At 65.6% G+C, this 57,671-nt stretch carries 53 protein-coding genes and 1 tRNA gene (1 of these 54 running past the window's edge); 9 read left to right on the top strand and 45 right to left on the bottom strand.

Annotated features, from left to right (window positions below):
- Positions 1–422 precede the first annotated feature (422 nt).
- Positions 423–962: a GNAT family N-acetyltransferase gene (locus E3T50_RS11200; protein WP_134551911.1), complete on the bottom strand. Its 540-nt coding sequence runs from the start codon at positions 960–962 to the stop codon at positions 423–425.
- 56 nt (positions 963–1,018) lie between these two features.
- Complete coding sequence (gene tyrS, locus E3T50_RS11205) at positions 1,019–2,320, bottom strand: tyrosine--tRNA ligase (RefSeq protein ID WP_134551913.1); 1,302 nt, start codon at positions 2,318–2,320, stop codon at positions 1,019–1,021.
- A gap of 141 nt (positions 2,321–2,461) precedes the next feature.
- Between tyrS and E3T50_RS11210 the strand changes: the two genes are divergently transcribed.
- Complete coding sequence (locus E3T50_RS11210; RefSeq protein ID WP_134459844.1) at positions 2,462–3,094, top strand: RNA polymerase sigma factor sigma-70 region 4 domain-containing protein; 633 nt, start codon at positions 2,462–2,464, stop codon at positions 3,092–3,094.
- Positions 3,091–3,690: a hypothetical protein gene (locus tag E3T50_RS11215; protein WP_134459847.1), complete on the top strand. Its 600-nt coding sequence runs from the start codon at positions 3,091–3,093 to the stop codon at positions 3,688–3,690. Before E3T50_RS11210 ends, E3T50_RS11215 begins: the two co-directional genes overlap by 4 nt.
- Before the next feature lie 224 nt (positions 3,691–3,914).
- Here E3T50_RS11215 and argH read toward each other — a convergent pair whose 3' ends face one another.
- The 7 genes from argH to argC all read right to left on the bottom strand — a co-directional run bounded on the left by argH (position 3,915) and on the right by argC (position 11,989).
- Positions 3,915–5,351: an argininosuccinate lyase gene (argH, locus tag E3T50_RS11220; protein ID WP_134551915.1), complete on the bottom strand. Its 1,437-nt coding sequence runs from the start codon at positions 5,349–5,351 to the stop codon at positions 3,915–3,917.
- A 9-nt stretch (positions 5,352–5,360) separates the two neighbouring features.
- Positions 5,361–6,560, bottom strand: coding sequence for an argininosuccinate synthase (locus E3T50_RS11225; RefSeq protein WP_134551917.1), 1,200 nt, complete (start codon positions 6,558–6,560; stop codon positions 5,361–5,363).
- Between the two features lie 56 nt (positions 6,561–6,616).
- The gene (argF, locus tag E3T50_RS11230) at positions 6,617–7,546 is read right to left on the bottom strand and encodes an ornithine carbamoyltransferase (protein WP_134459856.1); all 930 of its coding nucleotides are present in this window, start codon (positions 7,544–7,546) and stop codon (positions 6,617–6,619) included.
- A gap of 105 nt (positions 7,547–7,651) precedes the next feature.
- Positions 7,652–8,845: an acetylornithine transaminase gene (locus E3T50_RS11235; RefSeq protein ID WP_134551919.1), complete on the bottom strand. Its 1,194-nt coding sequence runs from the start codon at positions 8,843–8,845 to the stop codon at positions 7,652–7,654.
- Positions 8,842–9,762, bottom strand: a complete 921-nt coding sequence (gene argB / locus E3T50_RS11240) for an acetylglutamate kinase (RefSeq protein ID WP_134551920.1) — start codon at positions 9,760–9,762, stop codon at positions 8,842–8,844. The genes E3T50_RS11235 and argB overlap by 4 nt, the downstream gene beginning before the upstream one ends.
- Before the next feature lie 2 nt (positions 9,763–9,764).
- On the bottom strand, positions 9,765–10,946 hold the full coding sequence (gene argJ, locus E3T50_RS11245) for a bifunctional glutamate N-acetyltransferase/amino-acid acetyltransferase ArgJ (RefSeq protein WP_134551922.1): 1,182 nt from the start codon (positions 10,944–10,946) through the stop codon (positions 9,765–9,767).
- On the bottom strand, positions 10,943–11,989 hold the full coding sequence (gene argC, locus E3T50_RS11250) for an N-acetyl-gamma-glutamyl-phosphate reductase (RefSeq protein WP_134551924.1): 1,047 nt from the start codon (positions 11,987–11,989) through the stop codon (positions 10,943–10,945). Before argC ends, argJ begins: the two co-directional genes overlap by 4 nt.
- A 393-nt stretch (positions 11,990–12,382) precedes the next feature.
- Between argC and E3T50_RS11255 the strand changes: the two genes are divergently transcribed.
- Positions 12,383–13,366 carry a type IV toxin-antitoxin system AbiEi family antitoxin domain-containing protein gene (locus tag E3T50_RS11255; RefSeq protein WP_134551926.1) on the top strand — a complete coding sequence of 328 codons (984 nt, stop codon included), beginning with the start codon at positions 12,383–12,385 and terminating at the stop codon, positions 13,364–13,366.
- A gap of 378 nt (positions 13,367–13,744) precedes the next feature.
- On the opposite strand, the gene pheT is transcribed toward E3T50_RS11255, so the two are convergent.
- From pheT to infC, 10 genes are all read right to left on the bottom strand, one after another.
- Positions 13,745–16,357 (bottom strand): phenylalanine--tRNA ligase subunit beta, encoded by a 2,613-nt coding sequence (pheT, locus tag E3T50_RS11260; protein WP_134551928.1) that lies wholly within the window; start codon positions 16,355–16,357, stop codon positions 13,745–13,747.
- The gene (pheS, locus tag E3T50_RS11265; protein ID WP_134551930.1) at positions 16,357–17,439 is read right to left on the bottom strand and encodes a phenylalanine--tRNA ligase subunit alpha; all 1,083 of its coding nucleotides are present in this window, start codon (positions 17,437–17,439) and stop codon (positions 16,357–16,359) included. The genes pheT and pheS overlap by 1 nt, the downstream gene beginning before the upstream one ends.
- A gap of 20 nt (positions 17,440–17,459) precedes the next feature.
- Positions 17,460–18,389, bottom strand: a complete 930-nt coding sequence (locus E3T50_RS11270) for an amino acid ABC transporter permease (protein ID WP_134551932.1) — start codon at positions 18,387–18,389, stop codon at positions 17,460–17,462.
- Positions 18,386–19,033 carry an amino acid ABC transporter permease gene (locus E3T50_RS11275; RefSeq protein ID WP_134551934.1) on the bottom strand — a complete coding sequence of 216 codons (648 nt, stop codon included), beginning with the start codon at positions 19,031–19,033 and terminating at the stop codon, positions 18,386–18,388. The genes E3T50_RS11270 and E3T50_RS11275 overlap by 4 nt, the downstream gene beginning before the upstream one ends.
- A 130-nt stretch (positions 19,034–19,163) precedes the next feature.
- Positions 19,164–20,033, bottom strand: a complete 870-nt coding sequence (locus E3T50_RS11280) for a glutamate ABC transporter substrate-binding protein (protein WP_134551936.1) — start codon at positions 20,031–20,033, stop codon at positions 19,164–19,166.
- Positions 20,034–20,083: 50 nt separating this feature from the next.
- Positions 20,084–20,872 carry an amino acid ABC transporter ATP-binding protein gene (locus E3T50_RS11285; protein WP_134551938.1) on the bottom strand — a complete coding sequence of 263 codons (789 nt, stop codon included), beginning with the start codon at positions 20,870–20,872 and terminating at the stop codon, positions 20,084–20,086.
- Positions 20,873–20,975: 103 nt separating this feature from the next.
- Positions 20,976–21,776, bottom strand: a complete 801-nt coding sequence (locus E3T50_RS11290; protein WP_134459891.1) for a TrmH family RNA methyltransferase — start codon at positions 21,774–21,776, stop codon at positions 20,976–20,978.
- Positions 21,777–21,928: 152 nt separating this feature from the next.
- Complete coding sequence (rplT, locus tag E3T50_RS11295) at positions 21,929–22,321, bottom strand: 50S ribosomal protein L20 (RefSeq protein ID WP_104196972.1); 393 nt, start codon at positions 22,319–22,321, stop codon at positions 21,929–21,931.
- A gap of 49 nt (positions 22,322–22,370) precedes the next feature.
- Positions 22,371–22,565, bottom strand: a complete 195-nt coding sequence (gene rpmI / locus E3T50_RS11300) for a 50S ribosomal protein L35 (protein WP_092111710.1) — start codon at positions 22,563–22,565, stop codon at positions 22,371–22,373.
- Positions 22,558–23,184 carry a translation initiation factor IF-3 gene (gene infC / locus E3T50_RS11305; RefSeq protein WP_104127223.1) on the bottom strand — a complete coding sequence of 209 codons (627 nt, stop codon included), beginning with the start codon at positions 23,182–23,184 and terminating at the stop codon, positions 22,558–22,560. Before infC ends, rpmI begins: the two co-directional genes overlap by 8 nt.
- Positions 23,185–23,472: 288 nt before the next feature.
- Between infC and E3T50_RS11310 the strand changes: the two genes are divergently transcribed.
- Positions 23,473–23,838 (top strand): DUF1844 domain-containing protein, encoded by a 366-nt coding sequence (locus E3T50_RS11310; RefSeq protein ID WP_134551940.1) that lies wholly within the window; start codon positions 23,473–23,475, stop codon positions 23,836–23,838.
- Positions 23,839–23,856: 18 nt separating this feature from the next.
- On the opposite strand, the gene E3T50_RS11315 is transcribed toward E3T50_RS11310, so the two are convergent.
- From E3T50_RS11315 to E3T50_RS11350, 8 genes are all read right to left on the bottom strand, one after another.
- Entirely contained in the window at positions 23,857–24,645 is a 789-nt protein-coding gene (locus tag E3T50_RS11315; RefSeq protein WP_134551942.1) for a DNA-formamidopyrimidine glycosylase family protein, read from the bottom strand.
- On the bottom strand, positions 24,638–29,395 hold the full coding sequence (locus E3T50_RS11320) for an Lhr family ATP-dependent helicase (protein WP_134551944.1): 4,758 nt from the start codon (positions 29,393–29,395) through the stop codon (positions 24,638–24,640). Before E3T50_RS11320 ends, E3T50_RS11315 begins: the two co-directional genes overlap by 8 nt.
- Positions 29,396–29,451: 56 nt before the next feature.
- A complete protein-coding gene (locus E3T50_RS11325; protein ID WP_134551946.1) occupies positions 29,452–30,327 on the bottom strand; it encodes an SseB family protein in 876 nt (291 codons plus the stop codon).
- A complete protein-coding gene (gene priA, locus E3T50_RS11330) occupies positions 30,327–31,073 on the bottom strand; it encodes a bifunctional 1-(5-phosphoribosyl)-5-((5-phosphoribosylamino)methylideneamino)imidazole-4-carboxamide isomerase/phosphoribosylanthranilate isomerase PriA (protein ID WP_134459909.1) in 747 nt (248 codons plus the stop codon). The genes E3T50_RS11325 and priA overlap by 1 nt, the downstream gene beginning before the upstream one ends.
- Before the next feature lie 138 nt (positions 31,074–31,211).
- Positions 31,212–31,844: an imidazole glycerol phosphate synthase subunit HisH gene (gene hisH, locus E3T50_RS11335; RefSeq protein ID WP_134459912.1), complete on the bottom strand. Its 633-nt coding sequence runs from the start codon at positions 31,842–31,844 to the stop codon at positions 31,212–31,214.
- Positions 31,841–32,464 (bottom strand): imidazoleglycerol-phosphate dehydratase HisB, encoded by a 624-nt coding sequence (hisB, locus tag E3T50_RS11340; protein WP_134551948.1) that lies wholly within the window; start codon positions 32,462–32,464, stop codon positions 31,841–31,843. The genes hisH and hisB overlap by 4 nt, the downstream gene beginning before the upstream one ends.
- 9 nt (positions 32,465–32,473) lie before the next feature.
- Positions 32,474–33,598: a histidinol-phosphate transaminase gene (locus tag E3T50_RS11345; protein WP_134551950.1), complete on the bottom strand. Its 1,125-nt coding sequence runs from the start codon at positions 33,596–33,598 to the stop codon at positions 32,474–32,476.
- 64 nt (positions 33,599–33,662) lie between these two features.
- Complete coding sequence (locus E3T50_RS11350; protein ID WP_134551952.1) at positions 33,663–34,091, bottom strand: LysM peptidoglycan-binding domain-containing protein; 429 nt, start codon at positions 34,089–34,091, stop codon at positions 33,663–33,665.
- Positions 34,092–34,382: 291 nt separating this feature from the next.
- Between E3T50_RS11350 and lexA the strand changes: the two genes are divergently transcribed.
- Positions 34,383–35,087, top strand: a complete 705-nt coding sequence (lexA, locus tag E3T50_RS11355) for a transcriptional repressor LexA (RefSeq protein WP_134551954.1) — start codon at positions 34,383–34,385, stop codon at positions 35,085–35,087.
- Between the two features lie 99 nt (positions 35,088–35,186).
- On the opposite strand, the gene metE is transcribed toward lexA, so the two are convergent.
- From metE to hflX, 3 genes are all read right to left on the bottom strand, one after another.
- A complete protein-coding gene (metE, locus tag E3T50_RS11360) occupies positions 35,187–37,529 on the bottom strand; it encodes a 5-methyltetrahydropteroyltriglutamate--homocysteine S-methyltransferase (protein ID WP_134551956.1) in 2,343 nt (780 codons plus the stop codon).
- Between the two features lie 102 nt (positions 37,530–37,631).
- Complete coding sequence (locus tag E3T50_RS11365) at positions 37,632–38,597, bottom strand: methylenetetrahydrofolate reductase (RefSeq protein ID WP_134551966.1); 966 nt, start codon at positions 38,595–38,597, stop codon at positions 37,632–37,634.
- 286 nt (positions 38,598–38,883) lie between these two features.
- Positions 38,884–40,464, bottom strand: coding sequence for a GTPase HflX (hflX, locus tag E3T50_RS11370; RefSeq protein ID WP_134551968.1), 1,581 nt, complete (start codon positions 40,462–40,464; stop codon positions 38,884–38,886).
- Between the two features lie 39 nt (positions 40,465–40,503).
- On the opposite strand from hflX, the gene E3T50_RS11375 reads away from it, so the two are divergent.
- Positions 40,504–41,112 carry a class I SAM-dependent methyltransferase gene (locus E3T50_RS11375; protein ID WP_134459936.1) on the top strand — a complete coding sequence of 203 codons (609 nt, stop codon included), beginning with the start codon at positions 40,504–40,506 and terminating at the stop codon, positions 41,110–41,112.
- Here E3T50_RS11375 and dapF read toward each other — a convergent pair.
- From dapF to E3T50_RS11445, 14 genes are all read right to left on the bottom strand, one after another.
- Positions 41,109–41,990: a diaminopimelate epimerase gene (gene dapF, locus E3T50_RS11380; protein WP_134551970.1), complete on the bottom strand. Its 882-nt coding sequence runs from the start codon at positions 41,988–41,990 to the stop codon at positions 41,109–41,111. The two genes, E3T50_RS11375 and dapF, sit on opposite strands and share 4 nt — an antisense overlap.
- A 52-nt stretch (positions 41,991–42,042) precedes the next feature.
- A complete protein-coding gene (miaA, locus tag E3T50_RS11385; RefSeq protein ID WP_241990886.1) occupies positions 42,043–43,017 on the bottom strand; it encodes a tRNA (adenosine(37)-N6)-dimethylallyltransferase MiaA in 975 nt (324 codons plus the stop codon).
- Positions 43,018–43,022: 5 nt separating this feature from the next.
- Positions 43,023–44,666 carry a tRNA (N6-isopentenyl adenosine(37)-C2)-methylthiotransferase MiaB gene (gene miaB, locus E3T50_RS11390; protein ID WP_134551974.1) on the bottom strand — a complete coding sequence of 548 codons (1,644 nt, stop codon included), beginning with the start codon at positions 44,664–44,666 and terminating at the stop codon, positions 43,023–43,025.
- 61 nt (positions 44,667–44,727) lie between these two features.
- The gene (locus E3T50_RS11395; protein ID WP_241990887.1) at positions 44,728–45,549 is read right to left on the bottom strand and encodes a regulatory protein RecX; all 822 of its coding nucleotides are present in this window, start codon (positions 45,547–45,549) and stop codon (positions 44,728–44,730) included.
- Positions 45,550–45,596: 47 nt separating this feature from the next.
- A complete protein-coding gene (gene recA, locus E3T50_RS11400) occupies positions 45,597–46,745 on the bottom strand; it encodes a recombinase RecA (protein WP_134552112.1) in 1,149 nt (382 codons plus the stop codon).
- A gap of 306 nt (positions 46,746–47,051) precedes the next feature.
- The gene (locus E3T50_RS11405; RefSeq protein WP_134459944.1) at positions 47,052–47,276 is read right to left on the bottom strand and encodes a DUF3046 domain-containing protein; all 225 of its coding nucleotides are present in this window, start codon (positions 47,274–47,276) and stop codon (positions 47,052–47,054) included.
- 126 nt (positions 47,277–47,402) lie between these two features.
- Complete coding sequence (locus tag E3T50_RS11410) at positions 47,403–47,711, bottom strand: helix-turn-helix domain-containing protein (RefSeq protein ID WP_134459947.1); 309 nt, start codon at positions 47,709–47,711, stop codon at positions 47,403–47,405.
- 157 nt (positions 47,712–47,868) lie between these two features.
- Complete coding sequence (locus E3T50_RS11415) at positions 47,869–48,411, bottom strand: CinA family protein (protein ID WP_134551976.1); 543 nt, start codon at positions 48,409–48,411, stop codon at positions 47,869–47,871.
- A gap of 22 nt (positions 48,412–48,433) precedes the next feature.
- Complete coding sequence (gene pgsA, locus E3T50_RS11420; protein ID WP_134551978.1) at positions 48,434–49,027, bottom strand: CDP-diacylglycerol--glycerol-3-phosphate 3-phosphatidyltransferase; 594 nt, start codon at positions 49,025–49,027, stop codon at positions 48,434–48,436.
- Between the two features lie 3 nt (positions 49,028–49,030).
- The gene (locus E3T50_RS11425) at positions 49,031–51,919 is read right to left on the bottom strand and encodes an FtsK/SpoIIIE family DNA translocase (RefSeq protein ID WP_134551980.1); all 2,889 of its coding nucleotides are present in this window, start codon (positions 51,917–51,919) and stop codon (positions 49,031–49,033) included.
- 121 nt (positions 51,920–52,040) lie between these two features.
- Complete coding sequence (locus E3T50_RS11430; protein WP_134551981.1) at positions 52,041–53,267, bottom strand: ABC transporter permease; 1,227 nt, start codon at positions 53,265–53,267, stop codon at positions 52,041–52,043.
- On the bottom strand, positions 53,264–53,959 hold the full coding sequence (locus E3T50_RS11435; RefSeq protein ID WP_134551983.1) for an ABC transporter ATP-binding protein: 696 nt from the start codon (positions 53,957–53,959) through the stop codon (positions 53,264–53,266). The genes E3T50_RS11430 and E3T50_RS11435 overlap by 4 nt, the downstream gene beginning before the upstream one ends.
- Positions 53,956–55,020, bottom strand: coding sequence for a permuted SH3 domain-containing protein (locus E3T50_RS11440; RefSeq protein ID WP_134551985.1), 1,065 nt, complete (start codon positions 55,018–55,020; stop codon positions 53,956–53,958). The genes E3T50_RS11435 and E3T50_RS11440 overlap by 4 nt, the downstream gene beginning before the upstream one ends.
- Positions 55,021–55,199: 179 nt before the next feature.
- Positions 55,200–55,275, bottom strand: a tRNA-Lys gene (locus E3T50_RS11445).
- 125 nt (positions 55,276–55,400) lie between these two features.
- Here E3T50_RS11445 and E3T50_RS11450 point away from each other — a divergent pair.
- Positions 55,401–56,222: an inositol monophosphatase family protein gene (locus tag E3T50_RS11450; RefSeq protein ID WP_241990888.1), complete on the top strand. Its 822-nt coding sequence runs from the start codon at positions 55,401–55,403 to the stop codon at positions 56,220–56,222.
- A 3-nt stretch (positions 56,223–56,225) separates the two neighbouring features.
- On the opposite strand, the gene E3T50_RS11455 is transcribed toward E3T50_RS11450, so the two are convergent.
- Positions 56,226–56,975, bottom strand: coding sequence for a trimeric intracellular cation channel family protein (locus E3T50_RS11455; protein ID WP_134551987.1), 750 nt, complete (start codon positions 56,973–56,975; stop codon positions 56,226–56,228).
- Positions 56,976–57,030: 55 nt separating this feature from the next.
- On the opposite strand from E3T50_RS11455, the gene E3T50_RS11460 reads away from it, so the two are divergent.
- Complete coding sequence (locus E3T50_RS11460; protein ID WP_134551989.1) at positions 57,031–57,474, top strand: RrF2 family transcriptional regulator; 444 nt, start codon at positions 57,031–57,033, stop codon at positions 57,472–57,474.
- Between the two features lie 116 nt (positions 57,475–57,590).
- Positions 57,591–57,671: the 5' portion of a globin domain-containing protein gene (locus E3T50_RS11465; RefSeq protein WP_134551991.1), read on the top strand. Its footprint extends 1,083 nt past the window's final position; the window shows 81 of its 1,164 coding nt (coding positions 1–81); the start codon lies at positions 57,591–57,593; its stop codon lies beyond the right edge, outside the window.

The raw sequence follows: 57,671 nt of genomic DNA on the forward strand, positions 1-57,671 counted from the left end.
TCGGACGCACCCGACTTCAGGCCCTACTGGGCTGTCGCTCCGGGGCAACTTGTCTAACTTACCCACCCGGCCAGTCCCTGTCAAATCGGCCACACCCAGCAATTTCCGGCCCCAAAAAGACACCACAAACACTCGGACAACACGACCCAACCAGCAACACACACCCGATGGAGGCTTACAATCCTAGCCCAACACCAGAGAACTTGAAACAAGAACCCAACATTGATCTGACTAGAAGACGGTCCCACGTGAGGCCGAAAAGCACTGCGGCTTTCCGCACCTTTGGGGTACGTATAGATACATTACGGTCCCCCAGCCCACCCGTCAAAACGCCCCCCACCCGGGCGTGTCGCACCCCCAGCAACCACCCCCACCAACACAAACCAGCCCGCGCACCCGGCATCGACCGTTTAGAAAGCCGGTTACGACTCGGGGGCGACGGCCGCGAAGAGTTCGCTCACGGAGTTGTAGTACTTGTCGGTTCTGCCGTTGTGCGTCATTCCGATGCGCAGGCAGACCCGTTGCGACGGGCGATTACTCGGAGTCGTCACGGCAACCACTCGGTCAAGGCCGGTCTTCCAGCCTTCAGCCAGTACAGCTGACGCTGCTTCGGTCGCGTAGCCGTGGTGCCACGCGTTCGGGTGAAAATGCCAGCCGATCTCGGTGTCCCCCGATGGCTCGAGCGGTGTCACCGCGCTCGATGCTGGGATGGACTTGAGCAGCAGATTGCCGAAGATCTCGCCGGTGTCGGCATCCGTTACCGCCCTGATGGCGTGAATGGGATGCTCCATACCCTGCCAGCGCGAGATGACGGCGATCGCCTCGGCCCGGTCGGTCATGACGCGCGGATGCAAGCCGATGTGTTGTTGCACGGACCAGAGCGAGTAGAGCCCGAAAACAAAGTCGGTGTCATCCAGGGTCCAGGGGCGCAGCAGCAGGCGTTCGGTTCGAAGAGTTTCCACGACGTCATCTTGCCACCCGCACCTGCTGACCCCCTGCACCGCACCCGCTGGAACAGCTACTCGACGAAAATCCCCGCGAGCGTCTTCTTGCCACGGCGCAGTACCGCCACTCCCCCGGGAAGCACCGATCCTTCAATGGTCAGGTCGACACTCGTGACCTTTTGGTTGTTCAGGTACACCCCACCCTGCTGCACCGCTCGACGGGCATCGCCGAGACTCTTCGACAGTTCGGTGTCGACGAGCAGCTGCAGCACGGTCGCGTGCGGTGCCGTCGTCGTGTGCGGGAGTTCGCGAAGTGCGGCCTCGAGCGTGTCGGGGTCGAGTTCGGCGAGGTCACCCTGGCCAAAGAGCGCCTCGGCGGCGTGGATGGCCGCATCCGTTGCCGCTTGACCGTGCACAAGGCTGGTCACCTCAAGGGCGAGCCGGCGCTGCGCTTCGCGGCGGAACGGTTCGCTTTCGACGAGCTCGGCGAACCGCTCGATTTCACCACGGGAGAGAAAAGTGAACACCTTCAGCCGAAAGATGACGTCGGCATCGTCGGTGTTGAGCCAGAACTGATAGAAGGCGTACGGGCTGGTGAGGTTCGGGTCGAGCCACACCGCGTTGCCCTCGCTCTTGCCGAACTTGGTGCCGTCGCTGTTGGTGATGAGCGGGGTACCGATGGCGTGCACGGTGCCGCTTTCGGCGCGACGGATGAGATCGGTTCCGCTCGTCAGGTTGCCCCACTGATCGCTGCCGCCGGTTTGCAGCACGCAGCCGTAGCTGCGGAACAGTTCGAGGTAGTCGAGGCCCTGCAGAATCTGGTAACTGAATTCGGTGTAGCTGATGCCAGCGTCGGAATTCAAGCGCGCGCTGACGGCATCCTTCTTGAGCATGGTGCCCACACGGTAGTACTTACCGATTTCGCGTAAGAAATCGATGGCAGACAACGGTGCGGTCCAGTCGAGATTGTTCACCAGGGTGACGGCGTTGTCGCCTTCGGAGCTGAGGAACCGCGAGACCTGCGCCTGCAGGTAGCCAACCCATTCCGCGACGGTGTCCACGGGGGTCAGCGTGCGCTCGGCGGTGGGGCGCGGATCACCGATGAGTCCGGTCGAACCGCCGACCAGTCCCAGCGGATGATGCCCGGCCAGTTGCAAGCGCCGCATCAACAGCAGCTGCACGAGGTTGCCGAGGTGCAGGCTCGGCGCGGTCGGGTCGAATCCGCAGTAATAGGTTATCGGGTCACCATCGAGCAGCGCCTTGAGCTCGGTCTCGTCGGTGGAGACGTGCACGAGGCCGCGCCAGTTGATCTCCTCCCAAACCGAGTCGAAGGAGGGATCATTGGTCTGCTGGGCAAGAATGGTGGGGTCTGACACGCGTTCAGATTACCAGCCGGGTCCGCCGCGCCGAATCGCGCAGTATTCGTTCCCTGGTCAGGCAATCAGGCTGGAGCCTATAATCGGCTTGATTTAGCCTGTGAGCTAAATTACACTGAATGAAGGACGGAGCCTCACACCATGTTTGTTATCACTGCTGACCAGATTGACAGTCGCAACGATCACGATCGGGCGCGCGAGATGATCGCGCGCCTCGTGGCACCGAGTCCGAACGGGTTCAGCTTGCCGCCCGACCAGACTGCCGGCGATGAGATCCAGCTGCTGGTGTCGGAGGCCGAGCCGACACTCGACGCGATACTCGCCCTGCACCGTTCCGGTCATTGGAGCGTCGGGCTCGGCGTGGGCACCGTGCGCACTCCCCTGCCGCCGTCGACCAGGCAGGCCACCGGCGGCGCGTTCATCGCGGCCCGCGACGCCGTGCTGCGGGCGAAAAGAACCGAGGCACACTTTGCCCTCGAAGTCGGTCACACAAATGATGCCTCCCCCGGCATCGAAGCGCTCCTGACCATGCTCCTGCTACTGCGTCAGCGTCGCACCCCCCAGGGCTGGCAGGCCGGCGATCTGTTTGAAAGCGGACTGGCCCAGACCGAAATCGCCGCGTCGCTCGGCATCACCACCGGGGCCGTGAGCCAGCGGCTCAAGGCGGCGCAGTACCGCGTTGAGCAGGCGGCACGGCCGGCGTTGGTTAGGCTGCTGGAGCAGCTCGACCACGGCCCAGACCGTGGCCCGAACGAAACGGACACTACCGCATGACCTTCACCGTTCTCACGTTTCTCTACTGGGTCGCCCTGCTCCTGGTCACGCTCGCCTCGCTCACCTGCGCCGCGATCGCCTTCAAACTGCATCGGCAGCTCTTCGCGATCTGGGCCATGGCCGGTCTCGTCGTTGCCCTCGTGCTCGCCGCGGTGCCCGTTGGCACCGGCCCGAGCGCCTTCGGCATCGTGATCGGCATGCTCGCCCTCGCCCTCGCCGTGATCGGGGGCGGCCCGATCGCTGTGCTGGCGCTCGATCTCGCCACCAACAACTCGGTACCACCGGGCCAGCACGGCGGAATCATGGTGCTCAACGCCGGCAAACCAGCCCCGACCATGGCCGGGGTGAGCGACCTGGAGACCCACGAGGTGCTGCGCGGCGGCGTGACCATCGGCATCCTGGAACGCCTCGCAGTGGCCGGCGCGATCCTGGCCGGTTTTCCCGAAGCGATCGCCGTGGTCGTGGCCATCAAGGGCGTGGGCCGCTTCACTGAGCTGGCCGCGGCCGAATCGCGCGAGCGGTTCATCATCGGCACCCTGTCGAGCCTGATCTGGGCGTGCGCCTGCGCCGCCCTCGTACCGATGGCCCTGGCCTAACGAGCCGGCTTAACTGCGTGCCGGCACAGGTGCGTGCCGGCATAGGCGCGTGCCGGCATAGGCGCGTGCCGCCGAGACGCCGAAAGGATGCCTCCCGGCATCCACAAGCGCCACGGTAGGCGATTCCTCGCCGAAGCCGCTCACGCCGGTGTGTGGCCCGTCACGAAGATCCCGCACCGCACCGGCACGTCGCATCGAACGGTGAGCGGCGCAAACGGCACGGACTACCGGCTAAGCGCGGCCGTCAGGTCGCGTACGCGGGCCACGAGGTGTGCGCGCTGTTCGGCGACGCGCACGGGGGCGGTTCCGCCAGCGCCGTCGCGACTCTCGACCGATCCACGAATGGTGAGCACCTCGCGCACCTGGGGAACGAGGTGCGGCGAGATTGCGAGCAGCGCTTCGTCACTCACCTCGTGCAGGTCGAGCTGGTTGGTTTCGGCGAACTTCACCAGCGAACCCGTGATTTCATGGGCATCGCGGAACGAGACGTGGCGTTTGACCAGCCATTCCGCGACATCCGTTGCGAGGGAGAAACCCTGCGGCGCCAGCTCGGCCATGCGCTCGGTGTGGAAGGTGAGGGTGGCGACCATGCCGGTGAAGGCGGGCAGCAGCACTTCGAGAGTCGTGATCGAATCGAAAACCGGTTCCTTGTCTTCCTGCAGGTCGCGGTTGTAGGCGAGTGGCAGACCCTTGAGCGTGGTCAGCAGCCCGGTGAGGTTGCCGATCATGCGGCCCGATTTGCCGCGGGCCAGCTCGGCAATGTCGGGGTTTTTCTTCTGCGGCATGATCGACGAGCCGGTGGAGTAGGCGTCGTCGAGGGTGACGAAACCGAATTCGCGGGTGTTCCAGAGAATGATCTCTTCGGCCAGCCGCGACATGTCGATGCCGATTTGCGCGGTGATGTAGGCGAATTCCGCGACCAGGTCGCGGCTCGCGGTGCCGTCGATGGAGTTCTCGACCACGGCGGCGAAGCCCAGGTCCACGGCGACGAGATGCGCGTCGAGACCGAGGGTGTTGCCGGCGAGGGCGCCGGAACCATAGGGGGAGGCATCCGCTCGCCGACCCCAGTCCGCGAAGCGGTCGAGGTCACGCACGAGCGGCCAGCAGTGCGCCAACAGGTGGTGCGCGAGCAGCACCGGCTGGGCGTGCTGCAGGTGGGTGCGGCCGGGCATGATGGCGCTTTCGTGCGTTTCAGCCTGGGCCGCGAGGGCATCGATGAGTTCGATGACGAGGGAGGCGAGAATGACGGCGTGGTCGCGCAGCCACATGCGCACGAGCGTCGCGACCTGATCGTTGCGGCTGCGGCCAGCGCGCAGCTTGCCGCCGATCTCGACGCCGATGATTTGGATCAGACCCCGCTCCAGGGCCGAGTGCACGTCTTCGTCGGCCTCCGCCGGAAGAAATTCGCCGGCGAGGACGGCACGCTCGAGCTCTTCGAGCGCGCCGACCATCTGGGTGAGTTCGGTGTCGGTGAGATACCCGGCGGCGGCGAGGGCCCTGGCGTGCGCGCGGCTGCCCTGCAGGTCGTATTCGGCCAGCATCCAGTCGAACTGGGTCGACTTGCTCAGCCGCGCCAGTTCCGGTGACGGTCCCCCGGCGAAACGGCCGCCCCAGAGGGCGCCCGCCGCTCCGGCGCGGTTCGCGTTCTGCTCACTCGACACCGTGGCGCCCTACTTGCCGTTGGCGTCGCGGCGGGCCGCGATCTTGCTCGGCAGCGACCACAGTTCGATGAATCCCTTGGCCATGGACTGGTCGAAGGAGTCGCCGGTGTCGTAGGTGGCGAGGTTGAAGTCGTACAGGCTGGTCGTGCTCGAGCGACCGGTGACGACGGCGGTGCCGGCGTGCATCTTCAAGCGGATATCGCCCGTCACGTGCTTCTGGGTGTCCTCGATGAACACGTCGAGGCTCTTCTTCAGACCCGAGAACCAGAGACCGTCGTAGACGAGCTCGGCCCACTTGCTCTCGACGCCGCGCTTGTAGCGGGCGACGTCACGTTCCACGGTCATGTTCTCGAGTTCCTCGTGGGCGGCAATCAGTGCGATGCCGGCCGGAGCCTCGTAGATCTCGCGGCTCTTGATGCCGACGAGGCGGTCCTCGACGATGTCGATGCGGCCGACACCCTGATCGCCGGCAAGACGGTTCATCAGCTGAATCATCTGCAGCGGGGTGACCTTTTTGCCATCAATGGCAACGGGCACACCCTGCTCGAAGGAGATGACCACCTCGGTGGGGTCCCGGGTGACCGAGGGGTCCTGCGTGTAGGTGTAGAGATCTTCGATCGGCGCGTTCCACGGGTCTTCGAGGAATCCGGTTTCCACGGCGCGACCCCAGACGTTCTGGTCCACCGAGTACGGGCTCTTCTTGGACTGCACGATGGGCAGGTCGTGCTTGGCGGCGTATTCGATGGCTTTGTCGCGGGTCAGTGCGAAGTCCCGCACCGGCGCGAGCGAGGTCAGGTCGGGCGCGAGGGCGGCGACGGCCGCTTCGAACCGAACCTGGTCGTTGCCCTTGCCGGTGCATCCGTGGGCGACGCTGTCGGCGCCGAGCTCCTTGGCGGTGGAGGCCAGGTACTTGGCGATCAACGGACGGCTGATGGCCGAAACGAGCGGGTAGCGCTTCTGATACAGGGCGTTCGCCTTGAGCGTCGGCACGATGTAGTCGTTGGCGAACTCGTCTTTCGCGTCGATGACGATGGACTCGACGGCGCCACAGTCGAGGGCGCGCTGACGGATCACGTCCATGTCTTCGCCCTCCTGACCGACGTCGACGGCGAGGGCTACGACCTCTTTACCGGTGGCATCCTTGAGCCAGCCGATACCGACCGAAGTATCCAGTCCGCCCGAGTATGCGAGTACAACGCGTTCCGCCATGGTTCTCCCTAAATCTTGATCTGTCTAAAGTTTACGTGCTGGGGCGCTAGGCCCGGTCAGGCCGCGTTCCGCGCGAGCAGCCAGACCAGCAAAGCCTTCTGGGCGTGCAGGCGGTTCTCGGCCTCGTCCCAGATGATGCTCTGCGGCCCGTCGATGACGTCGGCGGTCACCTCGTAGCCGCGGTCGGCCGGCAGGCAGTGCATGAAGTGCGCGCCCGGCTTGGCCAGGCCCATCAGAGCAGCGTCGACCCGATACTGACCGAGGTCGCCGAGCCGGGTGGCCTTCTCTTCTTCCTTGCCCATCGAGACCCAGGTGTCGGTGACGACCACGTCGACCCCCGTGACAGCTTCGCGAGGGTCGGTGAACAGGGCGACCGAACCGCCGGTGCGGGCGGCGATGGCCGTCGCATCCGCTACTACCTGGTCGGTCGGGGTGTAGCCCACCGGTGACGCGATGCGCACGTGCATGCCGGCGGTAGCGCCGGCGAGCAGGTAGGACTGGCCCATGTTGCAGGCGCCGTCACCGAGAAAGGCGAGGGTCTGGCCGGCGAGGTCGCCGCGGTGTTCGCGGATGGTGAGCAGGTCGGCGAGCAGCTGGCAGGGGTGGAAGTCATCGCTAAGCGCGTTGATGACGGGCACGGTCGTGCCGAGTGCCATTTCCTCGAGTCCGGCCTGGCCGTAGGTGCGCCAGACAATCGCGGCGACCTGGCGTTCGAGCACGCGGGCCGTGTCGGAGGCGGTCTCCTTGCCACCGAGCTGACTGTTCGCGGTGCTGATGATGAGGGGGCTGCCGCCGAGGTCGGCGATACCGACCGCGAAGGACACCCGGGTGCGCGTTGAGGACTTGTCGAAAATGACCGCGACAGTCTGCGGGCCGGCGAGCGGGCGCACCGCAAATCGGTCACGCTTCAGCTCCAGGGCCAGATCGAGAATCTCGGCCTGTTCGGCCGGGGAGATGTCGTCGTCGCGCAGGAAATGGCGGGTCACGGTGTCACTTTCTCTTGGAGTGTGTTCAAAAGGCAAGCGGATGCCGCTCCCCGGTTAGACCCGCCCGCGCCGCCCGAAGCCTGCGCAAAGTGGGATTCGTCCAGCCTAGAGGCTGGCGAGGGCGCGCCCGAACCGCGCTTGGAAGTCGCCGAGTTCGGCGTCGCCCACGATCAGCGGCGGCGCGATACGAATGCTGGTCTCGTTGGCGGCGTTGACGATGAGACCCTGGGCCAGCGCGGCCGCGCCGAGCTTCAACGCGACCGGTTCGGTCAGCCCGACGCCGAGCAGCAGGCCACGTCCGCGTACCTCTTCGATCAGCGGTGAGTGAAAGCCGAGAATGATCTCGCGCAGCTGGTGACCGCGGCGGGCGGCGTTGGCGGCCAGATCGTCACGTTCGATCACGCCGAGCACGGCGTTGGCGGTCGCCGTCACGAGCGGGTTGCCGGCGAACGTCGAGCCGTGCTGGCCGCGACGGAACAGCTCGGAGGCCCAGCCGAAGGTGACGAGCGCGCCAATGGGGATGCCGCCGCCCATCCCCTTCGCGATGGTGACAGCATCCGGAAGAATGTCAGCATGGTTGTAAGCGAACCAGGCGCCGGTGCGGGCGATGCCGGTCTGGATTTCGTCGAGGACCAGCAGCACGCCGTGCTCGGTGCACAGCTCACGGGCACGCTTAAGGAACCCCTCCGGCAGGTCGATGACGCCCGCCTCGCCCTTGACCGGTTCCAGAAACAGGGCGGCGACGGTGTCGTCGATGGTGGCCTCGAGGGCTGTGATCGTGCTGTCGATGTGTTCGACACCACCGGGCACGGGTTCAAAGGCCTCGCGCATGTGCGGCTTGCCCGAAAGGGCGAGCGCGCCCATCGTGCGACCGTGGAAGGAGTCGTGCAGCGAAATGATGCGGGTGCGGCGGGCGCCCGTCACGTTCAACCTGGCCAGTTTGAACGCAGCCTCGTTGGCCTCCGCGCCGGAATTGCAGAAATAGACGCGGCCCGTGTCGCCGGCGCCGGTGATGCGCTTGAGGCGTTCAGCCAGTTCAATCTGCGGCGGCGTGGCGAAATAGTTGGAGACGTGGCTGATCGTGCCGATCTGCTTGGTGACGGCATCAACGACCTCGGGATGCGCGTGGCCAAGCGAATTCACGGCGATGCCGGCGAGAAAGTCGAGATACTTCGTGCCCTTCTCGTCCCAGACGTAGCAGCCCTCACCGCGCACGAGCATGGCCAGTGGCGGGCTGAACGTGCGCATCATCGAATCGGCGAACCGATCTTGCCAGGGTTTCTCTTCGGGCGTGGTCATGCCGGTACTACCTCCGTGCCGATGCCGCTTCCAGTGAAAATTTCGAGCAGGATCGAGTGCGGCACTCGCCCGTCGATGATCGCGGCCTTGGCGACGCCACCGTCGACGGCATCGAGGCAGGCCGTCATCTTGGGAATCATGCCCGATTCCAGCTCGGGCAGCAGACCGCGCAACTCGAGCACATTGATGATCGACACGAGCGAATCCCGGTTCGGCCAGTCGCGATAGAGCCCGGCGACGTCGGTGAGAATCACTAGCTTGGCCGCGCCCAGCGCGATCGCGAGCGCGGCAGCAGCAGCGTCGGCGTTGACGTTGAGGGACTGGCCCGGAACATCCATATCGGGAGCGATCGAGGAGACCACCGGTATGCGGCCGGCCGCGAGCTGGGCGAGCACCGCTTCCGGGTCGACGCCGATGACATCGCCGACGAGCCCGAGATCGACCTCTTCGCCGTCGACGACCACGCCGCGCCGACGCCCGCGAAACAGGCCGGCGTCTTCACCGGAGAGTCCGGCGGCGAGCGGGCCGTGCTGGTTGATGTGGCTGACCAGGTCACGGTTGATCTGGCCGGTGAGCACCATGCGCACCACGTCCATCGCTTCGGGCGTGGTCACCCGGTAGCCGCCACGAAACTCGCTCTCGATGCCGAGGCGCGCCAGCATGGCCGAGATCTGCGGGCCGCCGCCGTGCACCACGACCGGTCGGATGCCCGCATACCGCAGGTAGACCATGTCTTCGGCGAAGGCGCGTTGCAGTTCTTCGCTCACCATGGCGTTGCCGCCGAACTTCACGACAATGATCTGGTCGTGAAAGCGCTTGAGCCACGGTAACGCTTCGATCAGCGTCGCCGCTTTGACGGATGCTTCGGCCTGGCTGGTCTCGTCGGCTGCGGCAGCCGGGGTGTCGATGTCGGTCATGATCAGCTTGAGTATGCGCTGTTCTCTTCGACATAGTCGTGGGTGAGGTCGTTGGTCCACAGGGTGGCGGTTGCGCTGCCGGCATGCAGGTCGATGAGCACAGTCACGCCGCGGCCCGAGAGGTCGACGAGTTCGCGCGGCTGGTCGGGCTCGCCCGCGGTACACACCTGAACGCCGTTGATGGCGACATCGATGCCGTACGGGTCGAAGGCGGCGTCGTCGACCGGCACCGTTCCGACGGCGGCGAGCACGCGGCCCCAGTTCGGGTCGTTGCCGAAGATGGCCGACTTGAACAGGTTGCTGCGCGAGACAGCACGGGCCACGGTCACCGCCTCATCGTCGGAGACCGCGTTGGTGACGGTGATCGCCACGTCGTGCGCGGCACCCTCGGCGTCTCCCTGTAACTGCAAGACGAGGTCGCGGCAGATCTCGATGAGGGCGATGCTGAATTCGTCCTTGTCGGCGGCGACGCCGCTCGCACCGGAGCAGAGCAGGCTCACGGTGTCGTTGGTCGACATGCAGCCGTCGGAATCGAGGCGATCGAAGGTGACCCGGGTCGCCGCGCGAAGCGCCGTGTCGAGGTCGGCCGAGTCGAGCACGGCGTCGGTCGTGATGACCACGAGCATCGTGGCCAGGCCCGGAGCGAGCATGCCGGCACCCTTGGCCATGGCGCCAATGCTCCAACCGGCGGCAGAGGTGTGCGCGGCCTGCTTGGGGCGGGTATCGGTGGTCATGATCGCCTGCGCGGCCAGGAGGCCGGCGGCGGGCGTGGTTGCGGCATCCGTTTTGAGGAAGAGGGTGGCGTCCCACACTCCGGCGGTGAGGAGGTCGAGGTCGAGCTGTTCACCGATCAGGCCGGTGGAACAGACCAAAACGTCCCCTGAGGAGATGTCGAGGCGGGTCGCGACAGCTTCGGCGGTGGCGTGCGTGGTCTGAAAGCCGATGCTGCCGGTATAGCAGTTGGCGCCGCCGGAGTTGAGTACGATCGCGCTGACCCGGCCGTCGCTCATGACTTGGGTGCTCCAGATGACGGGGTTGGCCTGGCAGCGGTTGCTGGTGAACACCGTCGCGGCGTTCTGCAGCGGACCGAGGTTGTGCACGAGGGCGAGGTCGAGCCCGCCGGACTTCTTCAAGCCGGCGGTGACGCCGGCAGCAGCAAAACCGGCGGGAAGGGTGACACTCACGGAGCAACTCCATTCATGGCCAGACCGAGCGTTTCGGTCAGGCCGAGGGCAATGTTGGCGGACTGGATGGCGGCGCCGGCGGTGCCCTTGACAAGATTGTCGATGGCCGTAACCGTGACAACGCGGCCGGCTGCTTCATCGACGACCAGTCCGATCAGCGCGGTGTTGGCACCGAGAACGTCAGCCGTGCGCGGAAAATGTCCCTCAGGGAGCAGGTGCACGAAGGGTTCATCGGCGTAGGCACTCTCCCAGGCGGCCCGCACGGCGGCGGCGCTTGTTCCGGGTACCAGCCGGGCGGTCGACGTGGCGAGGATGCCGCGCGACATGGGCACGATCACCGGTGTGAACGAGATGGTGGCGTCGGTAGCGCTTCCGGCCCAACGCAACGACTGCACGATCTCGGGAATGTGCCGGTGGGTGCCGCCGACGTCGTAGGGGTTGGCCGAGCCGAGGATCTCGGCCGCGAGGTTGGCCACTTTGAGGCTCTTGCCAGCACCGCTGGGGCCGACCGCGAGTACGGCGACGAGGTCCTGCGCCTGGATCACGCCGGCGTGGATGCCGGGGGCCAGTGCGAGGGCGACCGTGCTGGCGTTGCAGCCGGGCGCGGCGATACGGCGCGCGCCGACGAGGCGGCTGCGCTGCTTGCCTTCAGACGTGGAAAGTTCAGGCACGCCGTAGGTCCACGCGCCGAAGTAGTCCCCGCCATAGAACGCGGCCCAGTCGTCGGGGTTCTCGAGGCGGTGGTCGGCGCCGCAGTCCACCACGAGGGTATCCTTCGGCAGGTGCGCCGTCAGCTCGCCGGATTTTCCATGCGGCAGGGCAACGAAGACCACGTCGTGCCCGCTGAGATTCTCCGGTGTCGTATCGACGAGCACCAGGTGGGCGAGGGAACGCAGCTGCGGTTGCAGGTCGACCAGGCGCTGCCCGGCGTTGCTGTGCGCGGTGACCGTGCGCACCTCAAATTCAGGGTGACCGGCGAGCAGCCGCAGCAGTTCGCCGCCCGCATACCCGCTCGCGCCTGCCACTGCCACCGAAAAAACCATGGGTTAAACCTAGCGCGGCCCCGGCGGCCCCGTTTCCGCGCTCGCGCGGGGCGTCACGCGTGCGGCGGGTATCCGTTGGCCGTCGCTGCCCTCGGTAGAGTTCGGGCACCCCCTTTGGTTCGCGGCACCCCCTTTTGGTTCGCGGCACCCCCAACTAGAAGTGCCGGTTTCCCCAATGAGTGCCGCGGCGACGGATGCCGCGGGCCGGCCCCCAGGCGCGACTCGCGGCACGCGTTAGTGTTTGCGGCACCCCTGACACCAAGCGCCCGCGTCCCGAACGAGTGCCACGAGAGTCGGAGCATCCGCTCTCTGCACAGTGCATGCCCGTGCCGAGTTCCACACAGTTGTTGCGCCAAACGAGGACCGGCTCCCGTTCTGCGGCAGGGTGGGGACATGTTGGAGGCCTTGGAAACGCAGGATGTGCTCGGCGACGGCCTCATCACGGCCGATGCCCTCCGTGTGGCCGGTATGAATGCGCACGCCGTGGACCTGCTGGTGAGACGCGGCGAGCTCCGGCGTCTTCGACGCGGTTGGTACGCCCTCGGCGCAAAGTGGCAGGCGTGTGGTCTCGATGGGCAATACCGCCTGTTCGCGCGTGCCACTGCCGGTGCGGCCAAACGACCATTCGTGCTTTCGCATCATTCCGCCGCGGCCATGCACGGACTGCCGATGATTGGCGCCTGGCCCGCCACGGTGCATGCCCTCGTCCCCGATGCCCATGGCGGCAGCAGTCAGCGCCTCCTCACCACGCATCGCGCCGTCGCCGATCCGAATGCAACACTTATCACCGGTGTCGCGGTGACCAGCCTCGCCCGTACCCTTGTCGATATGGCTGCTGGGGGCAGTTTTCTTGCCGGAGTGACAATGATCGACCACGTGCTCCACCAGGAGAGCAGGCGGGTGGTGCCCGGCACGGGGAATCCGGGCGTTCCGGCGATCACGAAGGCGGTGCTCTTCGCGGAACTGGACGCGGTGCGTCCCCGTACGGGGCGGCAGGCCGCCGAGCGGGCCATCACCTTTGCCGACGAACTCTCGGCCAACGCTGGCGAGTCACTCAGCAGAGTGCGGTTCGAGGAACTGAAGTTCGAGATTCCCGAACTGCAGGTGCGTTTCGACGTCGCTGGCCGCTCGTACTTCGTGGACTACTTTTGGCGGGGTGTGCGCAAGATCGGAGAGTTTGACGGGCACATCAAGTACACCCGCGCGGCGGTCATGAACGGGAAGGACGTGGTGGGGGTGGTCGTGGCTGAGAAGGATCGGGAGAGCGCACTTCGCCCATTTGTGACCAGTTTCAACCGGTGGGGGTGGAACCTGGCCCTCAACGCCGTCGAGTTCTACCGGTTCCTCTGCGAAAAGGGTGTACCGCGCGCCCGCTGACGCTGCACCCTGCGTTCGCGGCGCCCGTTGCGGTTCGCGGCAACTACAGAGGTTCGCGGCACCCCTTGGGGTCCGCGGCACCCGTTGGGGTTCGCGGCACCCGTTGGAGTTCGCGGCACCTCCAGAGGCTCGCGCCACCCGTCGGGGTTCGCGGCACCTCCGGAGGTTCGCGGCACCCCTGGCAACGAGTGCCCGCGTCCCGAACGAGTGCCACCACAAGCGGATCCCGCGCGTCCACCTGATGGGGACGACTCACGGCACTCGTCACAGTTCGCGGCACCCCGGGCACTGAGTGCCCACCTCCCGGACGAGTGCCGCGACCAGCGGATGCCGCGGGACGCGGGCATCCGCTGCACGCGAGACACAGGCCCCGGCGGCCTATTCGCGCAGGGTTGCTCCGAAGCGATCCGCGGCGACCGCGACGCCGGACAGGCGCGCAGCGCTCGCCTCGGCAGCGGTCAGCGTGCGCTCCGTGCCGCGAAAACGCAGCGCAAAGGTGAGCGATTTCCGACCGGGTTCAACGCCGGCGCCGCGGTAGTCGTCGACCAGCTCGATGCTCTCGAGCAGGTCACCGGCGCCCTCGGCTACGGCCGCGCGCAGGGCCGCAGCCGGTACGGATGCCGAGACGACGAGCGACAGGTCCTGCGTGGCTGCCGGCATCGTGCGAATCGGCGTGACAGTGAGGTCCTCGGCAGCGTGCAAGAAGACGAGCGCAAGGTTGATCTCCGCGACGGCGACGACAGCGGGCAGGTCGTAGTCGTCGGCGACTGCCGGCAGCAGTTCGCCGGCGAATCCGACGGACACCGTCGAGGCCGCGGCTGTCGCAGCGCCGGTGACGGTGACGAAAAGCTCCGCGGTACGACCCGGGTGCATCGCCGGGTGCAGGCCTTGGCGCACCTCGATGCGCGCGCCGGTGGCCAACGCCACTTGCTGCACGGCGGCCAGCGCCGACTGCCAGCCGGCGGGGACAGCGGGCTGTCCCGGCTGGTGCCGCACGTCGTTGCCGACGAGGACGACCCCGACCAGGAGTGGTTGCGGCACAATTCCCGCGTTCAGCGCCGCCTCAGCCTCATCGCTCGGGCGCGTCGCTCCGGCGGGGAGCACGGCCGTGCCGTAGGTCATCCCGGCTTGGGGGCGAAAGACCAGTCCCTGCTCGTAGATAGCGACATCGACCAGGCCGCGTGAGCGGTTGCGGTGCGCGATCTGCAACATGCCCGGCAGCATCGAGGTGCGCAGGAACGGCGCTTCGCCGTCAAGCGAGTTGGCGACCTTCATCTGCGGCACCGAAACCGGCACAGCGGATGCCGCGCCCGGGCCGGCCACGGTCGCGCCGGCATCCGCTTCAGTCGACATCACGGCCACGCCGAACAGGTTGTTCGCCTGCTCCGACACGAACGGGTAGGTCAAGACTTCGGTGTGACCGGTGGCGGCCAGGGTCTGCGCGACGGTCCGGCGCAAAGTCTGCGTGCGGGTCAGGCCGCGGCCGGGCGGGGCGACGGGCAGCACGGAGGGGATGCGGTCGTAGCCGACGATGCGGGCGACCTCCTCGGCGAGCGTCCACTTGTCGGTGAGGTCGGGGCGCCAGCTCGGCGGGGTGACCTGCAGGTCGCCGTCGGCTTCGACTAACGAAGCTCCGACGTCGACGAGGGCATCGCGCACCTCGTCGCCGGTGTAATCGAGGCCGATGAGGCCCGACACGAACCCGGTCGGCAGCAGAATCGGTTGTGGGGCCGGAGCCTCGTCGTAGACCGATCCGAGGTCGTCGGCGGCTCCTCCGGCAAGGTCGACGAGCAGCTGCACCACGCGGGCGGCGGCAACGGCAGCAACGCGGGGGTCGACGCCGCGTTCGAACCGTTTGCTCGCCTCGCTCGGCAGCTTGTGGCGGCGGGCCGAGCGTGCGATCGACACCGGGTCGAAGTTGGCGGCCTCGACGAGCACGTTGACGGTCTGCGCGGTGATCTCGGTGCTCGCCCCACCCATCACGCCAGCCAGGCCGATCGGCCCGGATTCGTCGGTGATCAGCAGATCCTCGACGTTGAGCGTGCGGGAGACCGCGTCGAGCGTCGTGAATTTCTCCCCGGCGGTCGCGCGCCGCACGATGATTCCGCCGGCCAGCTTGTCGAGGTCGTAGCCGTGCAACGGCTGACCGAGCTCGAACATCACATAGTTGGTGACGTCGACGATGAGGGAGATCGAGCGGATGCCGACCAGCCCGAGCCGGGCGATCATCCACGCCGGGGTCGGGCGGGTCGGGTCGACGCCGCGCACGACGCGGGTGACGAACACGGTCGCGCCGGTTTGCTCGCGAATCGGAGCCTGGTCGTCGATCGTGACGGGGAACCGGGTGACCGGCGCCACCACGGTCAGGGCGAGCGCAGGGTCGCGAAACGGCACGCCGGTGGCGTGCGAGTATTCGCGGGCGACGCCTCGAATGGAGAAGGCGTAGCCGCGGTCGGGGGTGACGTTGATCTCGACGGCGCTGTCATCCAGGCCGAGCAGGGCAATCGCATCCGTTCCGACCGGGGCGTCGATGCCAAGGTTCTTCAGCAGCAGAATGCCGTCGTGCTCGTCGCCGAGGCCGAGCTCACGGGCCGAGGCGATCATGCCGTCGGACGTGTGGCCGTAGGTTTTGCGCGCGGCGATGGGAAAGGGGCCCGGCAGCGAAGCGCCGGGCAGGGTCACGACGACCTTGTCGCCGACGGCGAAATTGTGTGCGCCGCAGACGATGCCATGGATGGCCGGGCCGCCGTCGGCGGCGAGTTCGTCGCCCGGCGCAACTCGCACCTGGCACCAGTTGATGGTCTTGCCGTTGGTCTGCTCTTCGCCCACGAAGTCGAGCACTTCGCCGACCACGATCGGTCCGGACACCTCGAAGCGGTGGATGTCTTCCTCTTCGAGGCCGACGCTCACGAGGGCAGCATGGACGTCTTCCGGCGTGGTGCCGGGGGCGAGGTCGACGAATTCGCCGAGCCAGGAAAGTGGCACCCGCATCAGACCGTCATCCCATACTGCTGGCTGAACCGAATATCGCCTTCGACCATGTCGTGCATGTCCTTTACGTCATTTCTAAACATCACTGCTCGTTCCACGCCCACACCGAACGCGAATCCGGAGTACACCTCGGGGTCGATGCCGGCCGAGCGCAGCACGTTGGCGTGCACCATGCCGCAGCCGCCCCACTCGATCCAGCGTGCGCCGTCTTTGAAGGTGGGGTGCCAGACGTCGAGCTCGGCGCTCGGCTCGGTGAACGGAAAGTAGTTCGGGCGCAGCCGCACCTTGGCTTCTGGACCGAACAGGGCCTGCACGAAGTGGTCGAGAGTGCCGCGCAGGTTGGCCATGGTGAGGCCCTTGTCGATGGCGATGCCCTCGATCTGGTGAAAGACCGGTGTGTGTGTTGCGTCGAGTTCGTCGGTGCGAAAAACGCGTCCGGGCGCGACCACGTACACCGGCAGTTCCCGGCTGAGTAACGCGCGCAGCTGCACGGGTGAGGTCTGCGTGCGTAGAACGAGGTGCGCATCCGTCGGTTCGACGAAAAAGGTGTCCTGCATGGCGCGGGCCGGGTGGTCCTCATCGAAGTTGAGTCCGTCGAAGTTGAACCATTCGCTCTCGAGCTCCGGCCCTTCGGCCACCTCCCAGCCCATGGCCACGAAGACGTCGGCTGCCCGCTCGGTGAGCAGCGAGATCGGATGCCGCGCCCCAGGCTTCCACGCGGACGCTGCGGCAGTCACGTCGACCGTTTCGGCGAGCAGCCGGGCGGCCGCTTCAGCGGTGCCGATCTCGTCTTCACGAGCGGTCAACGCCTTCGTGACGGCGCCGCGCGCCTGGCCGACGAGCTTGCCGGCTGCAGCCTTCTGGTTGCCGGGCACGCTGCGCATCAGGGCATTGAGCTTCGACAGCGGCGAGGACTCCCCCGCGTGCTCACTGCGCACGCGCCTGAGGGCGGCAGTCGTGTCGGCGGCAGCAATGGCGGCCAGAGCGGCGTCAACCGCGGCGTTGACGGCGGCTTCGGAGATCAACGGCTCTGCTGGCTCGACTGACGTGGTGGGCTCTGGGGGAACGCTGGGATCAGACACAAGGCTCAAGTTTAGCGGCCTTAGACGACGCCACCGGCCGTGCTCTGAGCGCCCAGTGCGTTCGAGTAGATCAGGTTGGGGTCGGCCGGTTTCGACGGCGGCGCGGTCGAGCCTGTCGGCTTGACCCCACCACCGTTCGAGCCGGTGCGACGAGCGATCACGCGGGCGAGCCAGGACAGCGACAGGTTCATCGCGAGGTAGATCGCGAGCACGATGAAGAAGAACGAGAACGAGTATCGGTTGCCGAAGAACTGCGACAGGTTGTAGTTTCCGCTGCGCAACAGCTCGTTATACCCGACGACGAAGGCCAGGGACGTGTCCTTCAGCAGCACGACGAGCTGCGCGATGATGATCGGCAGCATCTGGCGGAACGCTTGCGGAAACTCGATACGAAACCTGGTCGCGATCGGCGTGAGGCCGATGGCAAGGCCCGCTTCGCGTTGACCGCTCGGCAGCGCCTTGATACCGGCGCGAAGCGCCTCCCCGATGATGGCGCCGTTGTAGACGGCCAAGGCAGCGACTCCCGCCCAGAACGACCCGGTCGAGAACACCAACAAGATGAAAAGCATCATGAGCAGCACGGGCATGCCGCGGAAGAATTCCAGGATCACCGTGGTGGGAACGCGCACCCAGGCGTTTTCCGATGCCCGGCCGAAGGAGAAGAGGATGCCGATCACGAGGGCCAGGATGGCGGCCACAGCGGCCATGCGCAGCGTGTTCAGCGCGCCGATGCCCAGAGTTCGCCACACCTGCAGGTCGTTGAAGACATCCCACCGGGACGCGTCCCAGAGCCCGGGCTGCACCGCACCGTTGGCGCTGGCTTTGGGCAGTCCGAGCACGACGACGAGAGCGATCAGAGCCGCGACGATGAGCACGATGCCGAAGACTGAGATGACTCTGGACCGGGCCCGCGCTTTGGGGCCAGGAACGTCGTAGAGTACGGAGGTCATCGGAGTACCGCCACCTTCTTCTCGATCCGTCCGGCAATGACGCCGAGCGGGATGGTGATGATGAGGTAAAACACAGCGACCGCGAGCAGGATCGCGATGACGGCATCGCCACGCTCATTGGTTATCTGCCGCGCAGCTCCAAAGAGCTCAAACACGAAGAAAGCACCGGCGACCGAGGTGTTCTTGGCGAGGGCAATGAAGACGTTGATCAGCGGCGGAACAACCATGCGAATGGCCTGCGGCATGACGATGAACGACAGAGTCTGCCCGAAGGTCAGGCCGATACTGCGCGCAGCCTCGGCCTGACCGACGTGGACACCGTTGACGCCCGAACGCAAGGCTTCGGCGACGAATGGCGAGGTGTAGACCGTCAGGCCGATCGCGGCCAGTTGAAAGTAGCCCGGGCTGAACTGCAGGTACGGAAGTAAGTACGCGCAGAAGAACAGCACGAGGGTGAGCGGAGTGTTGCGCACGATCTCGGTGTAGATCGTCGCGAAGGCACGAAACGATCCCACGGGCGAGATGCGCATCGCTGCGATGACGATGCCGAGGATGAATGCGCCGATCCCGGCGAGGGCGAGGAGGCCCAGGGTGTTCCGGAAGCCTTCCAGGAACGTCGGCAGGTTGTCGATAACTGCGTCCACAACTCACCTCCTCTTCTTCTGTCTGTGGTGAAACACGTGTTCTGGGTCGAATACTCACCGGGATGGCCCGTCCGATAACGAACGGGCCATCCTGGCTTAGTGCGCGTGCCGCGCTGAGGTGGACTGTCGTCTAGTAGCGGTCGACGGCGGGCGGCTCTGGGGTGTCCAGAACCTTCCCGGCGGTGGACTTCCAGGCGTCAACCCAGGCTCCGTCCTTGTAGGACTCTTCGAGTACGTCGTTGATAAAGGTACGGAACTCGGTGTCCTCGAGTGCGAGACCAATACCGTAGGGCTCTTCCGTGAACGGGTTGTTGACGACCTCGAACTCGCCCTCGTTCTGGTCGGCGATTCCGGCGAGGATCACGTTGTCGGTGGTGACGGCGACGACTTCACCGCTGCGCAGCGGGCCGAGGCAGTTGGAGTACGTGTCCGTGGCGATGACGTTTGTCGTGTATGCCGCGATATTCTTCTCCGACGTCGACCCACTCACCGTGCAGACCGGCTTGTCGGTGAGGTCCTCGGGGCCTTGGATGCTGTCGGGGTTGCCCGCAAGGACGAGCAGGTCCTGGCCGGCGGAGTAGTAGGGCCCCGCGAAGGAGACAACCTGCTTGCGGGTGTCATTGATCGTGTAGGTAGCGACGACGAGGTCGACCTGACCGTTCTGAATGAACGGTTCGCGGTTCGCCGAGACGGTCTCTGTCCACTTGATCTTGTCGGGGGCGATGCCGAGTTTGGCAGCGATGAGCTTGCCGATTTCAACGTCGAAACCCACGGGAATGTCGCCGGGGCCGCGAAGGCCGAACAGCGGCTGGTCAAACTTGGTACCGATGGTCATCGTGCCGGCTGCCGCAAGATCGGCCATCGTCGTACCCGCTGCGAATTCGGGTGCCTTCTCGACGGGGGCAGCCTCCGGCGCGGCGCCAGAGTCGGTGCAGCCGCTGAGCACGAGGGCACCAGCGAGGGCAATGGCCGAGAACATTAGGCCTTTTTTGAGTCTCATGGACGTGCTCCTGATTGCTGTGAGGTGCTGCTGATGAGCCTGCTCACCGATTAGTGGGCAAGGATTTTGGAGAGGAAGTCCTTCGCTCTCGTGCTTTGGGGATTGGTGAAGAATTCCTCGGGAGTGGTCTCCTCCACGATCTCGCCCTCCGCCATGAAGATGACACGGTCTGCGGCCTTGCGCGCGAAGCCCATCTCGTGCGTGACGACGATCATCGTCATGCCGTCGTTGGCAAGGTCGACCATGACCTCGAGCACCTCGTTGATCATCTCCGGGTCAAGGGCACTAGTCGGCTCGTCGAGCAGGATGAGCTTCGGTTCCATGGCTAGCGCCCGGGCGATTGCCACGCGCTGCTGCTGACCACCGGAAAGTTGGGCCGGCATCTTCTTGGCCTGGTTGGCCACGCCGACGCGCTCGAGCAGGGCCATGGCCTTCTTCTCGGCATCCGCTTTCGACAGGCCGCGTACTTTGATCGGGCCGAGCGTGACGTTCTCGAGCACCGTTTTGTGCGCGAACAGGTTGAACGCCTGAAAGACCATACCGACGTCTGCGCGCAGTGTGGCCAGGGCGCGGCCCTCGGCCGGTAGCTTCACACCGTCGATGGTGATGAGGCCGTCATCGATGGTTTCGAGACGGTTGATGGCCCGGCAGAGGGTGGATTTGCCCGACCCACTCGGTCCGATGACTACGACCACCTCGCCCCGGTTGACCACGGCGTTGATGTTCTTGAGAACGTGCAGTTCTCCGTAGTGCTTATTGATGTCTTTTACGACGACTAGCGGTTCGCCCCGACGAACGGTGATGTTCGAGGTGGCCGGGGACGAATCTGTTGGCTCCATACTTTCCAACTTAGGACAGAACGCGTGTCTGGGCATGCCAAATGCCCGGACAGTAACGCATTTGTGACAGTCCGGGCCTCGGGCAGTGGTGCTGCGTAGCGGGTCAGGCGCGCTGGGCGAACGCACTCTCGTACAGGCACACGGATGCCGCGGTCGCCAGGTTCATCGACTCGGCTTCGCCATAGATCGGCACGCTCACGCTGCGGTCGACCCGAGCGAGGTCTTCGTCGGTCAGGCCGCGAGCTTCGTTGCCGAACAGCCACACGGTCGGAGCGGCAAGCAAGCCTTCGTTGCGCGCGGTCAGCAGGTCTGAACCCTTGATGTCGGCGGCAAACAGCTGCAGGCCGGCGGCCCTGGCACGGTCGAGCACATCGGAGAGGTCGGCCGCGATGGCGACGGGCAGGTGAAAAATGGAGCCGGTCGAGGAACGGATGACCTTGGGGTTGTACAGGTCGACGCTGCGACCGGTGAGGATGACGGCATCCGCGCCAGCGGCATCCGCTGCCCGAATGATGGTGCCGGCGTTGCCGGGGTCGCGCACCTCTTCGAGGATGGCGACGAGCTTGGGTTCGGCGTTGAAGATTTTCTTCACGGAGGTCGGGAACTGGTGACAGATAGCCACGAAGCCCTGCGGGGTGACCGTGTCGGCCATGGCCTCGAGCACCTCTTCGGAGACGAATTCCACCTCGACCTGGGCGTCGATCGCCTTCTGGGCCAGGTCGGTGTAGCGGTCGAGCGCGGTGGGCGTGGCGAACAGCTCCACGACGAGTTCCGGACGAAAGGTGAGGGCTTCGGAGACGGCCTGCGGGCCTTCGAGCAGAAAAAGACCGGACTCGAGGCGCGCGTCGCGCTTGGCAAGTTTTGCGACGGCACGGACGCGCGGTGAACGTGGATTATCAAGCATGATGCTCAGTTTACGTGCAGAAAAGGAGCGGGCGACCAGGTCGCCCGCTCCTCACTGTGCAAATCGAAATTGCCTGGAACTCGTAACTATCGATCTGATCACCACGTTCACGCCCAGGAGGCAGCGGGTGGTGAGCCGATCGGGTTGAAGCCTTACGCCGTGACGGCAACCTTCGGTGCCGAGGTGTCTGCGGGCAGTGCTGCCTTGGCGCTCTCGACGAGGGCGGCGAACGTGGCTGCCTCGTTGACCGCGAGGTCGGCGAGGATACGACGGTCAACCTCGATGCCGGCCAGGCCGAGGCCCTGGATCAGACGGTTGTAGGTGAGGCCGTTGGCGCGCGACGCAGCGTTGATCCGCTGGATCCACAGGCGACGGAAGTCACCCTTGCGTGCACGACGGTCACGGTAGCTGTAGGTGAAGGAGTGTGTGAGCTGCTCCTTGGCCTTGGTGACCAGGCGTGACCGCTGGCCGCGGTAGCCCTTGGCGCGTTCGAGAATAACGCGGCGACTCTTGTGGGCGTTTACGGCCCTCTTTACTCTTGCCATTTTTTACAAATCCTTATTCGTTGACGAGGCCGGGTTATGGACCTAAAAATTACAGACCGAGAAGCTTCTTGATGGTCTTCTGATCCGACTTGGCCAGCACCTGATCCTGGTTCAAACGGGACTTGCGCTGCGTGCTCTTGACCTCGAGATTGTGACGAAGTCCGGCCTGCTGCTTCATGATCTTTCCGCTTCCGGTGACCTTGAAACGCTTCTTGGTTCCGGAGTGGGTCTTCATCTTAGGCATGTGGTTCCTCCTGTTTCGCTGCCTTGTCGGCAACCTTATCGGCCTTGTCGGCGACCTTGTCTGCCTTCTCGGCAGCCTTGTGGGCGTTGATCTCGGCCTTGGCTTCTGACTTGTTTTTCAACGGGCCAATCACCATGACCATGTTTCGACCGTCGATCATCGGAGTAGATTCCACGGAACCGTACTCGGCGACATCCTCGGCAAATTTTTGGAGCAGTCGTACGCCCTGATCAGGCCGGGACTGTTCACGGCCACGAAAAAGAATCATGGCCTTGACCTTGTCACCGGACTTCAGGAAGCCTTCGGCGCGTTTGCGCTTGGTCTCGTAGTCGTGCGTATCAATCTTGAGACGGAAACGAACCTCCTTGAGGATCGTGTTCGCCTGGTTGCGCCTGGCCTCCTTGGCCTTCTGCGCAGCCTCGTACTTGAACTTGCCGTAGTCCATGATCTTGGCCACGGGCGGCTTGGCTTCGGGTGCAACTTCGACGAGGTCTAGGTCGGCATCCTGTGCCAGGCGCAGGGCAACATCAATCGCCACAACCCCGACCTGCTCGCCGTTGGGACCAACGAGACGAACTTCGGGGACGCGTATACGGTCATTTGTACGGGGATCGCTGATGCGTCTCTCCTCTTGGTTAACTTCGTGATCACAACCAGACAGCGGATGCCGACTGGGACGAAGAGAGGAAAATCACGCGTTTTCCAGGCCAACTATTTCATTGACCTGCATTACACGCCACCCTGTCTACCCTCGCTGTGTCACCTTCCCGAAGGAGGCGGCAATGCGACGGCGGAGTGCAATCTACCCGGTAACCTTGATGAAGCGGTATGCGCGGGTGGGAGATTCTCCACTTTCGTACCGAGACTAATGTCCCGGAACCAAAGATGAGCCTAGCAGAGGAATGCAGTGAGCCAAAGTTTTGAGCACGATACGGGTTTTGAGCAAGATGCGGCGCAGGCGACACGCGATATCGCCGACGTGGCCGCCGTGGAGATCATCACCACGGCCGCCGTACACCTCATGAGCGCGGCCGCCGTGAAGTGCGGCCTCGCCGACGACCCCGACGCCCAGATCGACCTCGACGAGGCGCGCAAACTCATCACGGCTCTGGCCGGACTGGTCACGGCGGCCGCTCCCGACATCGCCGACATGCACGCGCGCAGCCTGCGCGACGGCCTTCGTTCCCTGCAGCTTGCGTTCCGCGAGGCCTCTACCATTCCCGACGCGATCGGCGAGGGCCCCGGCGAGAAGTACACCGGCCCCGTCAACTAGCTCGTTCCGTCTAACAGCTCAGGTCTGACAGCGTGGACACCGGTAGGTATCCCGCAGCTCCAGCTCGTTACGACCGAGGCGCCCGCGCGCAATGCGACTGCCACACCGACGACACGGCTGGCCGGCCCGCCCGTAGACCCACAGTTGGGCTCCACGGCGCAGGTTTCCGGTCGTCGTGCGCTCGTCGCGGTCTTTGTTGGCCAGGATCAGGCGGCGGGCGAGGTGCACGAGCCCGGCGAGGTCGCCGACTTCGGCCACGGCCCGCTCCGGCGATAGTCCGCGCAGAAAGCACAGCTCGTTGACGTAGACGTTGCCGAGCCCGGCGAGATTGCGCTGGTCGGCGAGGGCAACGATGATCGGGCGCTCCGGCATCGCTGCGATGCGTGCCGCGGCTTCGGCGCTGTCAGCGGCGCCCCAGCTGACGCCGAGCAGATCGGGTCCGAGGTAGCCGACGATCTCCGACTCCGTTCGGGTCGGCACCAGCTCCAGCAGGCCGAGCTCGAACCCGACGGCGACCCACTGCGCTGTGTGCAGCACGATGCGCGCCTGAAACGTCGGGCGCTGCCACCGCGTGCCGGGCCGATAGAGGTGCCAGGCGCCCTCCATTTTGAGATGTGAGTGGATGCTCGTGGTACCGACCCGGTGCAGCAGGTGTTTGCCGCGACTGACAACCTCGTGCACGGTTTGCCCGGTCAGATCGACGGTTGCGAAAGCGGGTACCCGGACGTCGCAGCCGGTCAGGATGCTGCCGCGCAGGGCCTGGTCGAGGGTACGCGCGGTGCGATAGACGGTATCGCCCTCAGGCACGCAGCCTCAGTCCTTTCGGGGTCTCGGTGAATCCGGCGGCGCGCAGGGCCGCGCCCACGTCGGTGCCGATCACGAACACACCGTTGACCGTTTCCACCGCTATCCTCTGCACGCGACCGTTGGTGACCAGGGCGGCCAGGCTCACGGTGGCCGCCGTGAGCACCTGCTCATCCGTTTCAAAAGCAACCACGGTTTTACCGCCGCGCTCGACATACAGCACGAGGGCACCGTCGACAAGAACGACGAGTGCACCCGCCTTCCGGCCCGGTCGGTGGGTGGTGTCGCCAGGCAGGGTCGGCCAGGGCAGCGCGGCGCCATAGGCGTTCGCCGGGTCCGTTGCGGCCAGGGCCACCGCGGCCAGGGGCGCGGTGTTCCTCACGTCCACGGAAGTCTGGGACGCTCCCACAGCGAAGGTGCGAAGCCGGTCGATGGTGCCGCCGGTAGCGAACTGGGCTGCGCCGAGCCCCTCGATGAAGTAGCCACGGCGGCAGCGGGCCATCTCTTCAAACCCGGTGAGGGTGCGGTAGACGAGTGAGAAGCCGCCAATCACACTCTCCGCCATTACCGCCCCCCGGGTCACCACGCCATAGCGTTCGAGCAGCGTCTCCCCCAGGGCGTGCGCGCGACGCGTTGGCGACTCGTCGGCCACCGGAAGGATCGACCAGCGACCCGACACCGTCGGCGGACCACTGCGACTCGGCAGGTTCGGCCGCGGCATCGACCGCCCGCGATGCAGACGGGCGCGCGGCGCGGCCCGGCTCTGCCGGTGGGCCGTGTGCCCGCCAGCCAGCAGCGACCGCACCGGAGCGAACGTGTCATTGTTGATCAGACCGGCCCAGACCAGGTCCCACAACGCCTGCACCAGTACGGCGTCGTCCTGGCTGCCGACGGCGTCAGACAGCTGTCGAAAGAAATATGCACCGCCACCGCCCAGGGTCGTCAGGATCTCCTGCTGTAGCGGCGTCGTCTCCACATCGATGGGAAGCGGCAGGGTGAGTTGGGCCGTTTCGGCCAGGTGCAGACTGACCCAACCATCATTGCCGGCGAGGGTTCCCGCGCCCGCCCAGAGCACCTCCCCTGCGTTGGTGAGCTCGTCGAGCATGCCCGGTTGGTAGTCGCTCACCCGGGCCGGCAGAATGAGCGTCTCCCAGGCGGACGCCGGAATTCGCGCCCCTTCGAGCTGTTCGACAACGGATGCGACGCCATCGATTCCGCGCAGCTTGCCTCCCACGTGCTGCCAGACCGGCAGGAACCGTCCAATGGCCTGCTGGTCCACCGGTTCCACCTCGTGCCGAAGCGCCGCGAGGGAACGCCGACGCAGGCGCCGCAGCACCTCGGCGTCGCACCATTCCAAGCCGGTGCCGTTCGGCCGGAATTCGCCGGCTACGACACGCCGGGCGTCGGCGAGGCGTCCGAGGGCAATCTGCACGACGGCGGTGCCGAGGCCGAACCGGTCGGCGACGGCGCCGGTGGTGAATGGTCCGTGCGAGCGTGCGTAGCGGCTCACCAGATCGCCCAGCGGGTCAGCCACGGATTCGGTGAACGCTGCGGGTACCCCGATCGGCAGGGGGACTCCGAGCGCGTCGCGCAACCGGCTGGCGTCTTCCACCGCTACCCAGCGTTCCTCGCCCCCGATGCTCACGCGCATGGCGCGGCGCGCGTCGACGAGGCTGAGCAGGGCTTCCTCGGCGAGGATGCGGCCTGGCTCGTCGGGCACGCGCGACGCGTCGGGCGTCGGCATGAGCATCCGCTCGGTGACCTCGCTCGTGCTAAGCGGGCCGAGGGTGCGCAACAGATCGGCGATGCCCTCCACTCCCTTGGCCAGGTAATCCCGCGCGAGCCGCTGCAGTTCCCGGTCGGTCTGGTCGATGACGGCCGGATCGAGAAGTTCCCGAAGTTCGACCCGGCCCAGGAGTTCGGCGAGCAGGCTCGAGTCGATCGCGAGGGCGGTGGCGCGTCGTTCAGCCAGCGGGGTGTCGCCCTCGTACATGAAAGCGGCAACGTAGCCGAAGAGCAGGGTGCTCGCGAACGGGCTGGCAGTGTCGGTCGCAGTCTCAACCAGGCGCAGTTCACGGGAGGCGATCTGCCGGGCCAGACCGGTGAGGGCCGGCAGATCGTAAACGTCTTGCAGGCATTCCCGCAGGGTCTCGAGAATGACCGGGAAGGTCGGAAAGGTGCGTGCCACGTCGAGCAGTTGCGCGGCCTTTTGTCGTTGCTGCCAGAGCGGCGAGCGCGAACCGGGCTTGTAGCGCGGCAGGAGCAATGCTCGGGCGGCGCACTCCCGGAATCGGGACGCGAACAGGGCGGAGCCGCCGACCTCGTCGGTGACCAACTGTTCGAGCTCGTCAGGGTCGAACACGAACAGTTCACTGCCGGGCGGTTCGGTCTCGGTGTCGGGAATGCGCACGACGATACCGTCGTCGCTTGCGACACACGAGCCATCGATTCCATAGCGTTCACGCACCCGGGCGCCGACCGCGAGCGCCCACGGTGCGTGCACCGGCGTACCGAACGGGGAGTGCAGCACGACACGCCAATCCCCCAGTTCGTCGCGGAACCGTTCCACTACGAGGGTGCGGTCGGTCGGCAGTTGCCCGGTTGCGGCGCGCTGCTCGTCTAGGAAGGCCAGCAGGTTGCTGATCGCCCGCTCATCGAGACCGCCAACGGCGCAGCGAGACCGGGCCTGATCGGGCGGCAAATTGCCCACCTCGCGCACGAAAGCACCGATGGCCTGGCCCAGTTCAGCCGGGCGGCCGAGGCCATCACCCTTCCAGAACGGTAGCCGCCCGGGCTGCCCGAAAGCGGGCACGACCAGCACCCGGTCGTGGGTGATCTCCTGTATGCGCCAACTCGTGGTGCCGAGCGCGAAGACATCGCCCACGCGCGACTCGTAGACCATCTCCTCGTCGAGTTCGCCGACCCGTTTGCCGGTGATCTGTTCGCCGCCGACCATGAAGACGCCAAACAGGCCGCGGTCAGGAATTGTGCCGCCGCTTGTGACGGCCAGACGTTGCGCTCCGGGGCGCCCGGTGAGGGTGCCGGCGTCGCGATCCCAGACGATGCGCGGGCGCAACTCGGCGAACTGGTCAGATGGGTAACGGCCAGCGAGTAGGTCGAGGGTGGCCTCGAAGGCGGAGCGGGGCAGGGTCGCGAACGGTGCACTGCGCCGCACTGTGTCGAACCAGGTTTCCACGTCGATCGGCTCGAGCGCGCAGGCCGCGACGGTCTGCTGGGCCAGGATGTCGAGCGGGTTGGTGGGCACCCGCAGCGATTCAATGGCGCCGGCCACCATGCGCTCGGCGGCGACCGCCGCGTGGATCAGGTCGGCCCGGTGTTTGGGGTAGATCACTCCGCGGGAGACCTCGCCGACCTGGTGCCCGGCCCGGCCGAGCCGTTGCAGCCCGCTCGACACCGACGGCGGCGATTCAACCTGCACGACCAGGTCGACGGCGCCCATATCAATGCCGAGTTCGAGGCTGGACGTGGCGACGACACAGCGCAGCCGGCCCGATTTCAGGTCGTCTTCAATGAGCGCACGCTGCTCCTTGCTGACCGAACCGTGATGCGCGCGCGCCAGCAGCGGTTCGGCGCCCAAGCTCTGGCCACTCGCACCCATCAGTTCGGCCGGCGGACGAGCTGCTGGCAGGGTGCCCACCAGACCGTTCACACCCGAAGCCCCTTGCACCGATGGCGCAGGCAGCGCAAGCGCAGGGACCAACAGCGCAGGCTCCGATAGTGCTGGCTCCGACAGTGCAGGTTCCAACAGTGCAGGCTCTGACAGTGCAGGAGACACAACCGATGCCTCCTCCTCCTCCTTCTCGGCCAGCCGTTCGGCATAAATCTCGTTGAACCGGGCCGTGAGCCGTTCAGTGAGCCGCCGGGAATTCGCGAACACGATGCTCGACGAGTGCGCGAGTACCTCGTCGACGATGGCTTCTTCGACGTGCGGCCAGATGGAGCCGGTCTGGGGCGCGGCGGCCGACGTGGCCCCCTCGCGCTGAGGTACCGGTCCGAGGTCGCTCATGTCGTCGACCGGAACGACCACGCGCAGGTCAAACCGTTTGTGCGCGGGCGGCGCCACGATCTGCACCGGGGCGGCCCCACCGAGGAACCGGGCGACTTCACTGGCCGGGCGCACGGTGGCCGAGAGCCCGATGCGTTGGGCTGGCCGAGTCAACAGTGCGTCGAGGCGCTCGAGAGAGAGGGCCAGGTGCGCGCCCCGCTTGCTCGCGGCCACCGCGTGCACCTCGTCGATGATGACCGTCTGCACGCCTCTCAACGACTCGCGGGCCGCCGACGTCAGCATGAGGAACAACGATTCCGGGGTGGTGATGAGAATGTCAGGCGGCGCCGTGACCAGCCGGCGCCTGTCGGCGGCCGGAGTGTCTCCTGAGCGCACTCCGACCGTGACCCGTGGCGGCTCCAGACCGAGCCGCTGGGCCGCACGGGTGATACCCACGAGGGGAGCGGTCAGGTTGCGTTCCACGTCGACGCCGAGTGCCTTGAGCGGCGAGATATAGAGCACGCGCGTGCCGGGCACGGCCGGGACGGCGGAGTCGGTAGCCAGCCGGTCGATGGCCCACAAAAACGCGGCGAGGGTTTTGCCCGATCCCGTCGGAGCCACGACGAGGGCGTGCGATCCCAACGAGATGGCGTTCCACGCGCCGAGCTGCGCTGCCGTCGGCGCGGCGAAAGCCTCGGTGAACCAGGCTCGGGCGGCCGAGGAGAATCGTTCGAGAACGTCGCTCATACGCTCATTGTCGCCTAAACCACCGACAGCGCCATATTCACACCCAGTGTCACAAACTACGTCGAAGCGACGAGCTTCACCCGCAGCGAATCGACACCGGTCGTGATGATCGCGCTCTCCGACCATCGCGTGCCGAGCCGGCTCAAAATCGCGTCGAGGTCGTGTTGGGTGAGGCCATCGACCAATTCCAGCTGCACGACCAGTTCGGGGCCCTCCAGTCGCGCCTGGGGATCGCCAGCGACGAGCTGAACGGTCAGTATCGAAAGCTCCGTAGCGATCGACGCGGTGAATGCGTCGGCGACCTCGTGACTGGCATAACTCGGCGTCCACGGCAGCGACTGCGCGATCGCCCACAGCGCCGGCCGCCGGATGACATATTCGCCGGGCGACGTCGGGTCAAGCACGACGAGGTCGGTATTTTCCTGCGCGGCGGCCAGGGCGACGCGCACCGCATCCGCTGGAACAGGTCGCGCGCGAGGATTCCAAGCCGTCATGGCCGCCGTCGAGGAGAAAGCCGGCAGTACCGTGCGACCATCGGGGCCCGCCACCGTGATGATCGACAGTTCCTGGGTTTTGTCAATTGTGTGGCCGCGCCCGTTCAGGGCGGAGTCGCCGAGCTTGGTCACGAGCGGGATGAGCAAACGGGACCCGCGGATGGCATCGATGACGCTTTCTTCGCCGGTCTCCCGAGCCTGAAAGCGGGCAAGCGCCTCGGCGAGAGCGGCCGGAGCCGCTCCGTCGTCGCCAGCATCCAGATTGGCTTCGAACTCACGCCCGGCCCAGGGTTGGCCCGCCGAGTCAGCCGTGTTGGCCACGCCCGGTGCGCCGGGCTGGTCGGGCTGGTCGGGCTGGTCGGGCTGGTCGGACGGCGCCGGTACACCCGGTCGACCCGAGGGATCGCCCGTGGAACCGAGGTTGCGCGCCCTGGACATTACGACCCCGAGACGTCCAGGGCCTCGGCCAGGGTGAACGCGCCAGCGTAGAGCGCCTTGCCCACAATCGCCCCTTCGAGGCCGAGCGGTACGAGGTCACGCAGGGCCTGAATATCATCGAGGCTGGAGATGCCGCCGGAGGCGATGACCGGCTTGCGGGTGCGATCGAGCACCTGGCGCAGCAGGTCAATGTTGGGGCCCTGCAGGGTGCCGTCCTTGGTGACGTCGGTCACAACGTAGCGGGCACAGCCGGCCGCTTCGAGCCGTTCGAGCACCTGCCAGAGGTCTCCACCCTCCTTGGTCCAGCCGCGGGCGGCGAGGGTGGTTCCGCGTACGTCGAGGCCCACGGCAACGGCGTCGCCGTACTGCGCGATGACGCTCGCCGCCCACTCCGGGTTTTCGAGTGCCGCAGTGCCCAGGTTGATGCGTTTGACGCCCGTGGCCAGAGCCGCTTCGAGTGACTCGTCATTGCGGATACCACCGGAAAGCTCGATGTTGACACCCGTGACCTGATGGATGACCTTCTCGATCACTCCGGTGTTGTTGCCCCGGCCGAATGCCGCGTCAAGGTCCACGAGATGTATCCACTCGGCACCCTGGCGGGCCCAGTCGGCCGCAGCATCGACGGGATCACCGTAATTCGTTTCGGTGCCAGCTTCACCCTGCGTCAGGCGAACAGCTTTGCCGCCAGCCACGTCGACGGCGGGCAGGAGGACGAGCCTCGGTGTCTTGTTGAACTCGCTCATTGATGTCCTTGCTTGGTGCGGTCGCGTGCTGCGGCCAATGTCATGGAATATGCCGATGATGTCCATGGGGACGTCCGGGGGTGCAGGGTGGGAAGTAAAGACGTACTGAGGGCCAACTGCGCAGCTCGCCGCAGGGACCTAACGGTTGAGAGTGCCGATCCAGTTCTTCAACAAGCGGATGCCCGCCGCCCCCGATTTTTCTGGGTGAAACTGGGTGGCGCTCAGCGGACCGTTCTCGATAGCTGCGAGAAAGGGTGCGCCGTGTTCGGCCCAGGTCAGTCGCGGTTCGGGAAACGGCGGCATAACCTCCAGCGTCCACGACTGGGCAGCGTACGAGTGCACGAAATAGAACCGTTCCTCTTCGATCCCTCGAAAGAGTTCGGAGTTGGGAGCGCTCCTGACGGTGTTCCAGCCCATGTGCGGCAGGATCGCGGCGGGAAGCTCGGTGACCGTTCCGGGCCATTCGCCGAGGCCTGGCGTGTCAACGCCGCGTTCGACGCCGTGTTCGAACATGACCTGCATGCCCACGCAGATGCCGAGCACGGGGCGGCCGCCGGCGAGGCGACGATCAACGATGTCATCGCCACGTACCGCCGTGAAGGCAGCCATGACGGCGCTGAACGCACCGACGCCGGGCACGACGAGGCCGTCGGCTTCGAGCGCGGTCTTGCGGTCGCTCGTCAAAGTGACGTCAGCCCCAGCCAACTCGAGGGCCTTGACGGCCGAGTGCACATTACCGGTGCCGTAGTCGAAGACAACAACCTGGGTCACAGTGCTCCCTTGGTCGACGGGATGCCCAGCACGAACGGGTCGAGAGCCTTGGCCAGGCGGAACGCGCGGGCGAAAGCCTTGAACTCGGCTTCAGCGATGTGGTGGGGGTCGCGACCGCCCAAGACGGTGACGTGCACGGTGAGACCGGCGTGGAAGGTAATGGCCTCGAAGACATGACGCACCATGGATCCGGTGAAGTGTCCGCCGATGAGGTGAAATTCGAAGCCGGCCGGCTCGCCGGTGTGCACGAGGTAGGGGCGGCCGGAGATATCGACGACGGCCTGGGCGAGCGCCTCATCGAGCGGGACCAGGGCGTCGCCGTAGCGGGAGATTCCCGACTTATCACCGAGGGCCTGACGGATAGCCTGACCGAGCACGATTCCCACATCTTCGACGGTGTGGTGCACGTCGATTTCGATGTCGCCGGAGGCGCGCACGGTGAGGTCGGTGAGCGAGTGTTTAGCGAACGCCGTGAGCAGGTGATCGTAGAAGGGCACCGAGGTGTGGATATCGCTGACGCCGCTGCCATCGAGGTTCAGCGAGAGGTCGATGCTGGATTCACTCGTCTCCCGTTGCAGGCGTGCGACGCGGGGCGCGATGATACCGACAGTTGAACTCATGGCACTAGCTTATTCGGCTCGGGCCGGCGGCGCTTGACCGCTCACTTCGGTGCGCCCCAGCCGGGCCAGGGCATTCAAAAACAGCGTCGTCTCGTGCTCGGTCCCCGCGGTCACTCGCAGATGGCCGGGGATGCCGACATCGCGAATGAGAATTCCCTCCGCGAGCAGTGCCTCGAAGGTCGCGTGCGGGTCGGCCACTCCCCCGAACAGTACGAAGTTGCTCCAGCTGCGGTGGGGGGTATAGCCCAGGCGGGACAGCTCAACCACGAGCCGGTCACGCTGCCCCCGAATGTCATCGACCATAGCGAGCATCTCGGCGCTGTGCGCCAGTGCCGCGTTCGCGGCGGCCTGAGTCAGGGCGGAGAGGTGGTACGGCAGGCGGACCAGGCGCAGGGCGTCCGTGACTGCCGGATCCGCGGCCAGATACCCCACCCGGGCACCGGCGAAGGCGAAGGCCTTGCTCATCGTGCGCGAGACGAGCAGACGCTCCCGGCCGGGCAGCAGGGTGAGCGCACTCGGCGTGCCGGTCGGCGCGAACTCCGCGTAGGCCTCGTCGACGACGACGATGCCGTCGGTCGCGTCGTAGGCGGCGGCGATGGTCTCGAGGGAGAGCGGGGTGCCGGTGGGGTTGTTCGGAGAGCAGAGAAAAATGATGTCGGGGTTGGTGCGTGCGATCTCGCTCACGGCGGTGGCCGGCGAGAGCTCGTAGTCGGCGTCGCGCGTGCCCGCAATCCAGGTGGTGTCTGTTCCCGAGGCGAGAATCGAGTACATCGAATAGGTCGGGGCAAAGCCGAGCAGACTGCGTCCGGGCCCGCCAAAAGCCTGCAACACCTGCTGCAGTACTTCGTTGGAGCCGTTGGCCGCCCAGATGTTGTCGGCGATGAGTCCTTCGCCGAGGTACCGGGCCAGTGCCTCGCGCAGGGCGGTGAATTCACGGTCGGGATACCGGTTGACCGTGCGGATGGCCTCGGCCAGGTCGGCGAGGATATCGCGAGCAACCGCCTCGGGAACGGGATGCGTGTTCTCGTTGACGTTCAGTGCCACCGGAACGTGCAATTGCGGAGCTCCGTAGGGTGTCAAGCCTTGCAGGTTGGCGCGGAGCGGAAGATCTTCGAGACTGGTCACAGGTTCCATGCTACGACCCTCTACTACGCGCCGTGTTCCGGCTCCGTGCCCGTGCCTCGCACGGCTTTGCCTGTTACGAGTTGGCGGGGACCTGCAGGCGCTGGCCCGGCTGCAGGGTTTCGACGGCCAGGGCGTTCAATCGCTTAATCTCCGCCACAACGTCGCGCGGGTCGGCAGCCGGAGAGATCTCTTCGGCGAGGTCCCAGAGGGTCTGGCCGGGCTCGACCGTCATGAAGACGGCGGAACCGACGTCGGTGGGCGAGTATGCCAGCGTCGCGACAACGCCGGATTCGGTCGTGTACGACATGAGATCAACCCCCGTGGCCGAATCCGACGCGCCGGCCGGTCCCCCGTTGAGGGAGAAGACGACGGCAGCGAGCACGAGCGGCACGGCAGTGAGGGCCGTCAGCACTACTCGACCACGACGGGTGAGGCGCAGACGGGTGACGGGTGTGTGCGCTGCGGCAGAGAGCGGTGATGCGGTTGCAGATGCTGTGGTCATGTCAAACCTCCAAGGTTGGCGGGCTGCGAGTCTCGTATCCGGCCCTCGGCCGGGAGGGCCGAATGCGAAACTATGTTCCGAATATAACTTCGAACAATCGAACATGCAAGCTTTTTCTGGTTTTAGCCCGGAATTTCGCGCGACACACTCGAATAAGTGTTTGTTTCAGGGGCGAGAACTGGATAAACTTTCGATAGAACGATTGCTTGATTCATACTCAACCAGACACCACCGACATCCCCGCGACACGTCTGCTCAGACCGTGCGGGACCGACCTCAGGAGCGCTCATCGTGACACGAGACACCAGCGGCACCCGCGACAAAGGCGGCACTCGGCGCCGTAAGAGTTTGAGCCAACGCCAGCTCGCCATTCTCGACGTGATTCAACGGTCGGTGAGCTCGCGCGGCTACCCGCCGAGTATGCGCGAGATCGGTGACGCCGTCGGTCTCGCTTCGCTGTCGAGCGTGACCCATCAGCTCAACCAACTCGAGCTCAGCGGGTATCTGCGCCGGGACCCGAATCGACCGCGGGCACTCGAAGTGCTGATCGAAATTCCACGTGCCCCCGAAGACGTCGCCAGCAGCGACCAGGACAGCTTCCACCCGGGCGTGCAGGTCGGTGATGCCGCAATGGTTCCGCTCGTCGGCCGCATTGCCGCTGGCATCCCCATCACAGCAGATCAGCAGATTGACGAGATTTTCCCGCTCCCCCGTCAGCTCGTGGGCCAGGGCGAGTTGTTCATGCTCAAGGTTGTCGGCGAGTCGATGATCGATGCCGCGATTTGCGACGGCGACTGGGTGGTCGTGCGCCAGCAGAAGACCGCAGAGAACGGCGAGATCGTTGCGGCCATGCTCGACAACGAGGCCACGGTGAAGGTTTTGCGCAAACGCGACGGCCACACCTGGCTACTGCCGCGCAACAGCAACTTCGAACCCATCGTCGGAGATTTCGCCGACATCCTCGGCAAGGTCGTCGCGGTACTGCGCTCGGTTTAGCTTCCTGATTTCAGGCAACACGACAGGCAGTCCAGAGGCCCGACCACCGACCGGTGATCGGGCCTCAAGACTGTCCGTCGGAGCGTGCGGCGGGTCGAGTCAGACGCTGACCCGCGCGCCGCGGCGTTCGCGAACCACTCGGGTCGCGGCGAGCATGTTGTGCAGCGACTGCACGGTCTCCTCGTAGCCGCGCGTTTTCAGCCCGCAATCCGGGTTCACCCAAACCTGACGCTCGGGGATGGATTCCAGGGCGGTGTCGAGCAGCGTCGTCAGTTCATCGACGCTCGGCACCCGGGGCGAGTGGATGTCGTAGATGCCAGCCCCGATGCCGTGGTCGAACCCGCCGGCCTTGATCTCACGCACGACCTCCATGCGCGACCGAGCCGCTTCAATGCTCGTGACGTCCGCGTCGAGGTTTCGGATGGCTTCGATGACAACGCCGAACTCCGAGTAGCAGAGGTGTGTGTGTATCTGGGTCGCATCCGCTACCCCGGAAGTGGCGAGCCGGAATGAGCCGACCGACCAGTCCAGGTAGTCGGCGTGGTCCTTCGCCTTCAGCGGCAACAATTCGCGCAGGGCTGGCTCGTCGACTTGAACGATCCGGATGCCCGCAGCCTCGAGGTCGCCGATCTCATCGCGCAGAGCGAGGGCCACCTGGCGTGCCGTCTCGCCGAGTGGCTGGTCATCGCGCACGAAGGACCAGGCCAGTATCGTCACCGGCCCGGTGAGCATGCCTTTGACGGGCTTGGCAGTGAGGCTCTGCGTATATACCGACCAGTCCACCGTGATCGGTGCCGGGCGCGACACGTCGCCCCACAGAATGGATGGCCGGGTGCAGCGGCTGCCATAGGACTGTACCCAGCCGTTCTCGGTCACGGCGAACCCGTCGAGGTTCTCGGCGAAGTACTGCACCATGTCGTTGCGTTCGGGTTCGCCGTGCACGAGCACGTCGAGTCCGATCTCTTCCTGCAACGCCACGACTCGGCCGATCTCGGCACGCATCAGGTCGCGGTAGTCGTCGGCGGCGAGCGTTCCCGTGAGGTACCGGGCGCGTGCCCGGCGAATGTCCGCGGTCTGCGGGAACGATCCGATCGTGGTCGTTGGCAGCGGCGGCAGCTGCAGCGCCGCGTCTTGGGCGCTCAGGCGATCGGCGTAGGCTCCACGAGTGAAGTCGGTGTTGGTTAGTGCGGCGGCACGGGCACGCACGGCTCCGTCGCGCACCCCGGGAGCGCTCCGCCGCGCTGCCAGGGCCGCCTCGGCCTCCGCCAGCGAGGCCGCAATGGCGGCCCGCCCGGCGGTGAGGCCGAGCGCGAGCGTCGCGACCTGGCCGACCTTTTGGTCGGCGAAGGCCAACCAGCTCACCAGCGTGCCTGGGAGAGACGTTTCATCGAGCACATCGTGCGGCACGTGCAGCAGGGACGTCGAGGTGGACACCGAAACGGAGTCGGACAACGTCCGCACGCTCTCGGCGGCTTCGAAGGCGGCGGCCAGGTCGCCGCGCCAGATGTTGTGCCCGTCGATCACCCCGGCGACCAGAGTTTTCCCGGCCAGCCCGGGCACCGCCTCCGGCAGGGTGCCCCGCACCAGGTCGAGGCCAATCGCTTCAACGGCGGTGGCGGCGAGTTCCGGCAGGGCGTCATCGAGGCTGCCGTAGGGCGCCGCGACGAACAGGGAGGGCCGGCCGGTCAGCCGTCCGAGTACCCCGTAAGCGGATGCGACGGCCGCGAGTGTATCGGCGCGCGGCCCCTCGATGCTCTCGCTGACCAGTCCCGGCTCGTCGAGTTGCACCCACTCGGCGCCGGCATCCGCCAGTCGGGTCAGCAGTGCCGCATAGACCGGTATGAGGTCATCGAGTCGCGACAGCGGGGAGAATCCGGCCGGGGCCGCGTCGCTGGCCTTACTCAGCAGCAGGAACGTGACCGGGCCAACCAGAACCGGGCGCGTGAGGAACCCGGCCGCTTTCGCCTCGAGGAATTCGCGCACGATGCGGTCGCCAGCCAGCGAGAACACGGTTTCCGGGCCAATTTCGGGCACGAGGTAGTGGTAGTTGGAGTCAAACCACTTGGTCATTTCAAGTGGCAGGTTCTCGCCCTCGCCGCGAGCCAGGGTGAAGTAGCCAGCCAGGTCGAGGCTGCCGTCGGCGGCGACGAGCGCGGCGAACCGGGTGGGGATCGCTCCGACAGCGACGATGGTGTCGAGCACCTGGTCATAGAGCGAGAACGACTCGGGAATCGACGAATCGGTTTGGCCGAGCCCGAGGGCAACGAGCCGGTCGCGGCTGGACTGGCGCAACCCGGTGGCGACATTTTCGAGGGCCGTGGCATCGATCTTTCCCGACCAGAATGCTTCCACGGCCTTCTTCAGCTCCCGCCGTCGGCCGATGCGTGGGTAACCAAGGATGGTGCCGGTGGGGAAGGCGGGGGATGCGGACGAAATGGGCATGATAGATCCTTCACTGGTGCAATGGGCGCTGGGACGGTCGGTGAATGGTCGGCGAGAATGAACGTGGTGGGGCGGGCCTACGCCGGAAGCCGGGCGTGAGGCCTAGGGCATGGCAACGGGCACCGCCAGCGCCCCACACCCCTCCAACACCTCGAGCACGGTGTCGTGCTGGTTGAAAGCGTAGAGATGGAGCCCGGGGGCGCCACCGGCGAGTACGTCCCGGCCGAGGCGCACGGCATAGTCAACGCCGATCTGGCGCTGCCCTTCCTCGGTCGGTTCAACTTCCAGCTCGATCGAGAGTTCGGCGGGCAGTTTCTCGCCGGAGAGCTGCACAATGCGCCGCAACCGGTTCGGGCTGGTCACCGGCATGATGCCGGGAAGAATAGGAAAGAGCACCCCGGCGGAGCGGGCCCGCTGGATAAAGCTCAGGTAGTCGTCGGCGTGGAAGAACAGCTGGGTGATGGCGAGGTTTGCCCCGGCGGCCTGCTTGGCCAGCAGGGTGTCGATGTCCTGGCTGACCGAGCGAGAGCTGGGGTGACCATTCGGGAAGGCCGCAACTCCGATGCGCACCTTGCTGCGTTCGGTTTTCACCCCACGGGCGCCCGGCAGACCGGGAATCACCGTCTCGGTGTACGGCACCCGTTCGGTCTGCACGCGGTGGATGAGCTGCACCAATTCTCCCGCGCTGTGCAGGTCGCCCAGAAAGGTGCTGTCTCCTTCGACTGCACCCTGGGGTGCGTCGCCGCGCACGGCCAGGAAGCTGCGAATTCCGGCGTCGAGAAATTCCCGGATGAGGCGGCTCGCCTCGGCGTGCGAGGAGCCGACGCAGGTGAGGTGCGCCATCGCATCCACGGTCGTGTGGTCCTTGATGTAGCGCAGAACGTCGAGTGAGGACCTGCGCGACGAACCGTTGGCTCCGTAGGTGACCGAGATAAACTCTGGACCGGCGGCGGCCAGGTGATCGATGGTGCGGGTGAGAGCGGCTGCTGCGACCGTCGATTTCGGCGGGTACACCTCGAACGAGAACGCCGGGCGGACGTCACACGCGGAAATCCCAATCTCGGTCATGTTTCCTCATTCGGCAGAAGCGGTGGTGGCCGGGCGGCCGCGGACACGCCAAGACTGGCGGTACTTCGCGGGCGGATGCCGGGCTCGGCTGTCGCTCCATGCCGGGGAACGAATTCCGTCGGCAACGATTGATTAGACACTAACAACACCGCCGCCGGCGTGGGCGAATGTGACAGTTCGTGTCATCGGTGCTGCATTAGGGCGGCTCAGCGCTGCGGCGGACAGCGCGAAACCGCCCCAGACCGCCCCAGACCGATGCCGCTTCAACGCCAACGGCGAACAGCAGTTAGGCGGAGAGCGCGGGCAGAATGACGAACGGGGCGAACTGCGGCTCGATCTCGGGGGTGACGAACGCCGTCACATGGGTGCCGGTCTCCACATATTCGGTCGTCTCGATGCGGCCTACGTCGTGCAGCACAGCGATAAGGTCGCCGCGGTCGTAGGGAATGAGCAGGTTCAGTTCGATCTGCGGCGTCGGCAGCAGCAGCGCCACTGCGGCGAGCACGGTGTCGATGCCCTCGCCGGTGCGGGCCGACACGAACGTCGCCTTCGGCTCCAGGCCTCGCAACACGAGCCTGTCGTCGTCGCTGATCAGGTCACTCTTGTTGAAGACGACGAGTTCGGGAATGTCGCGGGCACCCACCTCGGAGATGACATCGCGCACGGTGGCGAGTTGCGCGACCGGGTCGGGGTGGGAGCCGTCGACGACGTGCACGATGACATCAGCGTCGGCGACCTCTTCGAGAGTTGAGCGAAAGGCTTCGACCAGTTGGTGCGGGAGGTTGCGTACGAAGCCGACCGTGTCGGTGAGGGTATACAGGCGTCCGTCAGTGGTCGTCGATTTGCGCACGGTGGCGTCGAGCGTCGCGAACAGGGAATTCTCGACGAGCACGCCGGCCTTGGTGATCCGGTTGAGCAGGCTGGACTTGCCGGCGTTGGTATAGCCCACGATGGCCACCGAGGGAACGGCGTTGCGCTTGCGGTTGGCGCGTTTGGCCTCGCGGGCCGGCTTCATCTCGACCATTTGCTTGCGCAGTTTGGACATCCGGGTATGGATACGACGTCGGTCGAGTTCGATCTTCGTCTCACCGGGGCCACGGGAGCCCATGCCGGCGCCGGCGCCACCGACCTGGCCACCGGCCTGGCGGGACATCGAGTCGCCCCAGCCGCGCAGGCGGGGAAGCATGTAGGCCATCTGGGCCAGTTCGACCTGCGCCTTGCCCTCGCGGCTCTTGGCGTGCTGGCTGAAAATATCGAGGATCACTGCGGTGCGGTCGATGACCTTGACCTTGACCACGTCTTCGAGGGCGCGCCGCTGGCTGGGTGCGAGTTCGGTATCGGCGATGACGGTGTCGGCACCGAGCGCTTTCACGATGTCGGCGACTTCTTGTGCCTTGCCCTTACCGAGGTAGGTACTGGGGTCGGGGGTGGCCCGACGTTGCAGTAGGCCATCGAGCACCGTGGCGCCGGCCGTTTCAGCAAGGGCGGCGAGCTCACGCATGGAGTTTTCAGCGTCGTCTACGGTGCCGTGGGTGTACACGCCCACCAAAACGACGTTTTCGAGGCGCAGTTGGCGGTACTCGACCTCGGTGACGTCTTCGAGCTCGGTGGAGAGCCCGCCGACGCGGCGCAGGGCGTTACGATCGGCACGTTCGGACTGGTCGCCGTCGTGGTCGCTGCCGTCATACTCACCCGAGGACTGCTCGTGCAGAGCCTGCGCCGATCCGCTCCGGAACAAGGAGTAGCCGGCAGCCTTGCTGTCGGCGCTGGCCAGCACCCGCGCGACGACATCGTCTGGGTCGAGGGCAGCGTTTGCGGCCACGTTTTCTACTGCGTCGTTGCCGCGGGGCTCCGTTGGATCATTCATCCCATTAACCTTAGTTCAACGAAGTTGAAAGGTTCCCTTATGTCGTCCGATCATTATTTCTCTCCGGCGCCCGGCACCGTACTGAAAACTCGCCAGATCACGGTGCAGTTACACGGGCAGGATCGTGAACTGACGACCGCCAACTCGGTGTTCAGCCCCGCGCACATCGACACCGGCACCGAAGTTCTGCTCAAGTACGCCCCTCAGCCACCCGTCGACGGTCACTTTCTCGATCTCGGCTGCGGCTGGGGTCCGATTGCGCTGCACTTGGCGCTCGCCTCCCCTGGCGCTACCGTCTGGGCTGTCGACGTCAACGAGCGGGCGCTCGACCTCGTGCGCACCAACGCCGCTGCCCTCGGCCTGACCAACATCAACGCGGTACTGGCTCTTGACGTACCCGCGGATATCAGCTTTCGCACCATCTGGTCGAACCCGCCCATCCGGGTCGGCAAAGACGAACTGCACGGTCTCATGCAGACCTGGCTGCCGCGCCTTGAATCAGAAGCGGATGCCTGGCTCGTCGTGCAGCGCAACCTCGGCTCGGACTCGCTCCAGCGTTGGCTCTCCGACGAACTCCCGGCCACTTTTGAGACGACGAGGGAGGCCATCAGCAAGGGCTTTCGCGTGCTCCAGGTGCATCACGACTAACCGAGGTTGAGCACCCCGTCGAAAACCAGCTCCGCCGGCCCGGACAACGACACATGCTCGCCGTCCTCGGCCGGGAACATCCGCACCCCGAGCACGCCGCCCGGCAGTTCTACCCGCCATTGGTGCGGCGCCGACGTGCCGGCCCAGTGCCGGGTGGCGAGGGCGGCCGCGGCTGCACCGGTACCGCAGGACAAGGTCTCCCCGCTGCCGCGCTCGTGCACGCGCATGCGAAACCGGCCAACGCCGTTGACAACGAGCGGATCGTTCGGCAGCACGAATTCAATGTTGACGCCGCCGCCCGGTTCCGGATCGAGCTGCGGAATGAAGGTGAGATCGGCCGCATCGAGTTCATCGTCGTCGGCGAGGGCGACGACCGTGTGCGGGTTTCCGACGTTGATACCGAGGCCCGGACGCGCCACGGGCAGGTTCTTGGTGCGCACAAGCGGATCGATGCCGTCGAGCTTCCACCGGCCGAGGTCGACCTGAAACCCCGAGGCATTGCGCTGCACGTCGCGCACGCCGCCACGGGTGCCGATTGTGAGGGTGTCGCCGGGCTGCAGCTCAGCCAGGTCGTTCTCAATCAAAAATTTGGCATACACACGGATGCCGTTACCGCACATCTCTGAGACGGTACCGTCGGCATTCCAGTAGTCCATGAACCACTCGGCCGCGTCGTCTTCGGCGAGGGACGCCGCACCGTCTGGCAGGTTTTTGCTGCGCACCGCACGGATGATGCCGTCGGCGCCGACACCGAATTTGCGGTCGCACACGGCGCGGATCTGCCCCGGGGTGAGCTCCATCGTTCCGTCGGGGTCGGCGAACAGCACAAAGTCGTTACCCGTGCCGTGGCCCTTGGTGAAGTTCAATGTGATGCCCATGCCTCCAGTTTACGGGGCGGTGGCTGCACATTGTCCGGGGCGGGCCGAACCGTCAACGGGGTGAGGGGACGGAGGCGATCCCCCGCTCGACGTGCGCGAGGGCGTCGTCGACCCGCCCGGCCGCATCGGATTCAATCCAGTGAGTGTGTGCGTAGCGTTTGAACCAGCTCACCTGCCGCCGCGCATACCGGCGAGTGAGCTGCTGAGTGGCTTCGATAGCTTCGACCTGACTGAGGGTGCCGTGCACCTGACCCAACGCCTGGGCGTAGCCGATCGCGCGGCTCGCCGTGACACCGTTCTCGATGCCACGCGCGAGCAGACCGCGCGCTTCATCGACGATGCCGGCCTCCCACATCCGCTCTACCCGGGTATCGAGCCGGGGGGTGAGTTGTTCTCGCGGGGTGCGCAGGCCAAGCAGCACACTGGATTGCCAGTACACGGGGTTTTCCGGTAAAGCGGCCACGTGCGGAGCGCCGGTCAGTTCGACGATCTCCAGCGCGCGCACGAGTCGGCGCCCGTTGCGCGGGCCGATACGCAGGGCGGCCTGCGGGTCGACGGCGTGCAGTCGGGTGTACATCAGCCCCGGTCCAGCGTCGATCAACTCAGCTTCCAGCCGGCCACGCAGCACTGGATCGGTGCCGGGAAAGCGAAAATCAAACACGACCGAGGAGACGTAGAGTCCGGAGCCGCCGACCAGAATCGGCACGGCCCCCCGCGCAACGATCGCGGTGACAACCGCGCGGGCATCCCTTTGGTAGTTGCTGACTGTCGCCTCATCCGTCACCTCGAGCACGTCGAGCAGGTGGTGGGGAATGCCACGACGTTCGGCCAGGGTGAGTTTTGCTGTGCCGATGTCCATGCCGCGGTAGAGCTGCATGGCGTCGGCGTTGACGATCTCCACCGACTGCCCGCGGGCGATGAGCCGCTCGGCCAGGTCGAGCGACAGCTCCGATTTGCCCGTGCCGGTCGAACCGACAATTGCGATCAGCGCCGCAGTTTCGACGGGCGCCTCTGGTTCAGACGACACCGTTCCTAGCGCTCGTCGTCGTTCACGTTGTAAATGGGAATGGTGGTCGATCCGCCATCGAGGCGCAGCCCGATCGTCGGCAGCCCGATCGTCGGCAGCCCGATCGTCGGCAGCCCCAGGGAAATCGGACCGGCCCCGCCGGATGCATTGGATGCGCCGCCGTGGGCGGGGACTCCGCAGGATTCCGCTTCCATGCGGTCCCAGGCATCCCCGGCACGCGTCGACCGGATGCGCAGGGGCGCGCCGTCTGTCGAGTCGGCGATGAGGTGGAACGGTGCTGCCTGGGTGACGATGACGGTGACCATGTCGCCGGGACGGGGGCGGGCCGAACCGGCCGGAACATCAAAGTGTACGAGGCGGCTATCGGGGGCGCGTCCGCTCAGGCGATGGGTATCACTGTCTTTGCGGCCGCCGTTGGCGACGAGTAATTCGACCTCACGGCCGATGATCGCTTCGTTCTCTTCGAGGGAGATGCGTTCCTGCAGGGCCGCGAGACGCTCATAACGGTCCTGCACGATGACCTTGGGAACCTGGTCGGGCATGGTCGCGGCCGGAGTTCCGGGACGAATGGAGTACTGGAAGGTGAATGCCGTCGCGAACCGCGCTTGCTCGACGACGCGCAGGGTCTCCTGAAAGTCTTCCTCGGTCTCTCCGGGGAAGCCCACGATGATGTCGGTGCTGATGGCCGCGTTGGGCATCTGCGCACGCACCCGGTCAAGAATTCCGAGGAACTTCGCCCCGCGGTAGGAGCGGCGCATCGACTTGAGGATGCGGTCCGAGCCGGACTGCAGCGGCATGTGCAGCTGCGGCATGACGGCGGGCGTTTCGGCCATGGCATCGATGACGTCATCGGTGAAGGCTGCGGGGTGCGGACTGGTGAAGCGGATGCGCTCCAGCCCCTCGATTTTGCCGGCCGCGCGCAACAGCTTGCCGAAGGCGAGGCGGTCACCGAACTCGACCCCGTAGGAGTTGACGTTCTGGCCGAGCAGGGTGACCTCGATGGCGCCGTCGTCGACGAGTGCCTGAATTTCGGCGAGGATCTCACCCGGACGGCGGTCTTTTTCTTTGCCGCGCAGGGCCGGCACGATGCAGAAGGTGCAGGTGTTGTTGCAACCGACGGAGATGGAGACCCAGCCGCTGTAGCTGGAGTCCCGCTTGGTCGGCAGGGTGGAGGGGAAGGTCTCGAGCGCTTCGAGAATTTCGAGCTGAGCCTCGCCGTTGTGCCGTGCACGCTCCAGCAGGCTGGGCAGGGAGCCCATGTTGTGGGTGCCGAAGACCACGTCGACCCACGGCGCCTTCTCGAGGATGGTGGTTTTGTCCTTCTGGGCGAGGCAACCGCCGACGGCGATCTGCATGCCGGCGTGCTTGCGCTTGACCGAGGCGAGGTAGCCGAGGTTGCCGTAGAGCTTGTTGTCGGCGTTCTCGCGCACCGCGCAGGTGTTGATCACCACGATGTCGGCTTCGCCGCCGTTTGCCGAGACATAGCCGGCAGCTTCGAGCGAGCCGCTGAGCCGTTCGGAGTCGTGCACATTCATCTGGCAGCCGAAGGTGCGTACCTCGTAGGTGCGCGCGCGCCCCGAGTCGTCGATCGCGGCTGCCGAGGGGGTGATCACGGTACGGCGGGCTTGTTCGGGGGCGACGATACTCATAGTGGGTATAGTTTACGCGAGCAATTCGGTGTGCGGGCCGTGTGCGCTGAGTGACCCGGTATCAGCGGAATCGCACGCGGGAGGCGCCACCGCCGCCGCGGCTGTCCATGGCGGCCTTCACCGCGAGTCGAACCAGTGTCGAGCTGTAACCCTTGCGCATCAGAAAACCGGTGAGGCGGCGGTCGATGGTCTGGTCGTCGAAGCGTTCCATTTGCGCGATGCGCTTGGTGGCCAGGTCGATCGCGCGTTCGGCTTCATCGTCGGGAAGTTCTTCGAGCTTGTCCAGCATGACGCCCGGGTCGAGCTTGCGCCGACGCATCTCGGCTTCAACGCCGGTGCGGCCGAGGCCCTTGCGCACGTTGTGGCTGTGGATGATCTGATCGGCGAGCCTGGCCTCATCGAGGTAGTTCATTTCAAGGAACTTCTCGATGATCTCACTCGCCTCACCGGAGTCGACCCCGGTGGTGCCGAGCACCAGGAGGGCCTCGACCGTGGAAAGGGAGCGGCCCCGCAGCCGGTGCAGCAGTACCTTTTCAGCCCGCTCACGCTCGTCGAGCGCGTCGGCGGCGAAGTCGGCCTCATCGTTGGCGTCTTCGTCGATGTGGTCGCTGGTTCTTGGGTCCGTGTCGGACTCATCGGCGGCAGCGGCGGCCTCCGCGGTAGCAGCGGCCGCGGTAGCAGCGGCCGCGGTAGCAGCGGCCTCCGCGGTAGCAGCGGCCTCAGCACCAGCAGCGCCTTCGATGTCGGTGACGCCGTCAACGGGCCGCGGCTGCAGCGGTGAACGACGTTTCATACCCGGTGCCGCCCCGGGCAGGTAGGTCACGGGGGCCAAACCGGCGTCTGCGCGTTCTGTTGCATCATCCTGGGGTTCAAAATGAACCATTCCCGTGACCTGCCTTTCGGTGTGTGTAATAGTGCCGTGTTGCTCTGTTACGCGCTCTTGCGGGCGGCCGGGGCCACCTTGGTGACGATCGGGCCGCCGCTGAGTAGGGTCGCAGCATCCGCTTCGGCCTTGGCCTTGGTTTCGGCCTCCAGCGCAATGGCCGCAGCGGCCTTCTCGGCCGCCTTGGCCGCGATGCCTTCGGGACCGATGCCGAGCTTGATCAGAATCTTGCGCTCGATCTCGTTGGCCATATCAGGGTTCCTGAGCAGGAAGTTGCGCGAGTTTTCTTTACCCTGGCCGAGCTGGTCGCCGTCATAGGTGTACCAGGCGCCCGACTTCTTGACGATCCCCTGGTCGACACCGAAGTCGATCAGGCTGCCCTCACGGGAGATGCCGATGCCGTAGATGATGTCGAACTCGGCCTGCTTGAAGGGCGGCGCCATCTTGTTCTTGACAACCTTCACCCGGGTACGGTTGCCGATGGCCTCTGTTCCGTCTTTCAAAGTCTCAATGCGACGGATGTCGAGGCGCACCGAAGCGTAGAACTTGAGTGCCTTACCGCCCGAGGTAGTCTCGGGGCTGCCGAAGAACACGCCGATCTTTTCGCGCAGCTGGTTGATGAAGATCATGGTGGTGTTGGTCTGGCTGAGGCCACCGGTGAGCTTGCGCAGGGCCTGGGACATGAGGCGGGCCTGGAGGCCGACGTGGGAGTCACCCATCTCGCCCTCGATCTCGGCGCGCGGCACGAGGGCGGCAACGGAGTCGACGACGATGAGGTCGATGGATCCGCTTCGCACGAGCATGTCGGCGATTTCGAGGGCTTGCTCACCGGTGTCGGGCTGCGAGACCAGGAGGGCGTCGATGTCGACGCCGAGCTTCTTGGCGTATTCCGGGTCGAGGGCATGCTCGGCGTCGATAAAGGCGGCAATGCCACCATTCTTCTGCGCATTTGCGATGGCGTGCAGGGTGAGCGTGGTCTTTCCCGAGGATTCCGGGCCATAGATTTCAACGATGCGGCCGCGCGGCAGCCCGCCGACGCCGAGCGCGACATCCAGGGCGATCGACCCGGTCGAAATGGTTTCAACGGGAGCGCGCTCGTCGCTGCCGAGGCGCATCACCGATCCCTTGCCGAACTGACGGTCGATCTGCGCGAGGGCAGTTTCGAGGGCTTTTTCGCGGTTCGCTTGTGATGCCATGGTCGTTTCTCCTGGGTTCTGCGCGGTCGTCGTGACGATGTGCATGGTGGCGCCTATAGGCTGTCGACCCGCACACCGGGAGGACCCCGATGCCCGTTTCGACAAGGCAAATGCTGACTTTCTCGGACAAATTCGACTGTACGCCGCACCTCCGACATTGGCCGGGAGCACGTTCGAACGGTACACAATCTGTCAGATCGTCTGCTGTAGAGGAGCCTATCAAGCCCGAACAGGTATTCGAGCAACGCCAGGGATATTTTGCGGCGTGTCGAAATGCCAGCCGAAGGCGAAGCAACCCAATTGGCGCTACTGGCGGGGCGCTGGAGTGCCGGCACCGTACCAGCGGCTGCGGGGAACGTCGACCTCGGCGCAGAGCGCCAACCAGACTTCGCGGGCGGGAACACCGGCGGCGAGGGCTTGGTCCGCGGTTCGACCCCCAAGCGGAGTAAGCACAAGGTCGCCGGTGAGAACGCGCCCGTAGGCGTCGCCGAACTCGTTTTTCATCGCGGTGCGAAATTCACTCAGTCGCACGACGCTCCTTCTACCTGGCTCTGGTACACAGTCGCTCCTGAAATGACAATGCTCCCGACATGACACCACCGCCGACACGCAGTGTCGGCGGTGGTGTCATGATGTGGTTCCTCAAGCGGTTCCTGACTACCGCACCATGAAATCGACATCGAACGTGTTGACGAGCTCGTCCGGCACGGTATCCGGGAACTGGTCGACTCCTTCGATGACGGCGAGACGGTCACCAACTTCGCGCATGATGACCGAGATCGGGGTGTCTAATGCGTCGGCAACAGACGCGAGGATCTCCGAGGAGGCCTCTTTCTGTCCACGTTCTACCTCACTGAGGTAGCCGAGCGCGACACTGGCTTTGCTTGCGACCTGACGCAGGGTACGCCCCTTTTGCAGGCGGAAGTCCCTGAGCACATCGCCGATTTCCTGACGAACAAGAATCATCGGAACCTCCTTCTAATGCCTAATAGCTTGAGCCTATGACAACCGGACTGCCGTGCTGGACGCTTACAATACTGCATTCATCCGACTCGATGACATTACCGAGAATCACTGGGCTTTGCTTGTGAATGTCCTCGATGTAACCAGCCCGTAAGAGGAACTATTCCGCGTCCCCGTGCCCTATCAGCGCACGCACAGCATCGATGGCCTGCCGCACTGTTTCGGCGCGAATTTCGGCTCGGTTGCCGCCAAGATGTAGCGACACAGCCCAGGAAGCGGTGCCTTTGGACAGGCCGATAAACACCGTTCCGGCCGAGTGTCCGTCGGCGGAGCCGGGCCCGGCCACGCCGGTAGTAGACACGCCGATATCGGCGCGCACCTCGTTGACCGCGAGCAGGGCGCGCACGCCGACCGCCATCTGCTTGGCGACATCGGCGTGCACGGGGCCGTGCACGTTGAGCACACTGCTGTCGACGTGGAGCAGACTGCGTTTAAGAGAGGTGTCGTACGCGACCACTCCCCCGCGCAGCACAGCGGATGCGCCGGGGATACGCACGAGTTCGGCCACAAGCAGGCCCCCGGTCAATGACTCAGCGACGGCGATGGTGAGACGGCGGGCGGTGAGCTCCGCGATCAGCTCGGCCGCCGCATCCACCTGACCAGCCGCCGGCCCGGCTGATTCAGGCGAGTGAATGACGGGCATTGACGACGTGATCGGAGCAGAGTCAGGCAACGTCATGCTTTCGCAGTCGCCAGGCCGAGACGAGGTAGTCGAGGCCGGATGCCACGGTCAGGACGAGAGCAATGGTCATGGTGGCCGTGTTGACCCAGTCCACCCAGTCGCCGAAGACCAGCTGGAACGGGAGCAGCGCGAGCGCGATAGCCACAGACTGGGCAATGGTCTTGAGCTTGCCGCCGCGGCTGGCCGGAATGACCCGGTCACGCAGCATGACGAACCGAAACACGGTGATGCCGATTTCGCGCAGAAGAATGACGATGGTCACCCACCAGGGCAGCTCGTCGAGGATGGACAGGCAGACCAAGGCACCACCGGTGAGGATCTTGTCGGCGATCGGGTCGAGAATCTTGCCGAGGTCAGTCACCAGATTATGTCGCCGGGCGATCATGCCGTCGATACCGTCGGTAGCGATCGCGATGATGAACAGCACGGCGGCCGCCCAGCGCAGGGCGTCATGGGCGCCATTGTCGGCCAGCAGCATCCAGATGAAGACCGGAGCGAGCAGAATGCGCACGACCGTGATCAGGTTGGGCACGTTCCAGTTGCTGGGGCGGGTGACGGATTCGTGCGGTGTCGCCATGGTTCAGTCCCTGCCGGTTAGTTTCCAGGCGTCCTCGTCGTCCTCGGCGCCATCCACCTCAGAATACCCCTGTGACATTTTCTCCACCGGGTCGTCGGCATAGCGAGCGTCGGGCGCTGAATCGACGGACTGCGCCTTCAGAGCATGCTGTTCGTCGTCGGACCCGCGCAGGCGGGCGAGCACGCTCGGCAGCTGTTCAGCCGTCACGAGCACGTCGCGGGCTTTGGAACCCTCGGACGGGCCGACGATCTCGCGGGATTCGAGCAGGTCCATCAAACGGCCGGCCTTGGCGAAACCGACCCGCAGCTTACGCTGCAGCATCGAGGTCGACCCGAACTGGGTCGAAACGACGAGTTCGGCCGCAGCGAGGAGCACCTCAAGGTCGTCGCCGATATCAGAGTCGATCTCCTTGCGCGGAGCAACCATGGAGACGTCGGGCCGGTAGTCCGGCCGGGCCTGCAGGGTGACGTGCTTGACAACCTTCTCGATCTCATCCTCGGTGACCCAGGCGCCCTGCACGCGTACGGCTTTGGAGGCGCCCATCGGCAGGAACAACGCGTCACCCTGACCGATGAGCTTGTCGGCGCCGGGCTGGTCGAGGATGACCCGGGAGTCGGTGACGCTCGTGACGGCGAAGGCCAGCCGCGACGGCACATTGGCCTTGATCAGCCCGGTGACAACATCGACGCTGGGCCGCTGGGTGGCCAGCACGAGGTGGATGCCGGAGGCGCGGGCGAGCTGGGTGATGCGCACGATGGAGTCTTCAACGTCGCGCGGGGCGACCATCATGAGGTCGGCCAACTCATCGACGACGACCAGTAGATAGGGGTACGGCTTGAGCTTGCGTTCGCTGCCGACCGGCAGCACGAGCTCGCCGTTGACGACGGCCTTGTTGAAGTCGTCGATGTGGCGAAAGCCGAAGCTCGCGAGGTCATCGTAACGCATGTCCATCTCTTTCACGACCCACTGCAGCGCCTCGGCCGCCTTCTTCGGGTTCGTGATGATGGGGGTGATGAGGTGCGGCACGCCGGCGTAGGCGGCGAGCTCGACCCGTTTCGGGTCGATGAGCACCATGCGCACGTCGCTCGGTTTGGCACGCATGAGCAGGCTCGTGATCATGGAGTTGACGAAGCTGGACTTGCCAGAGCCCGTCGAACCGGCCACGAGCAGGTGGGGCATTTTCGCGAGGTTGGCAATGACGAAACCGCCGCCGACGTCTTTGCCGACGCCGATGGTCATCGGGTGGGTGGCGTTGGTGGCGGTGCTCGATCGCAGCACGTCACCGAGGGTGACGATTTCGCGGTCGGTGTTGGGAATCTCGATACCGATGGCGCTCTTGCCGGGGATGGGCGAGAGAATGCGCACTTCGTTGGAGGCGACCGCGTAGGAGAGGTTCTTGCTCAGGGCGGTGACCCGCTCCACCTTGACGCCCGGGCCAAGTTCGATCTCGTACTGGGTGACCGTGGGGCCACGGGAGAATCCGGTGACCTTCGCATCGACCTGGAACTGGCGCAGCACCTCGGTGATCGACTTGACGACCTCGTCGTTGGCGGCCGAGCGGGCCTTGGCTGGCGGTCCGGCGGTGAGAGTGGATGCCGCGGGCACGAGATACGGAATGGCCGGGTGCGGGCCGGCCAGATCGGAATCGGAGCCTGCGAGCGGCGGCAGGGCCGTGCCGGAGGCATCCACTGCCTGGCTCAGTTCGGGAAAGACATCGTCGAAGCCGGGAAGGACATCGGTGTGCCCGGCCGGGTCGTCGGAGCGCAGGCCGGTGGACGTGCCGAGGTCGACCTCGCCGGTGAAGCGTTTGACGGCGAGTTCGGCCTTACGCAGGTCTTCGAGCACCTCGGTACCGTAGTGATCTCGTTCGGGCAGCACGGTATGGTCGGTGACTTCGGGCTCGATGGCGCTGTCGAAACCGCCCCGCGACTGACCACCGCCCAGGAGCACGCTGAGCGGGTCAGTGGCATCGGGAGCGACCGTAGCTTCAGTCGACAGGGCACCGCCGAAGTCGGGGTCTTCCTCCCGCTTGCTATTGTTCCGGCGCCACCACGGGAGCGCGCCCTCTGGTTCATCGTCGACGCCGTCCAGCTCAACCTGCGCGGTCGTGCCCGGCTTACCACCCGTGGACTTTTTCGCAGCGGCTCGTTCTTCGTCATCGGTCAGCTGCGCGCCGAACAGCCACTCATACAGCTCGCGGGAACGCTGACCAACCCGGTTCGGCGGGGTTTTGGTGATGATGAACAAACTCAGCAGCAACAACAGGATGACGACGATCGTGGCGCCGATCGACGTGGTCAGCAGGATCAGCGGGGCGGCAATCATCCACCCGATCACCCCGCCGGCCAGCGCGAGCGCTGGCATGCCGTCTTGCGGCTCTGGCTGCACACCGAAAATGTGGCACAGCCCCGAAATGGTCACGAGGAGCAGGCTCAGCCCGATGCCGATGCGGCCGTTGTCGTGCACGGAACTGGGTTTGCGGAACAGCCAGACAGAGAACACCAGCAGAATGACCGGCAGGGCGAAGGCGACCCGGCCGAATAATCCGCCGAAGGTGTAGGCGTCGAGCTTCTGGGCGACGACATCGTTGATCAGGAACCATTCGACGATGGCTCCCGAGATGGCGAGCAGCACGAGAAAGAACGGAAGTCCGTCGCGACGTTCGTCTTTGGAGAGTTTTTCGGGGCCGAGGGCGCGGGCCGCGCCGCCGGTGAGGTGGGCCAGGCCCATCCAGGCGCGGGCACCGAGGCTCGGTTTCACGTCGACGGCGGTGAATTTGACGGTCTTCTGCGCGGCGGTCGCGCCGGCCCCGCGGGTTGCCGGTTTGCGCGCCGGGACGCCCTTCGTTGCCGGAGTGCGGGCACGCCCGGACGACTTAGTGCTCGTAGCCATGAAATAACGCTACCAAGCACCGGCGACATTCCCCCGACCCCACGCCCATGGTCGGTGCGACTGGCGAGCGGACAGATGCCGAATGCCGCGCGGCGCATCCGCTCGTGCGCACCCGTTGGTACTAATAGCGGATAGCGTCGATCACCTTCACCCGCACCGCTACCAGCGCGGGAATCAGCCCGGCCAGGGCGCCGACGACCGTCGCGCAGACCAGGCCGAAGATGGCCGCTTCGACCGGGAACGGTGGAAAATCGGTGACCTGGCCCTGGCTGATGAAATTCTCAACGATCGGGCTTTTCACGATGAGCACGGCGGCGATCACCCCGACAATTCCGGCCACGACGGTCGCGACGACGCTTTCCATCATGACGGCGAAGAACACCCGGGCGGCGGTTGCGCCGAAGCTGCGTCGAATGCCGATCTCCCGAATGCGCTGCTTGAGGGTGACCAAGGCGATGTTGACCAGGCCGAGGGCGCCGAGAAGCAGCACGAGTCCGGCGATGGCGCCGACGGTGAGTTTGAGCGAGAGGTACGGGTCGCCATCCATGTACGCCCCGAAGTCCTGTCGGTTCAGCTGAACGGATGCCTCACTCCCCAAAGCACCCTGCACGTCACGCTGCAGGGCGGTAACCAGCTGTTCGGACACGTCGACGGGCACCCACAGCTCGTAGGACGGTGGTCCGAATTGCTGGTTCGGGTCGGTGACGACCGGCGTGATGGCGGTGAGCGCGTCGGCGAGCATATACATGGCCGGTTCGGTCTCCCACGAGAGTGCGGGGTAGACACCCGTGACGACGGCCGTCGTGGTGCGTTCGCCCACCAGGGTCGCGGTTGGGTGGGTGCGCAGGTCGGGTCGGCCGAGGCGGTCCCAGAAGATGGAGTTGACCAGCACGGCTGGCGCGAGCCGGGCCTGGTCATCGTCGGTAAACCAGACGCCCTTCTCGAGGGTGATGCGGTGCATGGTGCCGTAGGGCGGATCGATGCCGAGGGTCTGCACCGGGACGGCGCCGTCGGCGAATTGCACCGTCTGGCTGGTGTTGATCACCCGGCTGGCATAGTCGATTTGGTAGCGTTCGAGCGCCGTGCGCCAGATTTCGGTCATTTCAGTCGGGGTGGAGCCATCGTTCATCGACACGAATAGGGAGAGGCTGGCGGCGCGCCCCCCCGACCGCTCGCTCGATTCGAGGGTCGCCTGCTGGGCGACCGCGCCGAGTCCGACGACGGTGGTGATGGCGCAGACGGCGACGGCCACGCCGATCAGTGAAAGCATGACGCGGGTCTTGTGGATTCTCACCTCCTGCCAGGCTTCGATGACGGAGCCAACCAGGTTGCTCGCGGCGCGCTTCATGCCGGCACCGCGCTTACGACCCGGAGCACGCCATGGTCGAGCCGCAGGTGCCGGGTGGCTCGGGCGGCGATGGCTGGATCGTGGGTGATGGTGACGAGGGCGGCCCCGGATTCGGTGGCGACCTCATCGATCAAGTCCATCACCGTTTCCCCGGTTTCCAGGTCGAGTGCTCCGGTGGGTTCGTCGGCGAGAATCAGACGGGGGCCGCGCACCAGCGAGCGGGCGATCGCCACGCGCTGCTGTTCACCGCCGCTCAATCGGTCGGGCAGTGCACCGAGCCGGTCACTGAGGCCGACCCGTTCGAGCATCTCGGTGGCGATTCGGGCGCGCTGCCAGAACTGACGACCTTCCGCGTAGAGCAGCGGAGTCATCACGTTTTCGAGGGCGGTGCGGCCCTGCAGCAGGTTGAACTGTTGAAAGATGAAGCCGACCTCACGCCCGCGCAACCGGTCCCGGGCGCCGGAGGACAGCGAATGCACCGGGCGGTCTTCGAACAGCATGGTGCCGCTCGTGGGGTTGTCGAGCAGCCCGAGCAGGTTGAGCAGGGTGGTTTTGCCCGAACCGGACCGGCCGACGATCGACACGCGGTCGCCCACGTCGACGTCGAGGTCGACGCCGGAGAGGATGGTGAGAGGCGGCGCATCGATGAGCTGCACGGTGCGGGTCACGCCCTCAAGGTGCAGCAGGGTCATTTGGAGATCCCGCTGCTGGAGAGGCTGTCTCCGAAGCAGACCGTGCTGCCGTCGGGTTGCAGATCGCAGCCCTCGCCGCCGGGGCTGACAGCGGTGGCGCCCGGAACGAACTGGTTGATCAGGTCGCCCTCGAGGATTCCGTCGATGACCTGGACGTTCACTCCGTCGGTCATGCCGAGCGTTACCGGGCGCTCTTCGGTGCCGCCGTCCGGCAACACGAACCAGACGACGCCGGTCTGGGCGGAGCCCTTCACCGCGGTGGTGGGCACGATGAGTATGTTTTCGGCCAGGCCTGCAGCGATCGTGATCTGGGCGGCCAGACCGGAGAAGACGGTCACTTCGGCCGGAATCGCGCAGGTGACGGTGGTGCCGCTCGAGCCGGTCTCGCCGCCGGATACGCCGTCAGCACCGGCCGCGGCACCGGCCAGCGGGGTGGTGATGGTCAAGCCGGTGCAGGTGAACGGCGCCGGCCCGTTGGTGATGGCGACGGATGCCTCGGTCGGCTTGCTCAGCAGGCGGTATTGCTGCTCGGGGCTGAGGGCGCCGCTCACGGAAAAGCTCGGTGGTGCGACCTGGCCGGTGGCATCCCCCACGGCTACGCTCTGGCCGTGGATGACGCCGAGCGAGCTCAGGGTGCCGGTGATCGGGGCCAGCACTTTGACGAAGGTGATCACCGGTTTCGGCTGGGTGATGGTGATGTTGCCATCGGCATCCGTTGATTCGACCGGGTCTTTGATTGTTTCGACCCGGATGTCGTAGATCTTGTCGTTTTTGTTCACCGTTTGTCCGGCTGCGAGGAAGATCTCGTCGACCGTGCCGATGGCGGTCGCTTTGACGGCGACGGCTGGATCGGCCGTGACCGTGCCGGGCAGGGTCACGTCGTTGCTGATCGTGCCGAGGGCGACTGGAATCTGGGGTTCGACGATGACTCCGGTCGGTTCAGCCGGGTTGCTGTCTGCCGCGTTGTCGGGGTAGAACGCAACCTTGACGAGCGCCACCGCGATGGCCGCAATCACGACCAGTCGAAGGATGGGAAAGATCCATTTGCGTGCAACGTTCATGACACTCCCCCGCCGGCTGACCCACCCTGGTCGAGCTCGATGGGCTGAGCCTAGCGCTGTATGAGCCGAGAAGCCCCAGTTGGTTGCTGCGTGTGAAACGGCATGCCCGGCTCGCGCGTCAACCGAAACGAACACAAAAAACCCGCCGACACTGCGCGAGACAGTGACGACGGGATTGCTGGTGCACCCCCCCGGACTTGAACCGGGAACCCACTGATTAAGAGTCAGTTGCTCTGCCAATTGAGCTAGAGGTGCCTGTGCGGCAGTGGAACAACCCGCGGCAACGTGTAACCCTAACACCCCAAGCAGGCTCGATGCCAATCGAGGCCGAAAAGGGCCCACGACCGGCATCCGTGCGTGAAATTACTATCCTTGGGAGGGTGACCGAACAGCGAATGTATTCCCTTTCCGAGGACCTCAACCTGGCACTCGCCCTCGCCGATGCCGCCGACACCATCTCACGTGCGCGCTTCACCGCGCTCGATCTCGTGGTGACGACGAAGCCCGACCGCACGCCGGTGACAGACGCCGACCAGGCCGTTGAGCGTGCGATCCGCGGTTTGCTGGCCGAGCAGCGCCCCGACGACGGCATTCTCGGCGAAGAGTTCGGCATCATCGGGTCGACGACCCGCCAATGGATCATCGATCCCATCGATGGCACCGCCGGATTCCTCCGCGGCATACCAATCTGGGCCACCCTTCTCTCCCTCGCCGTGGATGGCGTACCGGTGCTCGGCGTGGTCAGTGCCCCCGCGCTCGGCAAGCGTTGGTGGGCCGCGGCCGGCAGTGGCGCCTGGTCGATCGATACGCGCACCGCGGATGACACCCCCCTGCGCCTGCGCGTCTCCGGCATCGACACGCTCGCCGAGGCATCCATCAGCTATGGCAGCCTGCAGCAGTGGGATGCGGCCGGGCACCTCGACGAGCTCGTGGACCTCTCCCGGCAGGTCTGGCGCACCAGGGCCTACGGCGACATGTGGTCGTACATGCTGCTCGCCGAGGGCCACCTCGACGTGGCCGGCGAATTCGACCTGCAGCCCTACGACATGGCCGCCCTCGCGCCGATCGTGCAGGAGGCCGGCGGCACGTTCACCTCGGTCGACGGCCAGCCTGGCCCCTGGCACGGCAGCGCCCTGGCCACAAACGGGCTGCTGCACGCGGCGACGCTCGCCGTGCTGAACCCGGGCCAGGCATTGTCTTAACAGTCAGACCGAAGCACCCGGATCGTCCGGAAAGTTGCCGTTGCGAGCGTTGCGCGCATCGAGCCGGCGCTGGCGCTGGCGCCAGGCCCGGGGGTTCAGCAGCAGAATCGGCTTCGGAATGCGCAACGCGTACCCGGTCGGCAGAACCCAGCCGTAACGTTTGGCCAGCAGCGACAGCGCGGCGCCGCTGAGAATGGCCACGCCGGTGCCGACCGCCACGAACCCGAGCTGGCTCAGGATCACCATCTCGGTGCTCGCCAGCAGGGCACTCGTGGCATAGAGCGTATTGCCGCCGAAGATCGTCGGCACCTTGAGCAGCATGATGTCGCGCACCATACCGCCGCCGACCGCGGTGATCATGCCGAGCAGAATGGCGGGCAGCCAACCGAGACCGGCATCGAGCGCCTTCTGCACCCCCACCGCCGCCCAGCATCCCACGGCGAGCGCGTCGGTCAGCAACAGCACGCGTCGGGTCCACCGGCCGTTGAACGTCACGAAGAAGGCGATGACACCGCCGAGGATGGCAATGATCAGATAGGCCGGGTCGAGCAGTGCCGCCGGGCTGCCCTGCTGAAGCAGGGTGTCGCGGATCATGCCGCCGCCGAGCCCGCTCATGATGGCAAGTACCACGAAGCCGACAATGTCGAGGCGGGCCGTGCGCGCGGCGACTCCGCCGAGAATGGCGTTGGCGAGCACGCCAGCCAGGTCCACGAAGCGGATTACCTCAAACAGTGTCTCCGACTCAGTGTTCACTTGCCCCATTCTCTCTCATCTCGGCGCAGGCGACGGGCGCAATTACAGTTGAACCATGAGGATCAACGCTTTTTCCGACGTGTGCCTGCGGATCGTCATGCTGCTCTGTGCGGCGCCGCACGGCGTGACCTTCACCTCGCGAGTGGTTGCCGCCGAGGTCGGCACTCCCTACAACCATGTGAGCAAGGCGCTGTTGCGCCTCCGCGAGCTCGGCCTGGTCGAGGCCATTCGGGGGCGGAGCGGCGGCGTGCGCATCAGCCCGCTCGGGCGCGACGTCACCGTCGGGGCACTCCTGCGCCAGCTCGACACGCGCACCGACCTCGCCGCCTGCGACTCCCCCAACGATCCCTGCCCATTATTGAGCGGATGCGGCCTCCGCGGCAGCCTGCGCCGGGCCAGGGAAGCCTTTTACCGCGAGCTGGATAGCCTCGTCATCGCCAGCCTCCCGCACGGAAAGCCGAATGGACCGATCCTCGTGGAACTGGGATCGGTGCGGTAGGACTAAAGTCCCTACTTTCTACGACTAGTAGAAAGCATCCGTTTAATTGGCATATCAAATGCTACTTTTGTGGAAGGCCCCCACAAACGGGAGTCGGTCACATAGAAGGAGTATTCATGCTTTCGGCCCAGTCCCTCCCCCTCATCGAAGCCACCCTGCCGCTGGTCGGTGAGCGGATGCCCCAGATCGCACGGAAC

Origin of the sequence: Cryobacterium gelidum (genome assembly GCF_004403985.1) — a bacterium.
In the GTDB taxonomy this organism is placed as follows: Bacteria; Actinomycetota; Actinomycetes; order Actinomycetales; family Microbacteriaceae; genus Cryobacterium; species Cryobacterium gelidum.

Bases quoted from the DNA above. Each gene is read 5' to 3' on its own strand.
- E3T50_RS11270 (WP_134551932.1), bottom strand. From the start codon at position 18,389: ATGACCTCCGTACTCTACGACGTTCCTGGCCCCAAAGCGCGGGCCCGG.
- E3T50_RS11435 (WP_134551983.1), bottom strand. From the start codon at position 53,959: ATGACCCTGCTGCACCTTGAGGGCGTGACCCGCACCGTGCAGCTCATC.
- E3T50_RS11410 (WP_134459947.1), bottom strand. From the start codon at position 47,711: ATGATTCTTGTTCGTCAGGAAATCGGCGATGTGCTCAGGGACTTCCGC.
- E3T50_RS11225 (WP_134551917.1), bottom strand. From the start codon at position 6,560: ATGGCGGAACGCGTTGTACTCGCATACTCGGGCGGACTGGATACTTCG.
- pheT (WP_134551928.1), bottom strand. From the start codon at position 16,357: ATGCGGGTGCCACTTTCCTGGCTCGGCGAATTCGTCGACCTCGCCCCC.
- E3T50_RS11280 (WP_134551936.1), bottom strand. From the start codon at position 20,033: ATGAGACTCAAAAAAGGCCTAATGTTCTCGGCCATTGCCCTCGCTGGT.
- E3T50_RS11365 (WP_134551966.1), bottom strand. From the start codon at position 38,597: ATGACCGAGATTGGGATTTCCGCGTGTGACGTCCGCCCGGCGTTCTCG.
- E3T50_RS11430 (WP_134551981.1), bottom strand. From the start codon at position 53,267: ATGAAGCGCGCCGCGAGCAACCTGGTTGGCTCCGTCATCGAAGCCTGG.
- E3T50_RS11415 (WP_134551976.1), bottom strand. From the start codon at position 48,411: ATGCCCGTCATTCACTCGCCTGAATCAGCCGGGCCGGCGGCTGGTCAG.
- rpmI (WP_092111710.1), bottom strand. From the start codon at position 22,565: ATGCCTAAGATGAAGACCCACTCCGGAACCAAGAAGCGTTTCAAGGTC.
- E3T50_RS11255 (WP_134551926.1), top strand. From the start codon at position 12,383: ATGTTGGAGGCCTTGGAAACGCAGGATGTGCTCGGCGACGGCCTCATC.
- E3T50_RS11425 (WP_134551980.1), bottom strand. From the start codon at position 51,919: ATGGCTACGAGCACTAAGTCGTCCGGGCGTGCCCGCACTCCGGCAACG.
- E3T50_RS11285 (WP_134551938.1), bottom strand. From the start codon at position 20,872: ATGGAGCCAACAGATTCGTCCCCGGCCACCTCGAACATCACCGTTCGT.
- miaB (WP_134551974.1), bottom strand. From the start codon at position 44,666: ATGAGTATCGTCGCCCCCGAACAAGCCCGCCGTACCGTGATCACCCCC.
- dapF (WP_134551970.1), bottom strand. From the start codon at position 41,990: ATGGGCATCACATTGAACTTCACCAAGGGCCACGGCACGGGTAACGAC.
- E3T50_RS11235 (WP_134551919.1), bottom strand. From the start codon at position 8,845: ATGACCACGCCCGAAGAGAAACCCTGGCAAGATCGGTTCGCCGATTCG.
- metE (WP_134551956.1), bottom strand. From the start codon at position 37,529: ATGCCCATTTCGTCCGCATCCCCCGCCTTCCCCACCGGCACCATCCTT.
- E3T50_RS11440 (WP_134551985.1), bottom strand. From the start codon at position 55,020: ATGAACGTTGCACGCAAATGGATCTTTCCCATCCTTCGACTGGTCGTG.
- argB (WP_134551920.1), bottom strand. From the start codon at position 9,762: ATGACCGACATCGACACCCCGGCTGCCGCAGCCGACGAGACCAGCCAG.
- E3T50_RS11375 (WP_134459936.1), top strand. From the start codon at position 40,504: ATGTCGTCCGATCATTATTTCTCTCCGGCGCCCGGCACCGTACTGAAA.
- priA (WP_134459909.1), bottom strand. From the start codon at position 31,073: ATGAGCGAGTTCAACAAGACACCGAGGCTCGTCCTCCTGCCCGCCGTC.
- E3T50_RS11325 (WP_134551946.1), bottom strand. From the start codon at position 30,327: ATGTCCAGGGCGCGCAACCTCGGTTCCACGGGCGATCCCTCGGGTCGA.
- E3T50_RS11350 (WP_134551952.1), bottom strand. From the start codon at position 34,091: ATGACCACAGCATCTGCAACCGCATCACCGCTCTCTGCCGCAGCGCAC.
- pgsA (WP_134551978.1), bottom strand. From the start codon at position 49,027: ATGGCGACACCGCACGAATCCGTCACCCGCCCCAGCAACTGGAACGTG.
- E3T50_RS11290 (WP_134459891.1), bottom strand. From the start codon at position 21,776: ATGCTTGATAATCCACGTTCACCGCGCGTCCGTGCCGTCGCAAAACTT.
- E3T50_RS11210 (WP_134459844.1), top strand. From the start codon at position 2,462: ATGTTTGTTATCACTGCTGACCAGATTGACAGTCGCAACGATCACGAT.
- rplT (WP_104196972.1), bottom strand. From the start codon at position 22,321: ATGGCAAGAGTAAAGAGGGCCGTAAACGCCCACAAGAGTCGCCGCGTT.
- hflX (WP_134551968.1), bottom strand. From the start codon at position 40,464: ATGAATGATCCAACGGAGCCCCGCGGCAACGACGCAGTAGAAAACGTG.
- hisB (WP_134551948.1), bottom strand. From the start codon at position 32,464: ATGAGTTCAACTGTCGGTATCATCGCGCCCCGCGTCGCACGCCTGCAA.
- E3T50_RS11395 (WP_241990887.1), bottom strand. From the start codon at position 45,549: ATGGTTCATTTTGAACCCCAGGATGATGCAACAGAACGCGCAGACGCC.
- recA (WP_134552112.1), bottom strand. From the start codon at position 46,745: ATGGCATCACAAGCGAACCGCGAAAAAGCCCTCGAAACTGCCCTCGCG.
- E3T50_RS11345 (WP_134551950.1), bottom strand. From the start codon at position 33,598: ATGGAACCTGTGACCAGTCTCGAAGATCTTCCGCTCCGCGCCAACCTG.
- E3T50_RS11460 (WP_134551989.1), top strand. From the start codon at position 57,031: ATGAGGATCAACGCTTTTTCCGACGTGTGCCTGCGGATCGTCATGCTG.
- E3T50_RS11320 (WP_134551944.1), bottom strand. From the start codon at position 29,395: ATGAGCGACGTTCTCGAACGATTCTCCTCGGCCGCCCGAGCCTGGTTC.
- argC (WP_134551924.1), bottom strand. From the start codon at position 11,989: ATGGTTTTTTCGGTGGCAGTGGCAGGCGCGAGCGGGTATGCGGGCGGC.
- E3T50_RS11215 (WP_134459847.1), top strand. From the start codon at position 3,091: ATGACCTTCACCGTTCTCACGTTTCTCTACTGGGTCGCCCTGCTCCTG.